This window comes from Ensifer sp. NM-2, assembly GCF_003024455.1.
Taxonomy (GTDB): Bacteria; Pseudomonadota; Alphaproteobacteria; order Rhizobiales; family Rhizobiaceae; genus Ensifer; species Ensifer canadensis.
Genome location: NZ_PVZR01000004.1, coordinates 286,442 through 344,112 on the forward strand (window position 1 = coordinate 286,442; position 57,671 = coordinate 344,112).

46 protein-coding genes (2 of these 46 running past the window's edge) are annotated in these 57,671 nt (G+C 62.2%); 19 read left to right on the plus strand and 27 right to left on the minus strand.

Going from position 1 to position 57,671, the window contains the following annotated elements; genetic code table 11:
• The 5 genes from C6558_RS10815 to C6558_RS10835 form a co-directional block, all read left to right on the plus strand.
• Positions 1-789, plus strand: the 3' portion of a protein-coding gene (locus C6558_RS10815; protein ID WP_025428659.1) for a MurR/RpiR family transcriptional regulator. Its footprint begins 75 nt before the window's first position; only the last 789 of its 864 coding nucleotides appear in the window; its start codon lies beyond the left edge, outside the window; the stop codon is at positions 787-789.
• A 21-nt stretch (positions 790-810) separates the two neighbouring features.
• Positions 811-1,587 (plus strand): SDR family oxidoreductase, encoded by a 777-nt coding sequence (locus tag C6558_RS10820; RefSeq protein ID WP_107027227.1) that lies wholly within the window; start codon positions 811-813, stop codon positions 1,585-1,587.
• Positions 1,588-1,612: 25 nt separating this feature from the next.
• On the plus strand, positions 1,613-3,532 hold the full coding sequence (locus C6558_RS10825) for a beta-N-acetylhexosaminidase (RefSeq protein ID WP_057218083.1): 1,920 nt from the start codon (positions 1,613-1,615) through the stop codon (positions 3,530-3,532).
• A gap of 11 nt (positions 3,533-3,543) precedes the next feature.
• The gene (locus C6558_RS10830) at positions 3,544-4,986 is read left to right on the plus strand and encodes a M81 family metallopeptidase (protein WP_057218081.1); all 1,443 of its coding nucleotides are present in this window, start codon (positions 3,544-3,546) and stop codon (positions 4,984-4,986) included.
• A gap of 87 nt (positions 4,987-5,073) precedes the next feature.
• On the plus strand, positions 5,074-6,285 hold the full coding sequence (locus tag C6558_RS10835) for an MFS transporter (protein WP_107027228.1): 1,212 nt from the start codon (positions 5,074-5,076) through the stop codon (positions 6,283-6,285).
• Between the two features lie 43 nt (positions 6,286-6,328).
• Here the strand turns inward: C6558_RS10835 and hutU are convergent, their stop codons facing one another.
• The 13 genes from hutU to C6558_RS10900 form a co-directional block, all read right to left on the minus strand.
• Positions 6,329-8,002, minus strand: coding sequence for a urocanate hydratase (hutU, locus tag C6558_RS10840; RefSeq protein ID WP_025428664.1), 1,674 nt, complete (start codon positions 8,000-8,002; stop codon positions 6,329-6,331).
• Between the two features lie 2 nt (positions 8,003-8,004).
• Entirely contained in the window at positions 8,005-8,823 is an 819-nt protein-coding gene (gene hutG, locus C6558_RS10845; RefSeq protein ID WP_025428665.1) for an N-formylglutamate deformylase, read from the minus strand.
• A 1-nt stretch (position 8,824) separates the two neighbouring features.
• Positions 8,825-10,360 carry a histidine ammonia-lyase gene (hutH, locus tag C6558_RS10850; RefSeq protein WP_025428666.1) on the minus strand — a complete coding sequence of 512 codons (1,536 nt, stop codon included), beginning with the start codon at positions 10,358-10,360 and terminating at the stop codon, positions 8,825-8,827.
• Complete coding sequence (gene hutI, locus C6558_RS10855; protein ID WP_057218073.1) at positions 10,357-11,601, minus strand: imidazolonepropionase; 1,245 nt, start codon at positions 11,599-11,601, stop codon at positions 10,357-10,359. The genes hutH and hutI overlap by 4 nt, the downstream gene beginning before the upstream one ends.
• 193 nt (positions 11,602-11,794) lie before the next feature.
• Positions 11,795-12,382, minus strand: a complete 588-nt coding sequence (gene phnN, locus C6558_RS10860) for a phosphonate metabolism protein/1,5-bisphosphokinase (PRPP-forming) PhnN (protein WP_057211228.1) — start codon at positions 12,380-12,382, stop codon at positions 11,795-11,797.
• Positions 12,379-13,518, minus strand: coding sequence for an alpha-D-ribose 1-methylphosphonate 5-triphosphate diphosphatase (locus C6558_RS10865; RefSeq protein WP_025428669.1), 1,140 nt, complete (start codon positions 13,516-13,518; stop codon positions 12,379-12,381). Before C6558_RS10865 ends, phnN begins: the two co-directional genes overlap by 4 nt.
• 1 nt (position 13,519) lies before the next feature.
• Entirely contained in the window at positions 13,520-14,227 is a 708-nt protein-coding gene (locus C6558_RS10870) for a DUF1045 domain-containing protein (RefSeq protein WP_107027268.1), read from the minus strand.
• Between the two features lie 125 nt (positions 14,228-14,352).
• Positions 14,353-15,870 (minus strand): phosphonate ABC transporter, permease protein PhnE, encoded by a 1,518-nt coding sequence (gene phnE / locus C6558_RS10875; protein WP_107027269.1) that lies wholly within the window; start codon positions 15,868-15,870, stop codon positions 14,353-14,355.
• A gap of 9 nt (positions 15,871-15,879) precedes the next feature.
• On the minus strand, positions 15,880-16,842 hold the full coding sequence (phnE, locus tag C6558_RS10880) for a phosphonate ABC transporter, permease protein PhnE (protein ID WP_057218070.1): 963 nt from the start codon (positions 16,840-16,842) through the stop codon (positions 15,880-15,882).
• A gap of 107 nt (positions 16,843-16,949) precedes the next feature.
• Positions 16,950-17,855, minus strand: coding sequence for a phosphonate ABC transporter substrate-binding protein (phnD, locus tag C6558_RS10885; protein ID WP_025428673.1), 906 nt, complete (start codon positions 17,853-17,855; stop codon positions 16,950-16,952).
• Positions 17,856-17,941: 86 nt separating this feature from the next.
• Complete coding sequence (gene phnC, locus C6558_RS10890; protein ID WP_107027230.1) at positions 17,942-18,784, minus strand: phosphonate ABC transporter ATP-binding protein; 843 nt, start codon at positions 18,782-18,784, stop codon at positions 17,942-17,944.
• Between the two features lie 168 nt (positions 18,785-18,952).
• On the minus strand, positions 18,953-20,080 hold the full coding sequence (locus C6558_RS10895) for an FAD-binding oxidoreductase (RefSeq protein ID WP_107027231.1): 1,128 nt from the start codon (positions 20,078-20,080) through the stop codon (positions 18,953-18,955).
• An 80-nt stretch (positions 20,081-20,160) separates the two neighbouring features.
• On the minus strand, positions 20,161-21,117 hold the full coding sequence (locus C6558_RS10900; RefSeq protein ID WP_057218063.1) for a LysR family transcriptional regulator: 957 nt from the start codon (positions 21,115-21,117) through the stop codon (positions 20,161-20,163).
• A 300-nt stretch (positions 21,118-21,417) separates the two neighbouring features.
• Between C6558_RS10900 and C6558_RS10905 the strand changes: the two genes are divergently transcribed.
• Together C6558_RS10905 and C6558_RS10910 are read left to right on the plus strand one after the other, a co-directional pair.
• Positions 21,418-22,605 carry an acyl-CoA dehydrogenase gene (locus C6558_RS10905; protein WP_057218061.1) on the plus strand — a complete coding sequence of 396 codons (1,188 nt, stop codon included), beginning with the start codon at positions 21,418-21,420 and terminating at the stop codon, positions 22,603-22,605.
• A gap of 10 nt (positions 22,606-22,615) precedes the next feature.
• On the plus strand, positions 22,616-23,809 hold the full coding sequence (locus tag C6558_RS10910; RefSeq protein ID WP_025428678.1) for a CaiB/BaiF CoA-transferase family protein: 1,194 nt from the start codon (positions 22,616-22,618) through the stop codon (positions 23,807-23,809).
• A 59-nt stretch (positions 23,810-23,868) separates the two neighbouring features.
• Here C6558_RS10910 and htpG read toward each other — a convergent pair whose 3' ends face one another.
• From htpG to C6558_RS10925, 3 genes are all read right to left on the minus strand, one after another.
• Positions 23,869-25,758, minus strand: coding sequence for a molecular chaperone HtpG (gene htpG, locus C6558_RS10915; protein ID WP_057218057.1), 1,890 nt, complete (start codon positions 25,756-25,758; stop codon positions 23,869-23,871).
• Positions 25,759-25,936: 178 nt separating this feature from the next.
• Positions 25,937-27,412: an NAD-dependent succinate-semialdehyde dehydrogenase gene (locus C6558_RS10920; RefSeq protein WP_107027232.1), complete on the minus strand. Its 1,476-nt coding sequence runs from the start codon at positions 27,410-27,412 to the stop codon at positions 25,937-25,939.
• Positions 27,413-27,549: 137 nt separating this feature from the next.
• On the minus strand, positions 27,550-28,818 hold the full coding sequence (locus tag C6558_RS10925) for a 4-aminobutyrate--2-oxoglutarate transaminase (RefSeq protein ID WP_057211377.1): 1,269 nt from the start codon (positions 28,816-28,818) through the stop codon (positions 27,550-27,552).
• A 230-nt stretch (positions 28,819-29,048) separates the two neighbouring features.
• On the opposite strand from C6558_RS10925, the gene C6558_RS10930 reads away from it, so the two are divergent.
• From C6558_RS10930 to C6558_RS10950, 5 genes are all read left to right on the plus strand, one after another.
• Positions 29,049-29,861 (plus strand): cupin domain-containing protein, encoded by an 813-nt coding sequence (locus C6558_RS10930; RefSeq protein WP_057218053.1) that lies wholly within the window; start codon positions 29,049-29,051, stop codon positions 29,859-29,861.
• A 321-nt stretch (positions 29,862-30,182) separates the two neighbouring features.
• Positions 30,183-31,382 (plus strand): acyltransferase, encoded by a 1,200-nt coding sequence (locus tag C6558_RS10935; RefSeq protein WP_107027233.1) that lies wholly within the window; start codon positions 30,183-30,185, stop codon positions 31,380-31,382.
• 15 nt (positions 31,383-31,397) lie between these two features.
• Positions 31,398-32,501 carry a glycosyltransferase family A protein gene (locus C6558_RS10940; RefSeq protein ID WP_057220667.1) on the plus strand — a complete coding sequence of 368 codons (1,104 nt, stop codon included), beginning with the start codon at positions 31,398-31,400 and terminating at the stop codon, positions 32,499-32,501.
• A gap of 1 nt (position 32,502) precedes the next feature.
• Positions 32,503-33,531: a glycosyltransferase family 2 protein gene (locus C6558_RS10945; protein WP_107027234.1), complete on the plus strand. Its 1,029-nt coding sequence runs from the start codon at positions 32,503-32,505 to the stop codon at positions 33,529-33,531.
• An 11-nt stretch (positions 33,532-33,542) separates the two neighbouring features.
• Positions 33,543-35,336 carry an ABC transporter ATP-binding protein gene (locus C6558_RS10950; protein WP_107027235.1) on the plus strand — a complete coding sequence of 598 codons (1,794 nt, stop codon included), beginning with the start codon at positions 33,543-33,545 and terminating at the stop codon, positions 35,334-35,336.
• Between the two features lie 201 nt (positions 35,337-35,537).
• Here the strand turns inward: C6558_RS10950 and fba are convergent, their stop codons facing one another.
• Positions 35,538-36,581, minus strand: a complete 1,044-nt coding sequence (gene fba / locus C6558_RS10955; RefSeq protein ID WP_053248972.1) for a class II fructose-bisphosphate aldolase — start codon at positions 36,579-36,581, stop codon at positions 35,538-35,540.
• Positions 36,582-37,333: 752 nt separating this feature from the next.
• Between fba and C6558_RS10965 the strand changes: the two genes are divergently transcribed.
• Genes C6558_RS10965 through C6558_RS10980 form a run of 4 tightly spaced genes read left to right on the plus strand, consistent with a single transcriptional unit; the run spans position 37,334 to position 42,636 of the window.
• Positions 37,334-38,932 (plus strand): peptide ABC transporter substrate-binding protein, encoded by a 1,599-nt coding sequence (locus tag C6558_RS10965; protein WP_025428689.1) that lies wholly within the window; start codon positions 37,334-37,336, stop codon positions 38,930-38,932.
• A 54-nt stretch (positions 38,933-38,986) separates the two neighbouring features.
• Entirely contained in the window at positions 38,987-39,910 is a 924-nt protein-coding gene (oppB, locus tag C6558_RS10970) for an oligopeptide ABC transporter permease OppB (RefSeq protein WP_025428690.1), read from the plus strand.
• The gene (locus C6558_RS10975) at positions 39,903-41,033 is read left to right on the plus strand and encodes an ABC transporter permease (RefSeq protein ID WP_025428691.1); all 1,131 of its coding nucleotides are present in this window, start codon (positions 39,903-39,905) and stop codon (positions 41,031-41,033) included. Before oppB ends, C6558_RS10975 begins: the two co-directional genes overlap by 8 nt.
• 1 nt (position 41,034) lies before the next feature.
• Positions 41,035-42,636 carry an ABC transporter ATP-binding protein gene (locus C6558_RS10980; protein WP_107027237.1) on the plus strand — a complete coding sequence of 534 codons (1,602 nt, stop codon included), beginning with the start codon at positions 41,035-41,037 and terminating at the stop codon, positions 42,634-42,636.
• Positions 42,637-42,781: 145 nt separating this feature from the next.
• Here the strand turns inward: C6558_RS10980 and C6558_RS10985 are convergent, their stop codons facing one another.
• Both C6558_RS10985 and C6558_RS10990 read right to left on the minus strand, forming a co-directional pair.
• Complete coding sequence (locus C6558_RS10985; protein WP_025428693.1) at positions 42,782-44,149, minus strand: sigma-54 dependent transcriptional regulator; 1,368 nt, start codon at positions 44,147-44,149, stop codon at positions 42,782-42,784.
• On the minus strand, positions 44,146-45,972 hold the full coding sequence (locus tag C6558_RS10990; RefSeq protein ID WP_107027271.1) for a sensor histidine kinase: 1,827 nt from the start codon (positions 45,970-45,972) through the stop codon (positions 44,146-44,148). The genes C6558_RS10985 and C6558_RS10990 overlap by 4 nt, the downstream gene beginning before the upstream one ends.
• A 250-nt stretch (positions 45,973-46,222) precedes the next feature.
• Between C6558_RS10990 and C6558_RS10995 the strand changes: the two genes are divergently transcribed.
• A complete protein-coding gene (locus C6558_RS10995; RefSeq protein ID WP_107027270.1) occupies positions 46,223-47,155 on the plus strand; it encodes a VOC family protein in 933 nt (310 codons plus the stop codon).
• Between the two features lie 74 nt (positions 47,156-47,229).
• Entirely contained in the window at positions 47,230-47,832 is a 603-nt protein-coding gene (locus C6558_RS11000) for an alpha/beta hydrolase (protein WP_107027238.1), read from the plus strand.
• A gap of 3 nt (positions 47,833-47,835) precedes the next feature.
• On the opposite strand, the gene C6558_RS11005 is transcribed toward C6558_RS11000, so the two are convergent.
• The 8 genes from C6558_RS11005 to C6558_RS11040 form a co-directional block, all read right to left on the minus strand.
• Positions 47,836-48,948, minus strand: coding sequence for an ABC transporter permease (locus C6558_RS11005; RefSeq protein WP_107027239.1), 1,113 nt, complete (start codon positions 48,946-48,948; stop codon positions 47,836-47,838).
• A gap of 1 nt (position 48,949) precedes the next feature.
• Positions 48,950-50,104 carry an ABC transporter permease gene (locus C6558_RS11010; RefSeq protein WP_107027240.1) on the minus strand — a complete coding sequence of 385 codons (1,155 nt, stop codon included), beginning with the start codon at positions 50,102-50,104 and terminating at the stop codon, positions 48,950-48,952.
• Positions 50,101-51,837 carry an ATP-binding cassette domain-containing protein gene (locus C6558_RS11015; protein WP_107027241.1) on the minus strand — a complete coding sequence of 579 codons (1,737 nt, stop codon included), beginning with the start codon at positions 51,835-51,837 and terminating at the stop codon, positions 50,101-50,103. The genes C6558_RS11010 and C6558_RS11015 overlap by 4 nt, the downstream gene beginning before the upstream one ends.
• Positions 51,834-52,844, minus strand: a complete 1,011-nt coding sequence (gene hlyD, locus C6558_RS11020) for a secretion protein HlyD (RefSeq protein WP_025428700.1) — start codon at positions 52,842-52,844, stop codon at positions 51,834-51,836. The genes C6558_RS11015 and hlyD overlap by 4 nt, the downstream gene beginning before the upstream one ends.
• Positions 52,841-53,542 carry a CerR family C-terminal domain-containing protein gene (locus C6558_RS11025; RefSeq protein ID WP_107027242.1) on the minus strand — a complete coding sequence of 234 codons (702 nt, stop codon included), beginning with the start codon at positions 53,540-53,542 and terminating at the stop codon, positions 52,841-52,843. The genes hlyD and C6558_RS11025 overlap by 4 nt, the downstream gene beginning before the upstream one ends.
• 141 nt (positions 53,543-53,683) lie before the next feature.
• Positions 53,684-54,847 (minus strand): HPP family protein, encoded by a 1,164-nt coding sequence (locus C6558_RS11030; protein WP_107027243.1) that lies wholly within the window; start codon positions 54,845-54,847, stop codon positions 53,684-53,686.
• A gap of 160 nt (positions 54,848-55,007) precedes the next feature.
• The gene (locus C6558_RS11035; RefSeq protein WP_107027244.1) at positions 55,008-56,372 is read right to left on the minus strand and encodes a HAMP domain-containing sensor histidine kinase; all 1,365 of its coding nucleotides are present in this window, start codon (positions 56,370-56,372) and stop codon (positions 55,008-55,010) included.
• Complete coding sequence (locus C6558_RS11040) at positions 56,369-57,043, minus strand: response regulator transcription factor (protein WP_025428704.1); 675 nt, start codon at positions 57,041-57,043, stop codon at positions 56,369-56,371. Before C6558_RS11040 ends, C6558_RS11035 begins: the two co-directional genes overlap by 4 nt.
• A gap of 281 nt (positions 57,044-57,324) precedes the next feature.
• Here C6558_RS11040 and C6558_RS11045 point away from each other — a divergent pair, with 281 nt between their 5' ends.
• Positions 57,325-57,671, plus strand: the 5' portion of a protein-coding gene (locus C6558_RS11045; RefSeq protein ID WP_371412253.1) for a phosphoethanolamine transferase. The gene runs 1,381 nt beyond the window's last position; the window shows 347 of its 1,728 coding nt (coding positions 1-347); it begins with the start codon at positions 57,325-57,327; the stop codon falls past the right edge of the window.

Consider the following 57,671-nt stretch of genomic DNA (forward strand, 5'->3'; position numbering starts at 1 on the left):
CTGAACGATTTCGAGTTCGCGGTGAACGCATCGATCATCGAGCTGGCCGGCAAGGCCGATGTCTCTCCTCCCACGGTCACGCGCTTCTGTCGGCGGCTCGGTTGCGATAGCTTCTCCGATTTCAAGGTGCAATTGGCGCGCACGGCCTATATCGGCATGCGTTACCTGAAGCCGGAGCCGAAGAGCCGTGAGACCGGCGACGTCGCCCAGGACATCATCACCAAGGCGCAAAACGCGCTTTTCCTCCTGCATCGTTCGCTGGATCTCGCGGCAATCGAACAGGCGGTCGAGCGCATTGCGACGGCCGAAATGATCTATGCCTTCGGTTCGGGCGGCAATTCCTCGATGATAGCCAGCGAGTTGCAGAACCGGCTCTTTCGCTACGGCCTGCGTGTTACCGCCAGTTCCGACCACAGCATGCAACTGATGATGGCGGCCGCCGCTCGCCCAAGCGACGTTCTGATCGGCTCATCCTTCTCGGGCCGGAACGCCGAACTCGTGCGCGCCTTCACGCTGGCGCGCGAGCTCAAGGTGCCGACGATTGCGCTGACCCAGAGCAACAGCCCGGTCGCGGCCGCGGCGACGATCACGGTTCCTGTCGACCTGCCAGAAGGCAACAACATCTATCGTCCGACCTCCACCCGCATCGCCTATCTGGCGCTGCTCGATATCCTCTCAAGTCTCGTTGCCTACCGGGTTCAGCCGCAGGCGACGGTCACACTTCGGCGCATCAAGCAGCAGCTGGTGACGCACCGCGACGGTGATGACCGCCAGTTGCTGGGAGACTGACGTGCCGCGAAAGGTTTCCGCATGATGCAGTCCGTCGCCATCGTCACCGGTGCAGCCGGCGATATCGGCCGCGCAATCGCCAGACGTCTTGGGGAAGACCATGACGTCGTCCTGCTTGCCGACATCGACAGCCGTGCTGCCGAGAAGGCTGCGCGCGAGATCGGCGACGGCAAGCGCTTCGTTCCGGTCGCCTGTGACGTGACGGATGCGACAAGCGTCGGAAACTTGGCCGCGACGGCCGGCGAGCACGGTACGGTGCGCACGCTCGTCAACAATGCCGGCGCCGCACGCGCCGTCAGCCTGCACGATACGACGCCGGATATCTGGCGCATGGACAATGCGCTGAACCTCGAAGCGGCCTTTCTGTGCTTTCGCGCGGTGGAAGACATGCTGAAGGAAAGCCGCGGCTCGGTGATCAATATCGCCTCCGTCAACGGCATGAATGTCTTCGGTCATCCAGCCTACAGCGTCGCCAAGGCCGGCCTGCTGCACCTGACACGCCTCATCGCCGTCGAGTACGGCAAGTTCGGCATTCGCTCCAACGCCGTTGCGCCGGGCACTGTGCGAACGCAGGCATGGGAAGCGCGTGCCGCCGCCAATCCTGACGTCTTCGAGGAAGCGCGCCGCTGGTATCCACTGCAGCGCATCGTCAATCCTGACGATGTTGCCAACGCCGTACATTTCCTCGCAGGGCCGCTCGCCGCTGCGATCTCGGGCGTGTGCCTGCCTGTCGATTGCGGTCTGACCGCCGGCCAGGCTGAACTGGCGCGAACCTTCTCACAATCTAGCTACTACTGACCGAAAGACTTCTGGGAGGAAAATCATGGCGCCCGTTTCCTATCGTCTCGAAGCGTCCTGGCAGCCTGACGGCGGCGCATTTGGCCGGTTCACCTTCACGCTGTTCAATTTCTCAGCCACACCGCTCACGGGCTTCCGCCTGGTGTACACGTCGCTCACGCGCGTAATCGTGCCGGAGGCCTGCGACAACGCCACTTTCCTGCGCCGCAACGCCAATTTTCATGAATTCGCACCACCCGCCGGGCTGACGCTTGGCCCCGGCGAAAGCTGGACGTTCACGGTGAGCGGCCTGCATCGACAGGCGAAGCACTGCACTGATGGTGCCAAGTCAGCCTATCTGACGTTTTCGAGCGGCGAGCATGTGCCGGTCGCCGTCTCCGATCTGCTCCTGGAAAATGCCATGAGCGAGCCTCCGCCAGCACAACTGCCCGAAGGCAAGCTCGACCTGCCGTTTTCGATGCAGCCATGGCCGGCGCAAATCGACGCCTGGGCAGGCGACAGCTTTCCCGTCGTGCTTTACCCCGCGCCGATGACGGCGCCCGACGACGTGGCAGCGGTCGCGAGCGTGCTTGGGCTTTTTCATCGTCTGTTTTCGGCGGGGCATGCGCCATTCAGCCTGGTTGCCTCCAGTCAAGGGCGGGCAATTGTCTTCTCGAAGAATGCGACGCTTGCTGCCGAGGCCTACGAATTGGCCTTCTCGACCAAGGAGATCCGCCTTGCCTATGGTGGTGCTGCCGGCCGGCAATACGCGCTGACGACCTTGGCGCAGCTGCTGAACGGCGCGCGCACGCATCCGGAAAAATTCCGTTTTCCGGCGCAGGGCACGATCTCCGATGCGCCGCGTTACGGCTGGCGCGGTTGTCATCTCGACGTATCCAGGCAATTCTACCCGACATCGGACATTTCCCGCCTCATCGATATTCTCGCCTGGTTCAAGCTCAACATCTTCCACTGGCATCTGACGGATGACGAGGCCTGGCGGCTTGAAATCAAGGCGTTTCCAACGTTAACGACGATCGGCGTGCTGCGCGGGCCGGACGAACCGTTGTTGCCGCAACTCGGCAACGGTGCGGAACCCGCCGGCGGGTTCTACAGCCAAGAGGATGTGAAAGCCCTGGTGGCCCAGGCGACGGCGCTTCACGTCGAGATCGTTCCGGAGATCGACATTCCCGGCCATAGCACCGCCACGCTTGTCGCCCTGCCTGACCTGACCGATGGCCAAGAAGCGCCGGAAAGCTATCATTCCGTTCAGGGCTACCCGAACAATGCGCTCAATCCGGCGATCGCCTTTACCTATGACTTCCTCGAGAAAGTGCTCGACGAAATGGTCGAGTTGTTCCCGAGTCAGTACATCCATATCGGCGGCGACGAGGTTGCCAACGGTTCCTGGCTTGCCTCGCCGCTGGCGAAGAAGCTGATGGAGAAAGAGGGTCTTTCCGGCACCTTTGCGTTGCAATCCTTCTTCCTGAAGAAGGTCAAGCAGATGCTGACCGTCCGCGGCCGCAAGCTTGCCGGGTGGAACGAGGTCGCCCATGGCGGCGGCGTCGAGACCGAAGGCACGTTGCTGATGGCGTGGGAGCGGCCGGAGGTCGGCATCGAGCTTGCGCGGGAAGGCTATGACGTGGTGATGACGCCCGGTCAGGCCTATTATCTCGACATGGCGCAGGCCGACGCCTGGCAGGAACCGGGCGCCAGCTGGGCCGGGACGGCAACGTCGGCCCATACCTATGGCTACGAGGCCGAAGGCGAATTTCCGGATGAGCTGAAAGCGCGCATGAAGGGCGTTCAGGCCTGCATCTGGTCGGAGCATTTCCTGTCGCGCGGCTACTTCAATCGGCTCGTCTTCCCCAGGCTGTGCGCCATCGCCGAAGCCGCATGGACCCCGAAATCCGCCAAGGACTGGCAGCGCTTTGCTGCGATCGCTCCCTTGAGCCCGAAACTGTGACAGGAGCTTCCATGCGCATTGCCGTCGGCGGTATCCATACGGAGTGCAGCACCTATTCGCCGGTGCTGATGGCGGTCGAGGATTTTCGGGTGCTGCGCGGGGCGGATCTGCTCCAGGCGGAGTATTTCGATTTTCTCGACGCTGAAGGCATCGAGCATCTGCCGCTCCTGCACGCGCGCGCCGTGCCCGGTGGGCCGGTGTCCCGACCGACCTACGACGCCTTCAAGGCGGAGTTTCTCGACCGGCTGCAACAGGCCCTGCCGATCAACGGGCTCTATCTCGCCATGCATGGGGCGATCAAGGTCGACGGCATGGAGGATGCTGAGGGGGACTGGATCTCTGCCGCGAGATCTGTCGTCGGGCCGGACTGCCCGATCGCCACCAGCTACGATCTGCACGGCAATGTCAGCCAGCGTATCATCGACCAGATCGACATCTTCGCGGGCTATCGGACCGCGCCGCACATCGACACGCGTGAAACGATGATCCGCGCCTGGGCGATGCTCATTGAGGCGCTACGCAGCGGGACGCGCCCGGGTGTTGCGTGGGCAAAGATCCCCGTGTTGCTGCCGGGGGAATGCACCTCTACCGAGGACGAGCCGGCCAGGGGCCTCTACCGGCAACTGCCCGACATCGACGCGCGGCCGGGTGTGCTCGATGCCAACCTGATGGTCGGCTATGTCTGGGCCGACGAGCCGCGTGCAACGGCTTGTGCCGTGATTACCGCGACCGATCGGGCCGCGGCAGAGCAGGCAGCCGTCGACATTGCGGCGGCATACTGGGCGGAACGTCGCAATTTCCGTTTCGGTCCTGTGACGGGCCCGCTCGACGCCATGCTCGATGTCGCCGAAAAGGCGACGACAACCCCCATCATCCTTGCCGATTCCGGCGACAACCCGACCGGCGGCGGTGTCGGCGATAGGGCGGATGTGTTGAAGGCCCTGCTTGCGCGGGGGTGGCGCGGCGCACTCATCGCCGGTATCGCCGATCGTCCTGCCGTGGAAGCCTGCTTTGCTGCCGGCGTCGGCGAAAACCTGATGCTGAAGATCGGCGGCAGCCTCGATCCGGCAAGTCCCGTCGCGGAGATGCTGGTGGAAGTCGTACGGCTCGATGATCCTGGTCCTGCAAAGGAGCGCCAGGCGGTTGTCCGCGTTGGGGCGATCGACGTCGTGCTTTCGGCGCGACGTCGACCCTATCACGATATCGCCGACTTCACCCGCCTCGGCCTCGACCCGAGCAATGTCCGGTTGCTCGTGGTCAAGTCAGGCTATCTCTCGCCGGAACTCGCGCCGATTGCCAACCCCAACCTGATGGCGTTGACCGATGGTGTCGTCAACCAGGACATCCCCCATCTGGCAAGCCTGCACCGCTCTCGTCCCGCATTTCCCTTCGATCAGGAATTCGACTTTATGCCCAAGGCGAATCTCTCGGCGCGCTGGTCGGAATCGGTGTAAGCAGCTTCCCGCAATGCAACCGCCGGTGCGACCCGCCGGCGCCAAGCTCCCCTTTTGAAATCGCCTCCTTCGTGGACGTGCATCATCATGACTTCCTCGCTTTTCAGCGCCATGCGCAACCCGTCGATTCGGGTCAGCATGCTGGCGATCTTTCTCTTCGGCTTCGCCGGGGCGGCAACCTCACCCTATCAATCCGTGGTCGGCATCAACGAACTGGGCCTGAGTGACGGGCTCTATTCACTGCTGATTCTGGCCGCCGCGACGGTGAACGTCATCGTCAGCGTTTCCATCGGCATCCTTGCCGATCGGATCGGCAATTATCGCGTGCTGATGTCGACCGCGATCCTGTTCGGCGTGGTCGGCTACGGCATTGTCTATGTCCTGCCCTATCAATCGAGCTTTCTCGTCAGCGTGCTTCTGTTCCTGCCGATCTATGGCGCAGTCTACACGTTGCTCTTTGCCAATGTGCGCAGCGTCGCGCGGCGCATGAGTGGGCAGGACGCCGGCGCTCTGACGACCGGCGCGCGCGCGGCGATTTCGCTTGCCTGGGTATTGGTGCCCGGGCTGGTGGGCTTTGCGCTTGCCGGTGGCGACAGCATGCTGCCCGCCTATCTGCTCGCCAGCCTCGGATGCTCGGCCAACCTGCTTCTGGTCTTCTTCTCCTTGCCGAACGAGCGCGGCGTCGATCCGGGCCTGGGCAAGCGCCTTTCCTATTGGACATCCTTCGGCGAGATCCTTGCGCCGCGCATCTTCGCGCGCGTGGTCGCGGTGGCAATGATCACCTCGACATTGCATATCAACGCGGCCGTCCTGCCGCTGATCATGACCAATGCCGTCGGTGGTAGCGTCACGGATATCGGCATCATCGCCGGCGTTGTCGCTTTTCTAGAGGTGGTCTTCATCTTCGTCTGGGCGCGCATCCAGGTGAGCCTGCTGCCGGCGAAGGCACTGGCGCTCGGGACGGTCATCTATATCGGCTACATGGTCCTGCTCGGACTGTCGTCGGCGCCGTGGCACATCTATGCGCTGACGCTGATCAGCGCCTTCGGCGCTGCCGCGCTGATCACGATCCCCATCACCTACCTGCAGGAATTGATTGCCGACCGGCCGGGGCTCGGAAGCTCGCTGATCTCGGTCAACATCTTCATGAGCGGCGGCCTTTGCGCGGCGCTCTTTGCACTCGGCACCCGCATCAGCGACTATTCGGGAACAGCACTTCTTGGAGGTCTTGGCGGATTGGCGGGCCTTGGGCTACTGCTCTTGCTCGAAGGCGGCAATCGGAAAGCGACCACCCCGTAAGAACAAGGGGTAGGGGCGCCAGACCGGCGCCCCTAAATCTTCGTCAGTTGCCGAGGATGCCCGGCAGGCGCAGGCCCTTGTCCTTGGCGCAGTCGAGCGCGATGTCGTAGCCGGCATCGGCGTGGCGCATGACGCCGGTGGCCGGGTCGTTCCAGAGTACACGCTCAAGTCGCTTGGCGGCATCATCAGTGCCATCGGCGCAGATGACGACGCCCGAATGCTGCGAGAAGCCCATGCCGACGCCGCCGCCATGGTGCAGCGACACCCAGGTGGCGCCGGACGCAGTGTTCAAGAGGGCGTTGAGCAGCGGCCAGTCGGAGACGGCGTCCGAGCCGTCCTTCATCGCTTCCGTTTCGCGGTTCGGCGAGGCGACCGAGCCGGAGTCGAGGTGATCGCGGCCGATGACAACAGGAGCCTTGAGCTCGCCGTTTCTGACCATTTCGTTGAAGGCGAGGCCGAGCCGATGGCGATCACCGAGACCGACCCAGCAGATGCGTGCTGGCAGTCCCTGGAACGAGATGCGCTCGCGCGCCATGTCGAGCCAATTGTGCAGGTGGGTGTTGCCGGGGGTCAGTTCCTTGACCTTGACATCGGTCTTGTAGATGTCTTCCGGATCGCCGGAGAGTGCGGCCCAACGGAACGGGCCGATGCCGCGGCAAAAGAGCGGGCGAATATAGGCCGGCACGAAGCCGGGGAAGGCGAAGGCGTTTTCGAGGCCCTCTTCCTTGGCGACCTGGCGGATGTTGTTGCCGTAGTCGAAGGTCGGGATGCCCATGTCCTGGAAGGCGATCATGGCTTCCACATGTTCACGCATCGAGGCGCGCGCAGCCTTTTCGACAGCCTTCGGGTCGCTCTCGCGCTTGGCCTTCCACTCGGCCATGGTCCAGCCCTTGGGCAGGTAGCCGTTGACCGGATCATGCGCGGAGGTCTGGTCGGTGACCATATCCGGGCGGATGCCGCGGCGAACCATTTCCGGCAGGATTTCGGCGGTGTTGCCGAGCAGGCCGACGGACTTGGCTTCGCCGTTTTTCGTCCAGCGGGCGATCATCTCCATCGCCTCGTCGAGCGTTTCCGCCTTTTCATCGACGTAGCGGGTGCGAAGGCGGAAGTCGATCGAGTCCGGGTTGCACTCGACGGCGAGGCAGGATGCACCGGCCATGACGGCTGCCAGCGGCTGTGCGCCGCCCATGCCGCCCAGACCACCTGTCAGCACCCACTTGCCTTTGAGGCTGCCACCGTAATGCTGGCGGCCGGCCTCGACGAAGGTTTCGTAGGTGCCCTGAACGATGCCCTGCGTGCCGATGTAGATCCACGAGCCGGCCGTCATCTGGCCGTACATCGCCAGACCCTTTTTATCCAGCTCGTTGAAGTGGTCCCAGGTTGCCCAATGCGGCACCAGGTTGGAGTTGGCGATCAGGACGCGCGGCGCATCCTTGTGGGTGCGGAAGACGCCGACCGGCTTGCCGGACTGGACGAGCAGGGTCTCGTCTTCGTTGAGGTCCTTCAGGGTTTCGACGATCTTGTCGAAGTCGGCCCACGTGCGGGCGGCGCGGCCGATACCGCCATAGACGACCAGCTCGTGCGGGTTTTCTGCCACGTTCGGGTCGAGGTTGTTCATCAGCATGCGCAGCGGCGCTTCGGTCATCCAGCTCTTGGCGTTGAGCGTGGTGCCCTGTGGGGCGCGCACGTCGCGAATATTGTGGCGCGGATTGTTCATGGTCATGCCTCGCTCCCTGTCAGCGTTTTAAGGTCGAATGCGGTATTCTCGATGCTTTGAAGAATGGCCCGAAGGGGCGCGCGAAGGCGTTCCTCCTTGCTGGCGTCGAGCACGAAAGGCGGCTCCTCGGTGGCAAGATGGGTCGATTGCGCCAGTTCCATCTGGATGGCGTGCACGCCGGTTTCCGGGCGCCCGTAATGCCGGGTCGTCCAGCCGCCCTTGAAGCGGCCGTTGAGAATGCTCGTGTAACCATCGGCCGAAGCGGCGATATCGACGGCGGCCTTCTCGATAGCAGGCGCGCAGGTGCGGCCCATGTCCGTGCCGATGTTCAGGTCCGGCAGCTTGCCGTCGAACAGGAACGGGATATGCGAGCGGATGGAATGGCAGTCGTAGACGATGGCGATGCCGTGGATGGCCTTGACCCGCTCGATCTCGGCCAGAAATGCGGCGTGATAAGGCGCATGGAATTGGCGCAGGCGCGATGCCGTGTCGGCCTCCGTCGGGGCCTCGCCATCCTTCCAGATCGGCAACCCGTCGAAATCGGTCTCCGGGATAAGCCCGGTGGTGTTCTGCCCGGGATAAAGGCTGACGTTTTCCGGGTCGCGGTTGGCGTCGATTACGTAGCGGTGGAAGGTGGCGCGCACGACGGTAACATCAGGCAACAGGCCTTCATAGAGCTTGTGAATGTGCCAATCGGTGTCTGCGAGCAGGCGACCGGTATCGTTGAGACGGTCCCATATTTCAGCCGGCACATCCGTGCCGGTGTGCGGAAAGCCGAGGATGACGGGCGAGGTGCCCTGGCGGACTTCGAAGACGCTCATCTCAAGCCTCCAGTTTTGGCAGAATGCCGGCAGAAATCGCGGCATTCAGGGTGCCGGATGCGATCAGCTCGCCGGCCGCCTGCAGATCGTCGGCGAGATAGCGGTCCTCTTCGATCGTCGGCGAAACTGCACGTAGGGCTGCGGCGGCTTTTTGAAGTTCGGGGCTCGTTGTCAACGGCGCACGGAATTCGACGCCCTGCACGGCGGTCAGCGCCTCGATGCCGATGATCGAAAACAGGTTGTCGGTCATCTGCAGCAGCCGGCGGGCGCCATGGCAGGCCATTGAAACATGGTCTTCCTGATTGGCCGATGTCGGCGTGGAGTCGACCGAGGCCGGGTGCGAAAGTTGCTTGTTTTCCGACATCAACGCCGCCGACGTCACCTCGGCGATCATCAGGCCGGAGTTGAGGCCAGGCTTCTTGGCGAGAAAGGCCGGCAGTCCGTAGGACAAGGCCGGGTCGACAAGAAGGGCAATGCGCCGCTGGGAGATCGCGCCGATCTCGCAAACCGCGAGCGCGATCTGGTCGGCGGCAAACGCTACCGGTTCTGCGTGGAAGTTGCCGCCGGAGACGACGGAATTGTCGGAAAGGACAAGCGGGTTGTCGGTAACGGCATTCGCTTCGATTTCGAGCACGCGCGCGACCGAGCGCAACAGGTCGAGGCAGGCGCCGTCCACCTGCGGCTGGCAGCGAATGCAATAGGGATCCTGCACCCGCTCGTCGCCCTCGATATGGCTTTCGCGAATGGCGGAACCTGAGAGAAGCGCGCGAAGGGCGGCGGCGGTGTCGATCTGGCCCTGATGGCCGCGAAGTGTGTGAATGTCCGGATGGAAGGGCGCAGACGAACCCATCGCTGCATCGGTCGACATTGCGCCGGTGATGAGCGCTGCCTGGGCGGCGCGGTGGGTGCGGAAGAGGCCGGCGAGCGCGAGTGCGGTCGACGTCTGAGTGCCGTTGATCAGCGCGAGGCCTTCCTTGGCGGCAAGCACCACCGGCGTCAGCCCGGCCTTGGCAAGGGCCTGTGCGCCGGACATGCGGGCGCCTTCGAAGAATGCCTCGCCGTGGCCCATCATGACGGCTGCCATGTGGGCAAGCGGTGCCAGGTCGCCGGACGCACCGACCGAGCCCTTTTCCGGAATGACCGGGATGACGCCCTTGTCGAGCATCGCCTCTATCAGCCGCACCAGTTCGAGCCTGACGCCGGAGGCGCCGCGACCGAGAGAAACGAGCTTCAGGGACAGGATCAGGCGGACGATGTTTTCGGCGAGCGGCTGGCCGACGCCGCAGCAATGCGACAGGATCAGGTTGCGCTGCAGGGTGGCGACGTCAGCGCTGTCGATCTTGATCGAAGCCAGTTTGCCGAAGCCGGTGTTGATGCCATAGACAGGCGCATTGCCGGCGACGATCTCGGCGATGCGCTTGGCCGCCTTCTCGATTCCTGCGTCGAACGACGGATGCAGGCGGGCAGGTTCGCCGCTCCAATAGATGGTCTCGAGATACTCAAGCGGAACCGAGCCTGGATGCAGAATGATGGTCATAGACCGGTCCTTTCGCCCTTAAAGATGCGCAGATGAAGTGGATTGAAGCCGATGCGGTAGACGAGCTCGGCCGGATCTTCGATGTTCCAGAGTGCGAGGTCGGCAGACTTGCCGACTTCGATCGTGCCGGTTTCGGCGAGAAGCCCGAGCGCACGTGCCGCCTCGCGGGTAACGCCGGCGAGGCATTCGGCAATCGTCAACCGGAAGAACGTCGCCGACATGTTCATGGTCAGTAGCAGCGAAGTCAGCGGCGAGGTGCCGGGATTGCAATCCGTTGCGATGGCGATGTGCGCTCCGGCAGCGCGCAGCGCGTCCACCGGCGGAAGCTGCTTTTCGCGCAGCGCGTAAAACGCGCCGGGCAACAGCACGGCTACCGTGCCCGATTTGGCGATTGCCTGCGCTCCATCAGCGTCGAGATATTCGAGATGGTCGGCGGACAACGCACCGTAGGAGGCGGCAAGCTTGGCGCCACCGAGGTTGGAAAGCTGTTCGGCATGCAGTTTGACCGGCAGGCCGAGCGCCTTGGCGCGACCGAAGACGCGGGCGATCTCTGCGGTCGAAAAGGCGATGCCTTCGCAGAAGCCATCGACGGCATCGACCAGGCCCTCGGCGTGGGCGACATCAAGACCCGGAAGCACCACCTCGGAAATGTAGTCGTCGTTGCGCCCCTTGTAGTCGGCGGGGGTCGCATGCGCTGCGAGATAGCTGGTGACGATGCGGACCGGACGTTTGTCGCCAAGCTTGCGCGCGGCGCGCAGCATGTTGAGTTCGGCGTCGATATTCAGGCCGTAGCCGGACTTGATCTCGACCGTCGAAACACCTTCGGCAATGAGCGTGTCGAGCCGTGGCAGAGCGCTTTCCACGAGCGCGTCGACTGAGAGTGCATTGGTTGCCTTGACCGAGGAGACGATACCGCCACCGGCGCGGGCGATTTCCTCATAGGACGCACCTTCGAGCCGCATCTGGAACTCGCGAGCGCGGTTGCCGCCGTGGACGAGGTGCGTATGGCAATCGATGAAGGCGGGCGTCATCACCCGGCCGTTGCAATTCGTTGCTTCAAGTGTGCGGGATAGATCGGCGGGAAGGTCGCTCTCGGCGCCGGCAAAGGCAATGTGTCCGTCGACGACAGCCACTGCGCCCTTTTCCACCATGCCGAGGCCGTCTTGATCGGGTCGCAACGTCGCAAGGCGAAGATTGCGCCAGATGCCGGACGCGTTTGCGTTGGTCGAAAATTGACTCATCAGCCGATCCCCTCTCGTTGGATATAATGTATATACATAATAATCGTCTCGACAAGAGGAAAATTGACTTGCTGAAGGAAAAGGGAAGGAGACGGCGCACGGAATTGCCGCCGGGCGATGGCATTCAAATGCAAAAGACCCCGGAGCGGTTGCTCCAGGGTCTTAAAAAACGGCGCCTGGGAAAACGCGACACTTAGGCCGGATGGGCGGCACTCATGCGCAATCGCTCGACGAGGTCGACGAAGTGACGCCCGGCACTCTCAAGGCGACCGCTGTTGTCGATGATCGTGACATCCGGTCCCGATGTGACGTCGGGTACCTGTCGCGAGAGCCGGCGCAACACGTCCTCTTCGCTTTCGCGTCCGCGCTCGGCAAGACGCTTGGCGAGCGCGGCGGGCTCGGCCGTGATGACCGCGACGGCGATGTTGCCGAAGGCGGCGCGGAACGCCGGCAGGGCGCTTCGGCTGCCGTTGACGATTGCCGTGGTGCCGTGTTCGACATTGCGGCGAACGTCTTCGGGAATGCCGTATTTCAGGCCGTGCGCGTCCCAGGACACAGCGAAGGCGCCTGCCTGCTCCATGTCGACGAATTCGGCGACTGAAACGCTTTCATGCACCTCGCCTCCGGCGTCCGACGGCCGCGTGATCACGCGGCGAACGAAGTGGACATCGGAGCAGTCGCAGAAGTGTCGGGCGGCAAAGCCCATGACGCTATCCTTGCCGGCCCCGCTCGGGCCGACGACGACGACAAGCGCGCCACGCCTAAGTTCGAGCTGGCTCATGCGACACGCCGACCTTCGCGCCAGACCGAACGCACCACTGGAATACCTTCCTGCCTGTGGACACGCGCGATGTCGGCGCGCAAGCCGACGGCAATCCGGCCACGATCGTCGAGGCCGACGGTGCGGGCAGGGGTGGTGCTGACCATGGCGATCGCCTTCGGCAGGTCGATGGCTTCAAGCTCATCGGCGAGCACGAACGGCGCGTGGATCAGGCTGAAGGGCACATAATCGGACGAAAGCACGTCGAGCACGCCGCGGTCGGCAAGGTCACGGGCGGCGATATTGCCCGAATGCGACTTGCCGCGCACGATGTTGGGCGCGCCCATCAGCACACTAAGACCGGCGCGATGGGAGGCCTCCGCCGCTTCGAAGCTGGTCGGGAACTCGGCGAGCTTGATGCCGTAGCTGATAGATTCGTCGACATGGGCGATCGTGGCGTCGTCGTGGCTGGCGATGGTAATGCCGCGCTCAGCACAGGCCTTGGCGAGCGCATCGCGGTGCGGGCCGGCATACTTCGCCGAAAGCGCCTGCTGACGTTCAACGAATTTTCCGAATTCGGCGTCCGACAGGCCGCGCTTGGATTTGTAGTAGAGCGTGTACTGGTCCATCGTCTGGAACTGGCGCTGCCCCGGCGCGTGGTCCATCAGCGAGACGAGCTTGACCTGCGGATCGTTCTGGAAGTCCTCGTAGTGATCGAGCACGTCCGATGTCGAAACCTCGCAGCGCAGGTGGATCAGATGGTCGGCGCGCAGGCGGCCTTCCTGCTTGGCCTGGGCCAGCGCGTCCGCCATGCTGCGCATTTCGCCCTTCTGGAAACCGCCGTCTTCGTCCGAACCAAGGCGCAGGCAGTCGAATACGGTGGTGATGCCAGACGTGACGACCTGTGCGTCGTGTGCCTGGATCGCGGCGATCTTCAACCAGCGAACGCCGGGCCGCGGCGAGTAATGTGCCTCAAGGTGGTCGGTGTGCAGCTCGATGAGGCCAGGCAGAAGGTAGTCGCCTTCGAAGTCTTCACCAGTGTTGGTCGTGCCATGAGAGATATCGGCGATCTTGCCGTCGCGGATCAGCACCGAGCCGTCGAGGATACTGTCCTCGAGAACGATGCGGGCATTGGTCAGGACTTGTTCTTTGCTCATCTCATGCGATCTTTCGTTGTGTCGCGCCGCGGAGCGGCAGCAGGGAATGGACCAGGAACGGTGCGCCACGGTGCGGCTCGACGAAGAGCGCAACTGACGTGACGTGAAGCGGCTTGCCGATGTGATCAGCAAAGGTGCTCTCAAGCACGGTCCGCATTGGTTTCGCTGTCTCGCCGGGTACCGGCCCGGTCAGCGTCAGGTGAAACTGAAATTCTTCGAAAACATAGGGGTATCCCCACTTTCTCAAGTATTCCCTCTGCCGCTCCGGAAGCTTGTCCGGGTTGCGTCGCGCCATGTCCACGTCCGACAACGGCGCCCGAAACGGCTCGAAGGTTTGCACGGCCTGCGCCGCGAATTCCTGCAACGCCTCGCAGTGGTTCGCGGAAACCAGCGCGAAGAACGGGCCAAGCTGAAGGAGCGTGAGTTGAGGGATCTCGAAGGGTTCAAGGTTGTCGGCAAACGTTTCGAAGGCTGCGACCAGCTCGGCTTCGCTGCGGTCTTCGGCAAGTGTGAAGGGGGCCTTGAGAGTGCCGTGAAAGCCGTAGCGTCGCGGGTCGGCAGTCAGTGCATGTCGCGTGGCGGCATCAAGGCTGCCTAACGCTGAAAGTTCATTGGTCTCGCCGGTAAAGGCATCACGGCCGAGCCAACGGGCCGCCGTCTGCGACAGCCGGTCGTCTGCCGGCGGCGCGAAGTAGATTGCATAACGCACGGTCTTCACTTTCTTGTATCGACCGGCCCGCCGGAACGGCGGGTCGATTGTTCGCGGGATGCGATGCGCAGCTAGCCGATTTCCATGACAACATCATGATGGCCGCGCTGCAAAAATTCTTCTCGTCAATGAGCCTTCTGCCCCATCAGTCGCGAGCGGCAGGCGTTCGAGATGCTGTCGAAAATAAACACGACCAGCAAGATGAGAAGCACCATATAAGCGACATTTTCCCAATCGGAGTTGGTACGCATCGCTTCCCAGAGTTTCAGGCCGATGCCACCGGCGCCGACAGCGCCGATGATCGTTGCCGAACGCGTGTTGGATTCCCAGAAATAGAGCGCCTGGCTGGCGAATACCGGCAGGACCTGCGGCAGGACGCCAAAGCGTTGCACGGCAAGCGGGGTGGCGCCGACGGATTTTACGCCTTCGCGCTGCTTGTCGTCGATGTTCTCCAAAGCCTCGGAGTAGAGCTTGCCCAAGGTGCCTGTATCGGTGAAGAAAATTGCCGACATGCCGGCAAGCGGTCCCGGGCCAAAGGCGCGCGTGAAGAACAATGCCCAGATGAACATGTCCACCGAACGCAGGAAATCGAAGAAGCGCTTGGCGATCTGGTTCGTCAGGAAATTCGGGGTGATGTTGCGCGCCGCCAGGAAGCAGAGCGGGAACGCGACCAGCGAGGCAAAAAGCGTGCCGACGAAGGCCATGACCACGGTCTGCAGCAGTTTGGTCCACACATCCAGATGCTGCCATTCGGCGTTGTAGAGGATGTTGTTCCAGGCAAGCGACAGGTTCGAGCGCGTGGGATCAATGCGCTCGCCGCTCGTGATCAACGAAAATACGTCGCCATAGCTCTTGCCGAAGAACGGTGAGTGGACGTCGAAGAGGAAATTGGCCCAGCCGAAGAAGCGATTGCGGATCGAGACGTCGTCACCTTCGACGTCGGCCCAACCAGTTGCACCAAAGGCGAGCGTGATCTTCTCGCCCGGGCGTTTCTGCGTGGCCCAGGCGGGAAGGGCACCCTGAGGGGTTACCGTGTCCTGGCCATCGACGGCCATCGTCAGCGTCTCGCCACGATGGGTTGCCTTGACGAGTCCGTCGGCAATTTCGATCTTCGTCGACCTGTCATAGGTGATGACGGCCCTGGTGATGATTTCCTCGGTCCGCATTTCGACGCGGTTCTGCTCACTTGGCATATTGGCCGCGCCGAGCGCTGAACCCGGCGCCATGAAGCTGAAGGATGACGTCGTCTTGGGCTTTGCAGTCTGTGCGGTTGCAGCGGGTAACTCGACTTTTCGGGTCACGGTTTCCTTGTCGAGTTCCACCCATGCCGGATTGGGATTTGGCCCAAGTGGCGAGTTGCGCTGGTAATCGAGCGTCATCGTCTTGTCGCGGGCGATCTTGATCTCGGGTCGAACCTCGTAGGAGACCCAATCCGCGAGATAGGTCCCGGCAATGCCCCAATTGGCGTTGCCCAGAACATGCCCGATCGAAAAGAACCACCAGCTGAAGATGAGGTAAGCGACGAGGCCGACACTGATGACAATCGTGCGCAGGCGCTTGTTCGAGGAGCCCTGCAGCAAGTGCGGGTGACGCGATGCGATCGCATCCATTTCGAGAGCGCTTAATCTGGTCGTGGAGGTCATGATGCGCACCTACTGGGCAAGCTGGAAGGCCTGGTCGCCGACGAGGCGACGGCGCAGCCATGCGGAAAACTGGTCGACGGCGAAGATCGTTGCAAACAGCAGCATGACGATCGCCAGTGTCTTTGCCTGATGGCCCTGGCCGATCGACAGACGCAGCAGTTCGCCGATACCGCCGCCGCCAACTGCGCCGATGATGGTCGAGGCCCGCACGTTGATCTCGAGACGCAACAGGAAATAGCTGGCGAAATTGGGCAGCACCTGCGGCACCATGCCGAACCAGACGCGTTCGATCCAGTTGCCACCGGCGGCGCGCAGGCCCTCGTCCGGTTTCATGTCGGCGTTCTCGACCACCTCGAAAAACAGCTTGCCGAGTGCGCCGACCGTGTGGATCGAAACCGCCGCGATCGCGGGTATCGGCCCGAGCGAAAGGATTGCCAGGAAGAAGCCGGCGATGACCACTTCGGGAAAGGCGCGCAGGATCTCCATCAGCCGGCGCACGACACCCCGCACCCACGGATTGGGCATCAGGTTGCGGGCGGCGAGGAAACAGAAGATGAAGCCGAAGAACGTGCCGATGACGGTGGAGAAGATCGCGATGTTCACGGTCTCCAGCATCTTGTGCACATACTCAGGAATGTAGAAGCTCTCGGTCAGGTAGAGCCGACCCTCGGGATAATTGTACTTGAAGCTGCCGTCGTCGTAGGGCGAAGGCAGATCGAACATGGCGCGGAAGATTTCCAGGCCGTCACGCGGCGCGAGATCGCCGACGAAATCGAAGAAGTGCGGCAGGCGGTCGAAGAATTTGCCGGCATTGGAATCGTTGGCAAACCAGAGCGAGCCGGAAAGGGCGAGCAACAGCACGGCGAAGCCGAGCCAGGAGTAAAGCCGGCGACGGGAGTTCAACTCCTGCCAGTGGCGCTCGACCAGCGCGCCGTTTTCACTCAGATGCCTCGGGAGCATGGAAGTTGCCATGAATGTTCCGGCAATGCCGGCCTCTGTCGACAGGCGCTCCAGGCGCCCCAGAAAAAAGGCGAACGCTGGCCGTTTTGGCGGCCAGCGTCCTTGAATGATCAGGAAAATCAGCCGCCGATCGTTGCCTTGCGGGCGTCGATGATCGGCTTGTAGAAGTCGGCGTTGACTTCGGTGAAGCCAGTGAAATCGCCACCCTGGATGGCGGAGAAGCAGGCGGCATCGGTCTTCGGCAGGTCGAGCATGAACTGCTTGAACTTCGCCTTCATGTCGTCGTTCATCGTCGAGCGGACGACGATCGGGCCGTTCGGGATCAACGGCGACTTCCAGAGCTCGACCAGGTCGTTCATGTCGAGGATGCCCTTGTCGACCATCTTCTTCAGATTGCCCGAGGTGTAGCCGTCCTTGAATTCGCCGACGCCCGAACCGAAGGTCGTGCCGGCATCGAACGTGCCCTTGACGACTTCGAGAACCAGGTTTTCGTGACCGCCGCCGAAGCCGGTTTCACCGAAGAATTCCTTGACCGGCGCGCCGATCGATTCCGGCAGGGTGACGAGCGGGATGAGGTAGCCAGAGGTCGAGTCCGGATCTGCAAAGCCGAGCTTCTTGCCCTTCAGATCTTCGAGCTTGGTGATGCCGGAATCCTTGCGGGCGACCATGATCGAGTGGTAGCCGGTCGAACCATCGGTCTGGACGGTCGTCAGGATCGGCTCGACCGCGTCGGCCTTGGCGAGGTAGATCTTGGCAAAGCCCGAAGCGCCGAGTTCGGCGTAGTCGAGCGTACCACCGAGCAGGCCCTGGATGACGCCGTCATAGTCGGCAGCCGGGAACAGCGAAACCTTTTCGACGCCGATTGCGGCCGGCAGCTTGTCGACGATGCACTGGAAGTTGCGCAGGCGGTCGGCTTCGTTTTCGCCGCCGATGATGCCGACGCGGAATTCCTTGAGGTCTTCGGCCTGAGCGTGGCCGACGAGGGCGAGCAGGGCGACGGCGCCCAGAAGAGCTTTCTTCAGCATAAGGTTCTCCCGTTTCTCCGGCTTTGCCGGATGATATTCGGTTTCAAAGAGGTGCCCTTGACGTGGGCCTTCGATCCTGGCGGGCGTCAGATGCCGGCCAGTGCCAGCGGCTGGAGGCCGGCAGATGCCGTTTGTTCCTGCGGAATGGCCGCCGGAATGTTGATGCTTGTCGAGGTCATCGATTCCTCGATGCCCGTGTCGGCGCCGTAGATCTCGGCGACGGCGGCCGCCGTCAGATCCTTCGGCTGGCCGTCGAAGACGATGCGGCCGTGCGCCATACCGATGATCCGCTCGCAGTAGTTGCGCGCCGTGTCGAGCGTGTGGAGATTGGTGATTACGGTGATGCCGTCGCGCTCGTTGATGTCGCGCAGCGCGTCCATGACGATCTTGGCGTTGAGCGGGTCGAGCGAGGCGATCGGCTCGTCAGCGAGCAGAACCTTCGGCTGCTGCATCAATGCGCGGGCGATGGCCACGCGCTGCTGCTGGCCGCCGGAAAGCGTGCCCGCCGCCTGCAGCGCCGTCTGCTCGATGCCGAGGCGCTCCAGCGCGCCGATCGCCATGATGCGCTCTTCGCGGGTAAACATGTTGAGGATGCTCAGAACGGTCGAACGATGGTTCAGGCGACCCAGCAGCACATTGGTCAGAACGTCGAGGCGCGGCACCAGATTGAACTGCTGGAAGATCATCGCGCAGTCGCGCTGCCAGTTGCGCAGTGCGGCACCGCGCAGTGACGAGACTTCCGTGCCGGCAAACTCGATCGAGCCGGACGACAGGTCGACCAGGCGATTGATCATGCGAAGCAGCGTAGACTTGCCAGCGCCGGAGCGGCCGATCACGCCGACCATCTGGCCCTGGGGAATGTCGAAGGTAACCGAGCACACGGCTGTCTTCTTGCCGAACTGGCGGGTTACATTCTTCAACTGAAACATTTCTAGCAGGTCCTCTTTCGGGGAGACCGGTCATCGGTATGACACCTGCCATATCGGCGCTTCATGAAAGCGAAATGTCAGTTTCTTGTAGTTTATGTTACAGTTCACAGCCTCGCCGACATCCTTAACGGAATGTGACAATCGCAGCGGGATGGAGGTGCGTTGTCGCTACCTCAGGAAGCGCTCGGGGTTGAAACCGACGGGGTCAAGGCCGTTTGCGGCGAAGCTTTCGGGCGCCGGTAGGCCAATCAGCAGGTTTGCGGCAAGCGCGCCCAGTGCCGGCGACGTCAGAATGCCGTAGCCGCCCTGGCCGGCAAGCCAGAAGAAATCCGGTCGATCCTTGGCGTGACCGATCACCGGCAATTTGTCCGGTGAAAAGCTGCGCAAGCCGGCCCAGCTCTTGAAGATGCGGCGGACCGGGACGGTCGTCGCCTCTTCCACGTAGTGTGCGGCCCAGGCGACATCGATCTCCTCGGGCTGCACGTCCGTCGGTTCGCACGGCGTGGCGTCGGCGGGAGAGGCAAGCAGCCGTCCGCCTTCGGGCTTCATATAGAAGTCCTCGTCGATCTCGTTGATCTCGGGCATTGTCAGGGCATCGATTTCGGTGGGCAGGTCCACGGTGATCGCGCTGCGGCGATGCGGCACGATGCCGACCGGCGCCACGCCGAAGAGGCTTGCGACCGGATCGGCCCAGCCGCCAGCCGCATTGACGATGACCTGGGCATGGATCTCGCCGGCATTCGTCGAAAGCACCCAGCCATTTGCCTCGCGGCGCGGAGCCACGATGTCGCTGCGCTCAATCACCTCGGCGCCATGGCGACGTGCGCCGCGCAAGTAACCCTGCAGCAGGTTCTCGACCTCGATGTCCCAGAAGTTCGGGTCATAAAATGCGGCCGCCACATAGTCGCGCCGAAGAATCGGTACGCGGGTGATTGCTTCGTCGACGGTCAGCCTTCGCAGGTCGGGATTGACAGCGCTTTCCTCGGCAAACACCGCCTCAAGTCGTGCCGCTTTCTCCGCATTGGCGATCATGACGCCGCCACGCTGCTTCAACAGCGGTACGTCGGAAAAGCCTTCGGGAGGCTGATCGAAGAAAGTCTTGGAGATCGCCGCGAGCTTGCACACTTCAGGGGTGTTGTACCGCAGAACGAATTCGGCCGCGGAGCGCCCGGTGCTGTGATAACCGAGCCCGTCTTCCCGCTCGATGACGGCAACGGAGCGGTGCGGTGCCAGAAAAAAGGCCAGCGAAAGGCCGGCAATGCCGCCACCAACGATTGCCACATCAAATTCACGCATGTCCCAACCCCGCTCCTGATTTGGTGGGACCATAGGCAGCGCGTGTTACGCGTTCAAATTTATAACGGGAAATGTCGCTATCAATTCTGCTGATGATCAAGGCAGTGATCAAGCGGCGCGGTATCGGCCACATGCGTAAGGAAGGCGGCCTCGGCCGGATTGAGAATCGAGTTCGGGTTGGAGATGCGAAACACATCCGTCGTTGGCAGGTTGTGGTAGGGCGGCAGTTGCCAAAGTCGTCCGCCGGCGACGGCGGGCGCTGCCAGATGATCCGGCAGCATGCCGATGCCGACGTTGGAGGCGATCAGCCGCATCACTTCCTCGACATTGCAGGAGACGGCCCGAACCTGCTGGCCAAACGAGCCAATGGCGCGCACTGCCGTCACGGAGTTCATATGCTGTCCGCCGAGCACATCGGCGATGAAGGCGATGTAGGCATTGCCGCGAAGATCGTTGAAATCAACACCCTCGACGCCGAACAGGGGATGCTCGCGGCCGCAGTAAAGCGCATAGCGCTCACGTACGTGGAAGCTCTTGTTCAGCCAGGCGGGGATGTTGCCGTCGCAAAGACCCATCGTCGCGATGTTGCGTTCGACTGCGCTCAGAACGTCCACAGTCGTGGCGACCGTCACCGAAATCGTTACCTTCGGATGCTGGATAAAGAAGCTCTCGAGCTTCCGGTCCCAGGCCGGGTTGTGGGCATGGCTGACGACATGAATGTTGAGGTGGCCGGTGATTTCTTCGCCCACCGTTTCAAGGACGTTGGGAAGCCGGATGACGGCCGCGAAGATGTCGCGGCACTGCGCGTGCAATCGGGCGCCGGCATCGGTCAGGTCGAAGCGGCCCGGGCGGCGGTCGATGAGCTTTTGCCCAACGGTCTGTTCGAGCCGCTTGAGCGCCATGCTGACGGCCGGCTGCTGCAGCAGGAGCCTGTTGGCCGCAGCGGTGATGCTGCCTTCCTCCACCACGACGACGAATGTGCGCAGCAAGTTCCAGTCGAGATTGTGAGCAAAGCGTTCTAAGCGGTCGTTGGCCATTGGCGGGTACGAGCATGGACCTTTAGCGTGGCACTGGCGCGGCGCGGTAACGACGAGCGCCGCCAAGTGAACCCGACCCTTGTCGCTATATTTCGACGGATTTGCAACATGAACGGCACCTGGCGACCGGTGGCGCGCCCAATGTGTAGCGCGCAAGGAGTCCTGCGGCACTTCACAGCCGATTGTGTGGCGCTCAGCGAGGCCATTCCGCAGACGCATGAGGCGGTGCCTCAATTTCGTTTGAAAGCCTTGGTTCTGCTTGCCATAACCGCAAGTGGAAAAATCCGATGGGAGAGAAACATGGCCGGCAAGACGCAATTTCAATGGGACGACGCGTTCCTCCTCGAAGATCAGTTGACCGAGGACGAGCGCATGATCCGCGACACGGCGCGAGCCTATGCACAGGATCGCCTGCAGCCGCGGGTCATCGCTGCCTATCGCGAAGAATCGACTGATCCGGAAATCTTCCGGGAAATGGGCGAACTCGGTCTGCTCGGCGCGACCGTATCGGAGACCTACGGCGGTGTCGGCGCTTCCTATGTCGCCTATGGCCTTGTCGCCCGCGAAGTCGAGCGCGTCGATTCGGGCTACCGATCGATGATGAGCGTGCAATCCTCGCTGGTCATCTACCCGATCTACGCCTACGGCTCGGAGGAGCAGAAGCAGAAGTATCTACCGAAGCTGATCAGCGGCGAATGGATCGGCTGCTTCGGCCTGACGGAGCCTGACGCCGGTTCCGACCCCGGCGGCATGAAGACCCGCGCCATAAAGACGGAGAACGGCTACCGTCTCGTCGGTTCGAAGATGTGGATCTCCAATGCGCCGCTCGCCGATGTCTTTGTCGTCTGGGCAAAGTCCGAAGCCCATGGCAATGCCATTCGTGGCTTCGTGCTCGACAAGGGCATGAAGGGCCTCTCGGCGCCGAAGATTGCCGGCAAGCTGTCGCTGCGCGCCTCGATCACCGGCGAAATCGTCATGGACAATGTCGAGGTCGGCGAAGATGCGCTGCTGCCGAACGTCGAGGGGCTCAAGGGCCCGTTCGGCTGCCTCAACCGCGCCCGCTACGGCATTTCCTGGGGTGCGCTTGGCGCGGCCGAGTTCTGCTGGCACGCCGCTCGTCAATACGGTCTCGACCGCAAGCAGTTCAACCGCCCGCTCGCGCAGACGCAGCTCTTCCAGAAGAAGCTCGCAGACATGCAGACGGAGATCTCGCTCGGACTTCAGGGTTCGCTGCGCGTTGGCCGCCTGATGGATGAGGGCCGGATGGCGCCGGAAATGATTTCGATCGTCAAGCGCAACAATTGCGGCAAGGCGCTCGATATCGCCCGCATGGCCCGCGACATGCATGGTGGAAACGGCATCTCCGAGGAATATCAGGTGATGCGCCACATGGTGAACCTCGAGACAGTCAACACCTATGAGGGCACGCACGACGTTCATGCGCTGATCCTCGGCCGCGCCCAGACCGGCCTCCAGGCCTTTTTCTGAGCGGCCGATCATGGAAGCGCCACTGAAGGGTATTCGCGTTCTTGAGCTGGCCCGCATTCTCGCCGGTCCCTGGATCGGCCAGACGCTCGCCGATCTCGGCGCCGACGTCATCAAGGTGGAGAGCCCGGCGGGTGACGACACCCGCACCTGGGGGCCCCCATTTGTCGCCGGCGAGGAGGGGGAGAAGCTCGACGCGGCCTATTTCCACGCCTGCAATCGCGGCAAGCGCTCGGTCGTGCTCGATTTCACGACCGAGGAAGGGCAGGAGGCGGTGCGGCGGCTGGTGGCACAATCCGATGTCCTGCTGGAAAACTTCAAGGTCGGCGGCCTCGAGAAATATGGTCTCGACTACGCGAGCCTGAAGAAGGTCAATCCACGCCTGATCTATTGCTCGGTCACGGGCTTCGGTCAGGATGGTCCCTATGCGCATCGCGCCGGCTACGACTATATCGTCCAGGGCATGAGCGGGATCATGGATCTGACCGGCGAGCCGGATCGTGAACCGCAGAAGATCGGCGTCGCTTTTGCCGATATCTTCACCGGGCTTTATGGCGTCATCGCCGTCCAGGCGGCATTGGCGCAGCGCGAGCGAACCGGTAAGGGCCAGCAGATCGACATGGCCTTGCTTGATTGCATGACCGGCGTGCTCGCCAATCAGGCGCTCAATTTTCTCGTCTCGGGAAAGGCGCCGCGCCGCCTTGGCAACGCCCACCCGAACATCGCACCCTACCAGGTGTTCCCGACGGCGGACGGGCACCTGATCGTCGCCGTCGGCAACGACCGCCAGTTCGTCAAGTTCTGCAACCTGCTTGGCCGCGGCGATCTGGCAACGGACGAGCGCTATCTGACCAATGCCTCCCGCGTCCAGAATCGCGAGAGCCTGACACCGGCGCTTAGCGCCGAAACGGCAAGGTACGAACGGGACGCGCTTTTGACATTGCTGGAAGAGGCAGGCGTGCCGGGCGGTCCGATCAACACGGTCGCCGACGTCTTTGCCGATCCGCAGGTCGTGCATCGGCAGATGCAGATCGACACACCGCATTCCGGTGCGGCCAGCGGGACCTCGCCGGGCGTCCGTACGCCGATCCGTTTTTCCGATGCCTCGCTGGTGCTCGACCGCGGTGTTCCGCGTCTCGGCGAGCATACGGCGGAGGTATTGGCGGAGATCGGCATGGAAGCGGCGCCCGAAAAAGCGAAAGGGTGAGAGGGATTTCTCCCTCTCACCCTTTCATCGCTGCAATTACAGGTGCTTGAACCGGTGCGTTAAACCTTGAGCGCCCGGTTGAAGACGCGTGACAGGCGCTCGGCGAATGCGCGTGGATCCTGCGGCTTGTCGCCATCGAGGACGCGCGCCTGGTCGAGCAGAAGCTGAACGGCGTCAGTCCGAAACGCGCTGTCATCGGCCGGGCAGGCGGCGATTGCGGCAATCAGCGCATGGCCGGGATTGATCTCGAGGATCGGCTTTGCCGCTCCGTCGAGGCGGCCGGCGCCCTGCAGCATCTTTTCGAGCTGGCGGTCGGGGCCATTCTCGGGCGCGACCAGGCATACGGCGCTTTCCGTCAGGCGATCGGACGTGCGAACTTCCGACACGGCGTCCCCAAGCGTTTCCTTGGCGAAGGCGACGAAATCCGCCACCGCCTGGCTTGCCTCGGGTGCGCTGTCGGCACTGCCCTCCGGCTTTGCGACACTGCCCAGATCGGCCGAGCCCTGCGTGATCGACTTCATCGGCTTGCCTTCGAAGTCCGGTGCCGACGTCACCCAGAAGCTGTCGACCGGGTCGGTCAGCAACAGCACTTCGATGCCGCGTGCACGGAAGCCTTCAAGTTGCGGCGATGCCTTGAGCTGGGCCAGGTTGTCGCCCGTCAGGTAGTAGATCGCCGACTGGCCGTCCTTCATGTCCTTGACGTAGTCGGCAAGGCTGCGGTGACCGTCTTCCGAGGTGGTCGTGCGGAAGCGGGAAAGCGAGATCAGCTGGGCACGGCGTTCGAAGTCCTCGTAAATGCCTTCCTTGAGCACGCTGCCGAAGTTTTCCCAGATCTTGTCGAAGGCCTCGCGATCGCTCTCCGCCAGCTTTTCGATCGCCGTCAGCACGCGGTTGGTCAATCCCTTGCGGATGCTCGACAGCAGCGGGCTTTCCTGGATCATCTCGCGCGAGACGTTGAGCGGAAGGTCCGAGGTGTCGACCAGACCCCGCACGAAGCGCAGGTAACGCGGCAGCAATTCCGCCTCGTCGGTGATAAAGACGCGCTTGACGTAGAGCTTCATCCGGCCCTTGCGGTCCTGATCGAAGAGGTCGAAGGGCTTGGAGCCGGGCACGAAGGCAAGTGCCGTATATTCGTGCCGGCCCTCGGCGCGGAAATGCACCGTCAATGCCGGATCGTCGTACTGGCCCGAAACGCCCCGATAGAAGTCGGCGTAGTCTTCCTTGGAAATCTCGCTCTTCTGCTTGGTCCAGAGCGCCGTGCCGTCGCCGACGGAAACCGGTTCGGCACCGGGCTTTTCGACGATCGAGATCGGAACCGGAACGTGGCCGGACTGGTCCTTGACGATGCGCTCGACCGTCCAGCGCGAGGTGTAGGTCTTGGCATCTTCCATAAGATGCAGGGTGATGCGCGTGCCGCGTGCCGGTGCGTCAGCACGATCGGCGGCTGCGACCGTGTAGCTGCCCTTGCCGTCCGACGACCAGTGCCAGGCGTGGTCCGAACCGGCGCGGCGCGAGACGACGTCGACATTGTCGGCGACCATGAAGGCGGAGTAGAAGCCGACGCCGAACTGGCCGATGAGCTGCGCGCCTTCCTTGCCCTGTGCGGCTTCGATGCGCTCCATGAAGGCGCGCGTGCCTGAACGGGCGATGGTGCCGAGCGCCTCGACGAGTTCGTCGCGGCTCATGCCGATGCCATTGTCCTCGACGATGAGGCGGTTGTTTTCCTCATCGAGCGTCAGCTTGATGCTGGGGTTCGTATCGCCTGCCAGCAGTTCCGGAGAGACGATCGCCTCGTAACGCAACTTCTCGCAGGCGTCCGCGGCGTTCGAAATCAGTTCGCGGAGGAAGACGTTCTTGTCGGAATAGACCGAGTGCACCATGAGATGGAGCAGCCTGGCTACATCGGCTTCAAAGACATGTTTCTCGACGGACATTTCAGCTTCGCTCATCGCGGTGGCAACTCCTATGGTTCCTTGGTTCCTGCCCCAATTGGCAAGCCCGCCGATCAATTTCAAGTGCTGTTTATGACAGGCCGGGTACCGGCAGGCATTGCGCCCGCCGCAGTCCACAAACATTGCGATCAGCGGCGAGGCGAGAGGTTCAAGCAGTTCACGTGGAAGGCAACGCTCAGATGTTGCCCATGCAGAGATACTTCATCTCCAGATAGTCTTCGAGCCCGTGACGGGAGCCCTCGCGGCCGATGCCGGATTGCTTGATGCCGCCGAAGGGGGCGGCCTCCGAAGACATGCGGCCGGTGTTGATGCCGACCATGCCGTATTCGAGTGCCTCGGCCACATGCCAGACGCGCTTGAGGTTCTCGGCATAGAAGTAGGCGGCGAGGCCATAGATCGTATCATTTGCCTCGGCGATCACCTGTTCGTCGGTCTCGAAGCGGATGATCGGGGCAATCGGGCCGAATGTCTCTTCCTGGGCGATGCGCATGTCGGTCGAAATGCCGGTCAGCACCGTCGGTTCGAAGAAGGTTCCTGACGTGCCGATGCGATGACCGCCGCTGCGCACCTCGGCGCCCTTGGACACGGCATCGGCGACATGGGCTTCGATCTTCTCGATCGCGTGCCGGTCGATCATCGGCCCGATCGTGACGCCGGCGCAAAAGCCGTCCCCGACCGAGAGTTCGGCCACGCGTGCGACGAATTTCTCGGCGAATGCGTCATGCACCGCCGATTGCACATAGATGCGGTTTGCCGAAACACAGGTCTGGCCGGCATTGCGGAACTTCGCCTGGACGGCGCCATCGACCGCCTCGTCGATATCGGCATCGTCGAAGACGATGAAGGGCGCGTTGCCGCCGAGTTCCAGGCTGACCTTCTTGATCTGGTCGGAGCACTGGCGCATCAGCAGGCGCCCGACTTCTGTCGAGCCGGTAAAGCTGATCTTGCGAACCTTGGGGTTACTGCAGAGTTCCCGCCCGATCGCAGCACCTTCCGAGGCGTAGAGCAGATTGACGACGCCGGCCGGGAAACCCGCCTTCTCGGCCAGGACGAACAGGGCTCCGGCAACGAGCGGCGTCTGTTCGGCAGGTTTCAGGACAATGGCGCAGCCGGCGGCGAGTGCTGGAGCGATCTTGCGGGCGACCATCGAGGCCGGGAAGTTCCACGGGGTAATCGTGCCGACGACGCCAACGGGTTGCTTGATGACCAGCATGCGGCGGTCATTGGCCGGAGCCGGAAAGGTCTCGCCGTAGATGCGCTTGGCTTCCTCGGCATACCATTCGACATAGGCGGCCGCGTGCAGCACTTCGCCTTTCGATTCTCCGACCGGCTTGCCCATTTCGGCGGTCAGGATGGCGGCGAGATCGTCGGCATGGGCGATGATCAGGTCGTGCCAACGTCGAAGCACGGCACTTCTATCCTTGGCGGGCTTTGCCGCCCAAAGGGTTTGCGCGGCGGCTGCCGCGTCGATCGCCGCACTCGCCTGTTCGATGCCCATATCCGGCAACGACGCCAGAAGCTCGCCGGTAGACGGATTGAAGACGTCGAAGGCCTCGCCCGTCCAGCTCCCGGCGAAATGCGCTATGCGGTCCAAGGCGGAAAACAGTTCGCCGTCGCGCAAGTGTTTGGTCAAAGCCGGCGTCAGGGTCATGATGGGCGTCCTCCAGCGATGCCTGTCGCACGCCGACCGACCCGCTTCCTGTTTGTTCTTGCGGGTGTCGTTCCTCCCGACACCCGGAGCCATTTCATCGGCCCGGACAACCGCGTTAGCGGTCGCCCGGCAAAGCGTCAACCGCGTGCTTCGAGGATCGATGCCTCAAGGATGTCGAGCGCCTCGGCAAAGACGTTGTCCTGGATGGTGATCGGCGCGAGGAAACGGATGACGTTGCCGTGCACGCCGCAGGTCAGCAGGATCAGACCCTTGTCGAGCGCAATCAGGCGCACCTTGTTGGCAAAGTCGGCGCTCGGCAGATTAGTCTTCACATCGTTGAATTCCACGGCGTTCATGAAGCCGGGGCCGCGGATGTCGACGATCTCGGGCGCCTGTTCGCGGATTGCGGCGAGGCGCTGCTTCAGACGACCGCCGAGCAGTTCGGCACGTTCGCAGAGGTTCTCTTCCGCGATGACGTCGAGTACGGCATGCGCGGCGGCGATGCCGAGCGGGTTGCCGCCATAGGTGCCGCCAAGGCCGCCCGGCGCCGGTGCGTCCATGATCTCGGCACGGCCGGTGACGGCAGCGAGCGGGAAGCCGCCGGCAAGGCTCTTTGCCATCGTCATCAGGTCGGGCGCGACCTCATGATGGTCCATGGCAAACATCTTGCCCGTCCGGGCAAAGCCGGTCTGAACTTCGTCGGCAATCAAGAGGATGCCGTGCTGGTCGCAGATTTCGCGCAGCGCCTTCATGAAGGTCGGCGGAGCCGGGTAGAAACCGCCTTCGCCCTGCACCGGCTCGATGATGATTGCGGCCACGCGACCCGGATCGACATCGGCGGCAAAGAGCTTCTTCAGCGCCGCCAGCGACTGGTCGACGGTGACGCCGTGCAGCTCGATCGGGAAGGGGGCGTGGAAGACGTCGCCCGGCATGGCGCCGAAGCCGACCTTGTACGGGACCACCTTGCCGGTGAGCGCCATGCCCATGAAGGTCCGGCCATGGAAGCCGCCGCCGAACGCGATCACGGCCTGGCGGCCAGTCGCCGCGCGGGCGATCTTTACTGCATTTTCAACGGCTTCCGCGCCGGTCGTGACGAAGATCGTCTTCTTGGCGAAGTCGCCGGGCGCAAGCGCATTGAGGCGTTCGGCGAGATGCACATAGGTCTCGTAGGGCACGACCTGATGGCAGGTGTGGGTGAAGCGATCGAGCTGCGCCTTGACGGCGGCGATCACCTTCGGGTGGCGGTGGCCGGTGTTGACGACTGCAATGCCCGAGGCAAAGTCGATGTAGCGGTTGCCTTCCTTGTCCCAGATTTCGGCGTTCTCCGCACGGTCGGCGTAGATCTGCGTGGTCATGCCGACGCCGCGGGAAATGGCAGCGTTCTTACGATCGGTGAGGCTAGTCATGGCGCGTGTCCTGTTGCTGGCGGAGGCAATATATTGCATTTTTTCTGCAAGATTGTCTGGGAAGTGGTACATCTTTCAAAATGGAATGCAAATCAAATTTGGTGATCGAGAGAACACCGGCGCTGATGACGCATTCTTGTAAAAGGTCATGCCCGGCAGGTAAGTTCGCCAACGCGCAGGCGCGGCGCAGATTCGCGCCGGCACCCGCGATCGAAACAGGGAAACAGAAAATGGGCGGCGTGCGCTACAAGGTTGCCGAGGCTGCACGGCTGGCGGGTGTATCCGCCTCGACGCTCCGATTGTGGGAAACCCAAGGACTGGTCGTGCCCGAGCGCTCACCGACGGGCCACCGGCAATACACCGAAGGCGATCTCGCCCGGCTGAAACGCATTTCCTGGTTCCGGGTCGAGCGCGGTCTCAATCCCGCGGCCATCAGGGAAGCGCTCGAAGCGGAAGCGGCCGGGGACGACGACGCGCCCGCACCGGGCGAAAGCGGTCTCGACAATCAGGTCGGTCGCAAGCTGCGCAGTCTGCGGCATGCCGCCGGCCAGACTCTCGAACAGGTCGCAGGCGACGTCGGCATTGCCGCTTCTGTCCTCTCGACGCTCGAGAGAACCTCGCAGGGCGTGTCTGTCGCTGTTCTGCACAACATCGCCGAATATTTCGGGTCGACGGTATCGAGCCTGTCGGGCGAAGAGGAGACCGATGGTCGAGCCGTTGTCCGTGCGGGAGAATGGCGCACCTGGCCGAAGACGACGCCCGGTGTCACCGTGCAGCTTTTGGCCGACGGTCGCAACCAGATGGATTGCCATCGCTTCGTGCTGGAGCCGGGTGCTTCGAGCGAAGGCGCCTATCGGCATGAAGGCGAGGAATTCGTCTATGTGCTTTCGGGGCGTGTCGAGTTCATTCTCGACAGCGATCAGTTTTACGACCTGAGCGCCGGCGATTCGCTCTACTTCGAAAGCAAACGCCGCCATGCGTGGACCAACCGGCATGACGGCGAAACGGTTCTTCTCTGGATCAACACGCCGCCCACGTTCTAACCCTCGGGCTGACTGGAGGACGCTCGTTTCTGAAACGAAACAAGCGCTTGCGGTGCGGTTCTGCAGCGGCGACCGAATTTGCAGGCGTGGCGTCAGCCGCCAGCCGCCGGTAAATGCGCGCGCTTGCCAATCAAGCGGTCAAAGTTTGGCCCTATTCGGCCCTAAGGTTTTGGGGGCCGCCCTCAACGCGTCTTGCGACCGACCGGACCCTTCGCGCTTCTTCGAAGCAAATGGCAACCTCGCGGCAAAAATCGTAGCTGACCACGGAGTTGGCTCCACAGGAAGTAGACCGCAGCGGTCGGAACTCCGAGGGGACGTTGAATGCTGACTATGCGCGACCGGCAACTGGACGGATTGAGAGCCGTTGCCGTTTTGATGGTGCTGTACGCGCATTTCTTTGCCGCCGATGATTCCCATTGGGGGCATCTCGGCGTGCGGATGTTCTTCGTGCTCAGCGGCTTTCTGATAACGCGGCTGCTCCTCGACGCGCGTTCCGCGGCTCAGTTCGAAGCAGCGACGACCCTCAGGTCGTTCTATATCCGCCGTGCCCTGCGCATCTTCCCACCCTATTTCGGCATGCTTGGCTTCGTGTGGCTGGTCAACCTGGAAGGCGCCAGGGAAGGCTGGGCATGGCACGCGCTTTATCTCTCGAACTTCTGGTACGCGCTCAAGGATGCGTGGACGCCGTGGGTGCTCTGCCACACCTGGAGCCTGAGCATTGAAGAACAATTCTACATCGTCTGGCCGCTCCTCATTCTGCTGACGCCGCGCCACTGGATCGGGCGGCTCTGCATCGGCGTCATCGCCTGTTCGCTGGCATACCGATTTTATTGGCCGCTCACGGGTGAGCCCTCGCTTGCACGAGACCTGCTGCCTCCGGCATCGATGGATGCGCTGGCGGCTGGTGCCCTCTTGGCTGTTCACCGATCGACGGCCACGGCCTGGCCGCGATGGATGACAGTCAGTTGGCTGCCGTTTTCCATATTATCCCTCGTGCTGCTTTGGGGTCGATCGATGCCGGTGGGGCCGGCACTTGATTGGATCGTTTGGATCGGTCTCGAAGTTTTGCCTCTCGTCCCGCTTGTAATGTTGGTCGGCACCGCTTCCGCCGGGTTTCGTGGCGATTTCGGCAGGTTGCTGGAACTCCCGCCGCTAACGGCGCTTGGGCGTGTCAGCTATGGCGTCTACCTGTTTCATCCGGTCGTGCTGGCGCTGGTCGTCAAGGCGCAGGGGTGGATACCGGTCAACGTTTCGGAACAGGGCGTTGGGCGCTTGGTCGTCGCAGGTGCCGCCACTTTGGTCGTGGCGGCGTTCTCCTGGCTGGCGTTAGAGAGGCCGCTCAACGGCTTGAAGCGGCACTTTCCCTATCTTCGTGCCAACGGTCGGCCAAGTGCACCATCCGCGAGTGCTGGAAGCACTGTCGACTGGTTTCAGGGGCGAGGGGACGAGCGGCCGCATCCGGCTTATCGTGCGGACGCCGCTGGCCGGGCAAACGCGCTTCAAGCCTCAGATCTGCAATAGTGTTCGAGATTGTTCATGACCGTTCCGTTGGTTTCCGTCCTGCTGCCCGTTTACAACGCCGAGTCCTATCTCGCCGCGGCGCTTGAGAGCATTCTGAGGCAGGACTACCAGCGGCTGGAGATCATCGCCATCGACGATGGTTCGCGTGATCGCTCACTGGAAATCATGCGCCGTTATCAAAAGGCCGATGACCGCGTCACTATCATCTCCCGCGAGAACCGCGGTTTGATCGCGAGCTTGAACGAAGGTCTCGCTCTGGCAAAGGGCGATCTCATCGCACGGATGGATGCCGACGACATTTCCTATCCGTCACGGCTGTCGCGGCAGGTGTCGCTGTTCATGCAACAGCCACAGCTCGCGCTGTGCGGCACCGGCATCGATACGCTCATCGGCGATCGTATCGTCCGCGGCACGCCCAATCCGATCTATCGGCCGGAGAACCTGAAGGCGCTGTCGATGTTCTTCACGATCTTCATGCACTCGACCGTCGTCTACAACAGGCATGTCATACCGGAGGATATGCTCACATATGACGCGCTTTATGTGCATGCGGAGGATTTCGATCTCTTCCGGCGTGTCACCGACCGTTTTCCGGCGATGATGATCGACGAGGCCATGGTCGCCTATCGTATCCATGGCAACAGCGTGACGAACAAGCACAAGCGCCAAATGCGCCGTACCCACTTGAAGATTGTTGCTGAAAACCTCGAGCGCGAACGTCTTTGCGACAATCCCCAGGCGCTCAATGACATCGGCCTTGCCGTCACGGCCGAGACGATCGGAAATGCTGCGAACAGCATTCTGGCGCTCGAAGACAGGATTTCCGGGTACCCGAAGCAAGGCCGCGCCGGCTATGAGGAAGGCGCCTTGAACCTCTTCTATTTCCTCTACCAGCTTGTCAGCGACGAGCGGCGGCCGCAGCTCACCCATGAGTTCCTAACGCGGACGGGCAAATGGGGGCTTATCCGGCGCCGGGAGCGATACGGCCTCATCGCAGGCGTTCATGCGCCCTGGTGCAGCAGCATGTCGCTGGCTGCGATGAGGCGCATGGATGCCCTGTCGCGATACCTGCAGTCGGTGCCGGCAGCGAACGTCCTTCCTCGTCATGGCCCGGTCTAATATGACAGTCGAACGCCCGGCATGGGCGGCAAAGGGATGCGCGAACGCGACGGAGACGCCGTGGGTGCCGACGTCGGCCGCGCGCGAAGAGACCTTCGCAAGCTTCATCGTCTGCACGCGCAACCGCGTTGAGGCGCTCGATGCCTGTATCCGATCGATCGAGGCGACGTGCCGCTCCCATGCCACAGTGCGATGCGAGCTTGTTGTGGTGGATAACGGCTCAACGGACGGCACACCCGATCGCATCAGCCGGATTGCGGCCGCGTCACCCATGGCGATCACGCATGCCGTCGAGACCCGACCGGGCCTGGCTGTCGCAAGAAATACCGCAATGGCACATGCACGCGGCAGGATCCTGATCTTCATTGATGATGACTGCGAAGTCGACGTCGGCTATCTGCGCGATCTGGAACACCACTGTGCAGGCGGCGGGGGCGGGGTCATCCGCGGCGGCCGTGTCGAGCTCGGCAACCCCGCCGACTTGCCATTCACCATCAAACGGTCGAACGTGCGCGAACGGCTGACGCATGAGGTTCATCCAGGCGGCTTCGTGCTGGGCTGCAACATGACAATGCATCGTGAGGTCGCATTGCGCGTCGGCCCCTTCGACGAACGGTTTGGCGCGGGCGCGCCGTTGCTGTCGGCAGAGGACACCGATTATCTCGTGCGCGCCGATCGACTTGGTATCCCCGTCGAATATGTCCCCGACATGGTCGTCTTCCATCATCACGGCCGTCGCGCACGGGCGGCAATCGAGACACTTCATTGCAACTACAGCTTCGGCAATGGCGCGCTTTGCCTGAAGCACCTGCGCACCGCGCCGTGGCTGCTGCGGCATTTCTGTTGGACCGTCAGGTCGGCGTTCGGGGAAATCTTCGGTGGCGCCCGGTTCGACCCCGTCTTGCACCTATCGCACTGGCCGATCGTTTTCATGAACCTGCTCGGTGCCCTCAAGTTCGTGGGCCTGTTCGTCGCGGAGCGATCGCCAGGTCCGGCCGAGCAACGGGCCGAAGAGCAACTCCACCGCTGAGGACGGTCGCCATGTTCAGAATCTTCTTGCCGGGCCTGCAGCTATTGCGCGATGCGCTCGGCGGACAAATGCGTCTGCTTCCGGCCGTGGTGATTCTCGGCCTTTGCAGCGCAGCACTCGAGGGCGTCGGTATCGGCCTCATCATCCCCATGCTGGGCATCATTGCCGGCGATCAGGATCCAGCGGCATTGAACGGCGTCTCCTCGCTGTTCCAACAGGTCGGGTCGGGGCTGGACGACGGCGAGCGGCTGATTGTCATCGCAGGCGCGGCTTTTGCCTTGATCGCGCTCAAGAACGTCATCGCCTTTGCCAACACCGTGCTCGCGACCTTCATCAACGGCAAGGCAGGACACTCGATCCGCAGCGCCCTGTCGGGTCAGCTCCTGCGGGTCGGCTATCCCTTTTTCATGAAGGAGAATCCGGGGCGCCTGCTCAACATCATTTCAAATGAGTCCTGGCGGGCCTCCGATGCAATCCAGACCGTCCTTGCGGCGGTCGTGAATGGCTCGGCCGCCGTCATTCTCCTGGCATTCCTCCTACTTCTGTCCTGGCAGATGACGCTGTTCGTGGCGCTCGGCCTCGTTCTCGTCCAGCTCGTGCACTACGTCCTGTCTGCAACCCTCAAGGGGCCGAGCCGAGAAGTCACCTCCTTTAACAGCGAGCTTGCGGCTCGAATGCTCCATCTTGTTCATGCCGGTCGTTTGATACGGATATTCGGCCAGGAGGCGCGGGAGAAGGCCGTGTTCGATACGGCGTCGGATGCGGTCAGACGCGCCGGGTTCTCGCTACAGGCCCGTCAGGGCGTGCTGCCGCCACTCACCGAGACGCTCCACTCCGCCCTCTTCCTGGCTGTTGTTGTCGCCGCCTGGTCTGTCGGCGTCAGCTTTCCCGTCATCGTTGCCTTCGTGGTCCTGCTCTATCGATTGCAGCCGCACGTGCGTGCGCTGCAATTGTCCTGGAGCCAGATCCAGGGCTGGAGCGGCTCATTGGAGGAGGTGCGGTGGCTGTTGGACGCATCCGACAAGCCAAAGCCACCCGAGGGGAGGGAGCCATTCGATTGTCTGCGACAGCAGCTGAGATTTGATCGGGTGACCTTCCGATATCCGAGTTCTGGCTCGCGTGCCGTGGTGCTGCATGCCGCGACATTCAATATCCGTGGCGGCCGCTCGACGGCGGTCATCGGCCGGTCCGGTGCCGGGAAAACCACGATCGTCAATCTGTTATGCCGCTTCGTCGAACCGGACGAGGGGCAGATCCTCGTCGATGGTATCCCCCTGAACCGGATAGACCCGGTTCAGTGGCGGAACCAGATCGCGCTCGCCAGCCAGGACCTGGAATTGGTGGATGGTACGATCCTGGAGAACATCACCTATGGCCGGGAGGCGACGACCGCAGAAGTGGAGCACGCGGCCAGGATGGCCGAAGCACACGGCTTCATCGAAAGCCTGCCGCAGGGTTATCAAACCGTCGTCGGATACAGAGGCGCCAGCCTCTCGGCGGGGCAGCGGCAGCGGGTTGCCCTGGCCAGAGCCCTCGTGCGCGACCCCGAGATCCTGATCCTGGACGAAGCCACCAACGCGGTCGACGGCCTGTCCGAAGCTGCCATCGTCGAGACGCTGAAATCGAGGGCCGGGCACCGCACGACCATCGTCATCAGTCATCACCGCAGCACGATTTCATTTTGCGACGAGGTCGTCATCCTCGGCGGTGGCCGGGTGAAAAGCCAGGCGCCTTTCGCTGACGTGGCCACCTTGAGCATGGATCAGCTTTACGAGCATGAAGCGGCGGGCGAGCGCCGCGCCTGAATGAGCGCTGGGGCCGAGTGAGTACTTGGATATCGCTGGCCTGGCGTCCGCTCGCCGAACCAGCCATCGCGATCGAAACGAAATCGGCGCGCGGCCGCTTGATCACGGGCCGCGCGCCGACTGTTGTCTGTCGCCAAGCGCTCGAACAGGCCACCCCCGTTCCCGTCGTTCCATTGGGAAGAGGGGCGGCCGGTTCGCGGATCAGGCGGCTGCGTAGCGCTTTGCCATCTCCGGCAAGCGCAGGGTGCGGATCTTCGATGCCTTGCCGGCGGTGCGGAAGGCTTCGAAACGCTCCCTGCAAACTTCGGTCATGAGAGCCGTTGCTGGCTTTAGGTAGGTGCGCGGGTCGAAATTCTCCGGGTTTTCAGCGAAGTTCTTGCGGATCGTTCCGGTCATGGCCAGACGCAGGTCGGTGTCGATGTTGACCTTGCGCACGCCGAGCGGGATCGCCTTCTGGATTTCCGACACCGGAACGCCCCAGGTCGGCTTCATCTTGCCGCCATAGGTGTTGAACAGGTCCTGCAGATCCTTCGGAACCGAGGACGAGCCGTGCATGACGAGGTGGGTGTTCGGCAGGCGCTTGTTGATCTTTGCGATCGTCTCGATCGACAGGATCTCGCCATCCGGCTCGCGGGTGAACTTGTAGGCGCCATGGCTCGTGCCGATGGCAACGGCCAGCGCATCGACGCCGGTCTTGGTGACGAAGTCGAAGGCCTGTTCCGGATCGGTGAGCAGCTCCTCGCGCGACAGCTTGCCTTCGAAGCCGTGGCCGTCTTCCTTGTCGCCAGCGCCGGTTTCCAGGTTGCCGAGGCAGCCAAGTTCGCCTTCAACGGAAACGCCGGCCGCATGGGCGATCTTCACGACTTCGGCGGTGACCGCGACATTGTATTCATAGCTGGCGACGGTCTTGCCGTCCTTTTCCAGCGAACCGTCCATCATGACGGAGGTGAAGCCGTTGGTGATCGCCGAAATGCAGGTCGACGGCTGGTCGCCGTGATCGAGATGCAGACAAACGGGAATGTGCGGATATTCTTCCGCCGCACCAAGGATGAGATGGCGCAGGAACGCATCGCCCGCATAGGAGCGAGCACCGCGGCTTGCCTGCAGGATGACGGGGGAATCAGTGGCGTCAGCAGCGCGCATGACGGCCTGAATGTATTCGAGATTGTTCACATTGAACGCCGGCAGCGCGTAGTCGTTCTCCGCCGCATGGTCGAGCAGTTGCCGCAATGTGATCAATGCCATTCGATATCTCCCTTTAGTGTTTCGGCACAGCCTTGTGCGCCACGAAAAATGGTCCGGCGAAGCGCCGCACGTGCTTGCATCGACGCAATGTCGATGGCCGGATTGTCGTGCGGCGTGACAACGCGTGCGAAATGGTCGCGCCCACCGAAGTCTGGCGCACAATAGTTCATCAAAGTGGTTTGGCAACGGTCAAGAGGGCCCCTGCGAGGGGTGCCGAAGCCGCTTCAATCGATTTTACTGTGGACTGGATGCAACACAGCGGATCTAACCGTTTCGCTTTCTAGTGGTGCGCCGCGGATGAGCGGGTAGGGAAAGGTCAATACCACTTTTCCGTGTGTCGATGGTGGGTTGCACCGAGACAGAAAACACTTATAGGGAAACACAGTGTCGCTGCTGAGTGAACGCTTTGCAAGAAGATTGCGGCAAAGGCTCTGTTTCTTTCCGCACATTACGTAAACTGCGCCTTGAATTCACGAAATTTGCATCAGGGCCGATTCTTGCCGTTCTGGGGACAGAGCGGCGCCAGCATCTAAAACGTTGCAGTAGAAACGCGTGGATTGCCGCCCGGTTGTCACACCTGCGTCGCAAAAACGACGAAAAGGACCGCAAACGAAATACAACCTGTGATTTCGTAAAATTACAACTCTATAGATAAAGATGCAGCAGGTTGCAGAATCCGCCTTGCGTTCGAGAAAGATTTGCACTTCTCTCCTGCGATCACAAACCCAAAAAAGGGGAAGGAGAGAAACAAAATGGCATCACTGAAACTCAACCTAAGCGCCGCCGCGCTGATCGGCTCGTTGCTCATCGGAGCAAGCCCGGCTCTTGCCGAAGCTGTCCTGCATCGTGGCAACGCCGGTGAGCCGCAGACGCTGGACCAGGCCCATACGTCGATCAACATCGAAGAGTTCATCCTCAAGGATCTCTACGAAGGCCTGACGATCTATGACGCCTCGGGCAAGATCGTCCCGGGTGCAGCCGAAACGTGGGAGCTTTCGGACGACGGTACGGTCTATACCTTCAAGCTGCGCGCTGACGCGAAGTGGTCCGACGGTTCACCGTTGACTGCAGAAGATTTCGTCTTCTCGTTCCGCCGTGTCGAAGACCCGAAGGTCGCGGCCGGCTACGCCAACATTCTCTTCCCGATCAAGAACGCCGAAAAGGTCAACAAGGGTGAACTGCCGACCGACCAGCTCGGCATGAAGGCTGTCGACGACAAGACGCTCGAAATCACGCTTGAGCGCCCGACCCCGTTCTTCCTCGAGCTGCTGGCGCACCAGACGGCACTTCCGGTCAGCAAGGCAAGCGTCGAAAAGAATGGCGCGGACTTCGTCAAGCCGGGCGTCATGGTTTCGAACGGTGCATTCACGCTCGCCGCGCACGTTCCGAACGACAGCCTGACCGCCGTCAAGAACCCCAACTACTGGGATGCCGCCAACGTCAAGCTCGACAAGGTCATCTTCTACCCGATCGACGACCAGGCCGCCTCGGTTCGCCGCTTCGAAGCGAAGGAAATGGATCTCGCCTACAACTTCTCGGCCGATCAGCTCGATCGTCTGCGCAAGTCCCATGGCGAACAGGTTCATGTTTCGCCGACGCTCGCGACCTACTACTACGCCTTCGATACCCGCCAGGAGCCCTATAGCGACGTTCGCGTTCGTCAGGCCCTGTCGATGGCAGTCGATCGCGACTTCCTCGCCAAGGAAATCTACGCCGGCTCGCAGCTGCCGGCCTACTCGATGGTGCCCCCGGGCATCGAGAGCTACGGTGATCCGTCCAAGGCCGAGTTCGGCACCCTGTCGCAGCTCGATCGCGAAGACAAGGCACTGGCTCTGATGAAGGAAGCCGGTTACGGCGAAGGTGGCAAGCCGCTCGAAATCGAGCTGCGCTACAACACCAACCCGAACCACGAGCGTGTTGCAACGGCCGTTGCCGACATGTGGAAGAACACCTTCGGCGCCAAGGTGTCGCTGGTGAACCTCGACGTGTCCTCGCACTATGCCTACCTGCAGGAAGGCGGCAAGTTCAACGTTGCGCGCGCCGGCTGGGTTGCCGACTACGCCGACGCCGAGAACTTCCTCGCTCTCAGCCTTAGCTCCAACAAGACCTTCAACTACGGCCACTTCGAAAACGCTGAATTCGACGCGCTGATGAAGAAGTCTTACGAGGAGCAGGATCCGGCAGCTCGCTCCAAGCTGCTGCATGAAGCTGAAGCTCTGCTGATGAAGGAACAGCCGATCGCTCCGCTTCTGACCCAGGCCGACCTGTGGCTGGTTTCCGACCGCGTCAAGGGCTGGCAGGACAACTCGCCGAACCAGCACTTGAGCCGGTTCCTGAGCGTCGCCGAATAACGAACAGGGACGACGCGCGGTGAAAATGCCGCGCGTCGCCTCCGGAGCACGTCAATGATTTCCTTCATCCTTCGCCGATTGGCGAGTGCGGTGCCGACCTTGTTTATTGTCGTCACCATTTCCTTTTTCCTGATGCGGTTTGCCCCTGGCGGCCCCTTCAACCTCGAGCGTCCTCTTCCGCCACAAACAATGGCGAACCTGATGGCGACCTATCAGCTCGATCAGCCCCTGTGGCGCCAATACGTTCACTATCTCAGCAATGCGGTGACCGGCGACTTTGGCCCGAGCTATATCTACAAGGATAACAACGTCGCGCAGTTGATCGGCAAGGGCTTGCCCTATTCGATGGAGCTCGGCCTGTACGCACTGCTGTTTGCCGTGATCGGCGGCGTTACCGCCGGTACGATCGCTGCACTCCGGCAAAACAGCATCCTCGACTTCACGATCATGTCGGTCTCGACGCTCGGCGTCACCGTACCGAATTTCGTCGTTGGTCCTGTCTTGACGCTGGTCTTCGCCATCGTCCTGGCCTGGCTGCCGGCCGGCGGTTGGGGTGACGGTTCGTTGCGCTTCCTGATCCTGCCGATGATCGCGCTCGCACTGCCGCAGCTCGCGGTCTTCGCGCGGCTTACCCGCGGTTCGATGATCGAGGCGCTGCACACCGACCATATCCGAACGGCCAAGGCCTACGGCCTTCCGGCAAGGACAGTCGTCATCACCCACGCCATGCGCGGCGCGATGCTGCCGGTTGTCTCCTACCTCGCACCTTGCGCGGCGGCATTGCTCACCGGTTCGGCTGTGGTCGAGACGATCTTTACCATTCCGGGCGTCGGCCGCTACTTCGTCCTCGGGGCCATCAACCGCGACTATACGCTGGTGATGGGCACGGTCATTCTCGTCGCCATCTTCGTTATCGTTTTCAATCTTTTGGTCGACATTCTCTACGGCCTGCTCGATCCGAGGGTTCGCCATGACTGATGTCGTCCAGACGCCGGCGGTAACGCCGGAAACCAAGGGGCGCAGCCTCTTCCAGCTGGCGGCCATGCGCTTCAAGCGCAACCGCGCTGCCATGGCCGGCTGCGTCATGCTGGCCCTCATCGCAGTATTCTCGTTCCTCGGGCCACTGTTTTCGCCGCATACCTACGACCAGGTGTTCCCGTCCTACGTGAATATCGGACCAAGCCTCGAGCCGCGCCCTGACACGTCCACCCTGCAAGGGGTGATGGAAGGGATCGCAACACGCGCCCGCGTCACGCTCAAGGAGTTCAACATCGACGGTGAGACCTTCACCGCGACGATCACCTCGGAGCAGCCGATCGATGCCCGCGCGACGCGCTACTTCGATCGTGCCAACGAGTTCCGTGACACTCAGGTCGTGGCAACGGAGGACGAGGGTCGTACTCTCAAGGTGACCGGTCAGGTCAATCGCGAGTATTTCCCGTTCGGCACCGATTCGAACGGCCGCGATCTGCTGGTGCGCGTCATGCTCGGCGGCCAGATCTCGATTGCCGTCGGTCTCTTGGCAAGTCTCGTGTCGCTCGGCATCGGCGTCGTCTACGGCGCGACGTCGGGTTACATCGGCGGCCGCGTCGACAACGTCATGATGCGACTGGTGGAGATCATGTATTCTCTGCCCTTCGTCTTCCTCGTTGTCGTGCTCGTGGTCTTCTTCGGACGCTCGTTCATCCTGATCTTCCTGGTGATCGGCGCGGTCGAATGGCTGGATATGGCCCGTATCGTGCGCGGCCAGACGCTGGCGCTGAAACGGCGGGAGTTTGTCGGTGCAGCCCAGGCGCTCGGCCTGACGGACTGGCAGATCATCCGCCGGCACATCATTCCGAACACCATCGGTCCTGTCATCGTTTTCGTCACCGTCGTCGTGCCGAAGGTGATCCTGCTCGAGAGCTTCCTCTCGTTCCTCGGCCTTGGCGTTCAGGCGCCGCTGACGAGCTGGGGAGCGTTGATTTCGGAAGGTGCCAACAACATCCAGTCGGCGCCCTGGCTGCTGATCTTCCCGGCCATCTTCTTTGTTCTGACGCTGTTCTCGTTGAACTTCGTCGGCGACGGCCTGCGCGATGCGCTCGACCCGAAGGACCGCTGACATGGCTGACACAAACGAAACCATCCTGGCCGTTCGCGGCCTCAAGGTGAACTTCTCGACGCCTGACGGGACGGTCGAAGCGGTCAAGGGTATCGATCTCGACGTGCGTACGGGCGAGACTCTTGCTGTTGTCGGCGAGTCCGGCTCGGGCAAAAGCCAGACCATGATGGGCATCATGGGACTGCTCGCCAAGAACGGCACCGTTACCGGTTCTGCCCGCTATCGCGGTCAGGAGCTGGTGGGTCTTTCGCCCAAGGCGCTCAACGGCGTGCGCGGTTCCAAGATCACGATGATCTTCCAGGAGCCGATGACCTCGCTCGACCCGCTCTACACGATCGGCCGGCAGATCGCCGAACCGATCGTGCACCACCGCGGCGGCACGTTCAAGCAGGCGCGCAAGCGCGTGCTGGAACTGCTCGAACTGGTCGGCATCCCCGAGCCGGGTCGACGCATCGACAGCTATCCGCACGAGCTTTCGGGCGGCCAGCGTCAACGCGTGATGATTGCGATGGCGCTCGCCAACGAGCCTGACCTTTTGATCGCCGACGAGCCGACGACAGCGCTTGACGTGACGATCCAGGCTCAGATCCTCGATCTCCTGAAGTCGTTGCAGAAGCGCTTCGGCATGGCGATCGTGCTGATCACGCACGATCTCGGCATCGTCAAGCACTTTGCCGAACGCGTCGCGGTAATGCGCCGCGGCGAAGTGGTGGAGCAGGGAACGACCGCAGACATCTTCGAGCGGCCGCAGGCCGACTATACGAAGATGCTGCTCGCAGCAGAGCCGAGCGGCCGCAAGGCACCTCCGGCGGACGGCGCACCGATCATCCTTGAAGGTCGGGACGTCTGTGTCGACTACGCGATCGGCGGTGGGTTTTTCACCCGCGGCAATGCCGTCTTCCGCGCGGTCGACAAGGTCAACCTGCGGCTTCGCGAGGGCCAGACGATCGGCGTTGTCGGTGAATCCGGCTCCGGCAAGTCGACGCTCGGGCGTGCCTTGCTGCGGCTTTTGCCGAGCAGCGGCTATTACCGCTTCGGCACGACCGACATCTCCGGCTTCGACCGCGGCCAGATGCGCCCGCTACGGCGTGCGCTGCAATTGGTGTTCCAGGATCCCTATGGCTCGCTGTCTCCGCGCAGGACCGTCGGTGAAATCATCACGGAAGGCCTGCAAGTGCACGAGCCCTCGCTTAGCCGTGCCGATCGCGACCGTCGTGCCATCGAAGCGTTGAAGGAGGTCGGGCTCGATCCGGCCTCGCGCAACCGCTATCCGCACGAGTTTTCGGGTGGTCAGCGGCAGCGCATCGCGATCGCGCGTGCCATGATCCTGAAGCCGAAGGTGGTTATTCTCGACGAGCCGACATCGGCGCTCGACCGCTCCGTCCAGGGCCAGGTTATCGAGCTGCTGCGCGATCTGCAGCGCTCGCACGGCCTGTCCTACATCTTCATCAGCCACGATCTGTCGGTGGTGAAGGCAATGTCGGACTACGTGATCGTGATGAAGAACGGCAAGATCGTCGAGGAAGCCGATACCGACGGGATCTTCACTGCACCGAAGGAGCCTTACACCAAGACGCTCATCGGTGCGGCCTTCAACGTTTAAGGCGGAACCCTTACCAGGGCTTTGCAGGGGCGCGGCATCCGCGCCCCTGTTCTCGTTTTGGGTTGGGCGCAGCAGTGTCGCGGGTACGCGGTATTGCGGGGACACCATGCGCATGACGTCCGGCGTCGCCGCGTGGTCGCCGACGTTACCGCCCGTCGCTTTCGCCAGACATGTCCGTCGCAACGAGCTTCTTGTCGAGCCCGAATTTCTGCATCTTCTCGTAGAGCGTTTTCCGTGAGATGCCGAGCGACTCGTATACGGGCTTCAGGGCGCCGCCGTAGGTGGCTATGGCATTGGCAATCAGCCCCTTCTCGAACGCTGCGACCTTGTCGGCCAAACGGCCGCTGTTCGGCTCGGACGAGTTGATTTCGTTCGAAGCCGTATCGAGCCCAAGAACCAGCCTTTCGGCGGCGTTACGCAATTCGCGCACGTTGCCCGGCCAGTTGCGTTCCGCCATCTCGGCCAGCAGGTTCTGCGATACCTCGACTTCATCGCGGCCGTAACGAGCCGCGGATTCCCGTACGAGCTGCAGGAACAAGAGCGGAATGTCGGCACGACGCTGCGTCAGCGGCGGCACGCGCAGCGTCGCGACATTGAGGCGATAGAGAAGGTCGGGCCGGAAGCGGCCGGCGGCCACCTCCTGCTCGAGATCGACCTTGTTGGTAGCGATGAAGCGCACATCCAGCGGCACCACCTCGTTGGAGCCGAGCCGCGTGATCACGCGCTCCTGCAGGACGCGCAGAAACTTGGCCTGCAGATCGATCGGCATCGAGCCGATCTCGTCGAGCAGGATGGTGCCGCCGCGCCCATGTTCGAACTTGCCGTAGCGTGGACGGATCGCGCCGGGAAACGCGCCTGGCTCATGTCCGAAAAGCTCGCTCTCGATCAAGTTTTCGGGCAGGGCTGCACAGTTGATGGCGATGAAGGGATTGTTTGCCCGGCCGCTCAGATCGTGCAGGGTGCGGGCCACGACCTCCTTGCCGACGCCGGTGTCGCCGATGATCAAGGTGTCGGCATCAGAGGCGCCGATTGCGCGGACCCGATAGCGCAGATCGACCATGACCTGACTGCGGCCGGGCAGGCGTTGTTCGATGTCGTCGCGCTTGCCGGCCACCGCCTTGAGCCGCCGGTTTTCGAGTACCAGTGCGCGCCAGTCGAGCGCGCGGCGAATGGTGCCGGCGAGCATCTGGGCGGTGAAGGGCTTTTCGACGAAATCATAGGCGCCTTCGCGCATGGCGCGCACGGCCAGTTGAACGTCGCCATGGCCGGTGACAAGGATCACCGGCACCTCGACGTCGATCTCGCGGATGCGCTGCAGGAAGGTCATCCCGTCCATGCCCGGCATCCGGATGTCGCTGATGACGACACCGGGGAAGCTGAAACCGATGAACTCCAGGGCGTGTTCCGCGCTCGCGAAGGTATCGACGCGGAAGCCGGCGAGTTCCAGCGCCTGTGCGCTCGAATGGCGCAGCTCCTCTTCGTCATCGACAAGCAGGACGCGGCTCTCGATCATTCGGCGGCCTCCTGGCCCTGATCATCGGCGACGGGAAGTTCGATGCGGAATTCCGCACCGCCTTCGGCGAGGTTCGTGGCAGTCAGGCTGCCGCCGAAGTCCTTGACGATGTTGTAGGAAATGGACAGGCCAAGGCCTAGTCCCTTGCCGACGCCTTTGGTCGAAAAGAATGGGTCGTAGATGCGTTCGGCGATCGCCGCAGGTACGCCGGGACCGCGGTCGCTGACCGCGAGCACGACCTTGTCGCCGTCGCTCCAGGCGCGAAGCCGGATGTGGCGATCGTCCAGCCCCTCGACCGCGTCGGCTGCGTTGGAGATGACATTGACCAGCACCTGTTGCAGGCGGACAGAACCGGCGCGCACCACCAGCGGCGCTGGACCAAGATCGATGTCGACGTCGGCCGCGGCCGCCTTCAGCCTGACAGCGACGATCTCCATCGTGTCGCGCACGACATCCTCGATCAACACCGGCCCGAGCTTCTCATTAGGCTTGCGCGCAAAATTGCGCAGATGCCGGCTGATTGCGGCCATGCGGTCGACCAGGCCGGAGATGCGCCGGATGTTGTCACTTGCCTCTTCGGCCCGCCCACGCTCGATCAGCAAGGCTGCGCTGTCGGCATAGGTTTTTGCCGCCGCCAGTGGCTGGTTGAATTCGTGTGAAAGCGCCGCTGACATCTGGCCGAGGCCCGCGAGTTTACCCGCCTGGATGAGGTCCGCCTGGGTCCGACGCAATTGTTGCTCGGTCTGGCGCCGTTCGGCGACTTCTTCCTCGATCTGCACGTTGACGCGCGCAAGGTCCGCGGTGCGTTCGTCGACGCGTCGCTCGAGTTCGGCCTGGGCTTCCGCCTGCATCGAGATGCGCTCGTTGAGACGGGAGCGGCGCTGCCAGAGAATGGCGGCGGCAAGGCCGGTGAGGCATAGAAGCAGAAGGGCAGCGATGACGGTGGTCAGCGCCTGGGTGCGGACGGATGCCGTGTCGGTCAGCACATTCACAGTCCAGTCGGCATCGGCCATGTATTGCGACAGTAGCAGGTACTCCCGGCTCGTGTCGCTGGACGCGATCGTCATCAGGTCGTGATCAGTGAGGCTGGTGCGCGCGACAGGCAGTGCGCGCAAGGTGGCATTGGCATAGCGCCTTGATGTCTCCGTGCGTGCAAGCCGCTCCAGGGTCAGCGGCAGGACTGACGCATAGAGCCATTCCGGCGTGCCGGACATGAAAATGATGCCCTCCGGGTCGGAAACGAAGATCTTGTATTCGCCTCCCTGCCAGGATGCCTCGATGCTCTCGATATCCACCTTGAAGACGATGACGCCGCGAATGTCGTCACCCACGCGGATTGGCGAGCCGAAATAGTAGCCGCGTTTCAACGATGTCGTGCCGAGTGCGTAGAAGCGGGATTGCTGCCCGCGCAGGGCTTCCTGAAAATAGGGGCGATAGCTGAAATTCTGCCCGACGAAGCTCGTCGGACCGTCATAGTTGCTGGCAGCTATCGTGTCGCCGTCCGGCGTGATCACATAGATATCGGATGAGTTGAGAAGTGCATTGATATCTTTGAGATAGGCGTTCACGGCCTCTCTCAGCCGGCGGTCGCGCGGTCGTGTCGCAAGTTCACGGATGTCGTCGTGGTCGGCGATCAAAGCGGGCAGAGCCTGGTAGCGGTTGAGGTGACCATCGAGGGCCGCCACTGCGAGCCTCAGTGCCGTATTTGCCTGCGCCGATGCTTCATCGAGATAGCTGCGCGTGGCCACGGCATTGCCTTGCCAGGCAAGCGCGGCAACCGCCAGCGGCAGCAGGATGACAGCAACAACCAGGCGGTATTTCACGGAATGTCTGGGCTCCTCCTCCCGCACGTTCCCGACAGCCACAATGTGGCCGATGCCGATCTTAAGCAGCAGCCGATCCACCCACAAGGCACGGATCGTCTGCTCGTCATTCGTTCAACGATTTTCTCCAGTCGTCAACGGTATGTTGACAATGCGTTTGGTCGCGGCCGTCTTTCGCAACGATCCGGATGGGCGCATCTATGCGTCACGACAAAGCCCGGTCTTGGCGGGCGGAGAAAGGATCACGGCAATGCTCAATCAGATCAAGGGCCTGCATCACGTTACATCGATGGCGGACGACGCCTTCACCAACAATCAGTTCTTCACGAAGACACTGGGCATGCGCCGCGTCAAGAAGACGGTGAACTTCGATTCCCCTGATGTCTATCATCTCTATTATGGCGATGAAGCCGGCACGCCCGGCACGGTGATGACCTATTTTCCTTTCCCGCAGATGCCGCGCGGACGTGCCGGCACGGGCGAAGTCGGGACCACCGTCTTTTCCGTTCCCGAGGGCGCACTCGGCTTCTGGCGCGAGCGGCTGTCGAGCCTCGGCGTCAGCGGGCTCAAGGATGAAGAGACCTTCGGTGAAAAGCGTTTGAACTTTGCAGGCCCTGATGGCGACGGCTTTGCGCTGGTCGAAGTGCGCGACGATCCGCGGGCGCCTTGGACGGATGGCGGCGTTTCGCAGGACCATGCAATCCACGGCTTCCATTCGGCCGCAATGCGGCTGCGCGACGAAGGGGCGACAGCGGAACTTCTGAAGTTCATGGGCTACGAGGAACTGGACCGTAAGGACGGCGTCACCCGCCTGATTATGCCTGATGGCAACGGCGCGGGTCTGATTGACCTTGAGACCATGCCGAACCTCAACCGTGCCGCTCAGGGTGCGGGTTCCGTTCATCACATCGCCTTTGCCGTCGACAATCGCGAAAAGCAGCTCGAAGTCCGCAAGGCGCTGATGGACACCGGCTACCAGGTCACCCCGGTGATCGACCGCGATTACTTCTGGGCCATCTACTTCCGCACGCCGGGCGGGGTCTTGTTCGAGATCGCCACCAACGAGCCGGGCTTCAACCGTGATGAGGATCTGGCCCATCTCGGCGAGGCGCTGAAGCTGCCGCAACAGCACAAGCACCTGCGCCCAGTTCTCGAAAACCATCTGCAGAAGCTGGAAGCCTAAATCTATTGGCTGAAGCGCACGGCGGCGGGCGACGCCGCCGATGCCACATCCGGCAAGCAACAAGGAGACTTTCCATGGCAGATCACGGCTACGTCCATAAACTGAAGGCCGGCGAGCCGGGCAATCCGATATTCTTCGTCTTCCACGGCACGGGCGGCGACGAAAACCAGTTCTTCACCTTCGGAACCCAGCTGATGCCGGAAGCGACGATCATTTCGCCGCGTGGCGACGTGTCGGAGCATGGCGCTGCCCGCTTCTTCAAGCGGACAGGCGAGGGCGTCTACGACATGGCGGACCTATCCCGTGCAACCAAAAAGATGGACGAATTCGTCAGGACCCTCGCAGGCGAACACCAGGCATCCGAGGTCATTGGGCTCGGCTATTCGAACGGGGCGAACATTCTTGCCAACGTGCTGATCGAGAACGGCCTATTCGACAAGGCTATCCTGATGCATCCGCTAATCCCGTTCCGCCCCAGAGACAATGCAGCGCTCGCGGGGCGTCAAGTTCTGATCACGGCCGGGGAGCGCGATCCGATTTGCCCGGCGCCTCAGACGCAGGCATTGGCGGACTATTTCAAGGCGCAGGGCACAGCCACCGAGATCGAATGGCATGCCGGTGGGCACGACATCCGCCAGAATGAAATCTCTGCGATCGAGCGTTTCATCAAGGGTTGATATTCATTCCAGCCGGCGGCGGAACAGCCATGAAGCGGCCGAGAGCGTGACAAGGGCGATGACGCAGAGCGGAATCGTCTGACGCACGACCTCGGCCAGCGGAATGTCCTTCAGGAACACGCCCTTCACGATCACCAGGAAATAGCGCAACGGATTGACAAGCGTGACCGGCTGCAGCCAGGCGGGCATATTTTCGATCGGTGTGGCGAAGCCCGAGAGCAACATCGCCGGCACCATGAACAGGAAGGCGCCGAGGATCGCCTGCTGCTGCGTCATCGACAATGCGGAAATGAACAGGCCGAGGCCGACAACGGCGGCGAGATAGAACACTGCGCTGCCGTAGAGCAGGAACAGCGAGCCGCGCAGCGGCACGCCGAAGATGAAGACGGCGGCGAGAATATAGACCGTGATGTGCAACAGCCCGATCATCATCGGCGGGATCAGCTTGCCGATCAGGATCTCATGGGTGCGCAACGGCGACACCATCAACTGGTCGAAGGTGCCAAGCTCCCGTTCGCGCGCGATCGAGAGCGCAGTGACGATCAGCCCGATTAACAGCGCGATGCTGGCAACGAGATTGGGCACCATGAACCATTGATAGGTGAGGTTGGGGTTGAACCAGTTCCGCGCCACGACCGTGATCGCCTCGGACGACACGCGCTTGCCGGCCGGCGTATCGGCGGCGAGCGTGCCGACGATGCGTCCGAGATAGCCGGAGACGATCTGGGACGCATTCGACCGACGCCCGTCGAGAATAATCTGGACCTTGGCGGGCTGGCCAGCTTCTATGTCGCGCGAGAAGGTTGGGCCGATCTCCAGGGCGGCAATAGTGCGTTGCCTGTCGATGGCGTCGCGAACTTCATGCTGATCATCGGTGAACGCGATGCTTCGAAACGTCGGGGAGCCGTCGATCCGTTCGACCAGTTCTTGTCCCCAATGGCCGTTGTCGCGATTGAGAACCATGACGTCGACATTGGTCACCTCAAGCGTAGCCGCATAGGAAAACACCAGAAGCTGCACGATCGGCGGTCCGATCAGGATTGCGCGGCCCTTGGGGTCGCGCAGCACTGCCAGCAGTTCCTTGACGATCAACGCCTTGAGCCGGGTCCACCACATGTCAACCAATCCTCTTGCGGGTGCTTCGGGCCGCGAGCGCGAAAAACACGCAGCCGATCAGCAGCATGACGGCGATCGCCTGCAGGAACATCGGCCAGATGTCGCCTGCCAGAAACACCGTCTGCAGGCTCGGTATGAGATAACGGGCCGGCACGATGAAGGTGATCCATTGGATGACAGTCGGCATGGAGTTGATCTCGAACAGGAATCCGGACAGCAGAAAGGCCGGCAGGAAGGCCGAGATCAGCGCAAGCTGCGAGGCCAGGAACTGGTTCTTGGTGGCCGCGGAAATCAGCAGGCCTTGGCCGAGCGCCGGCATCAGGAACGTCGCCGAAAGCGCGTACAGGGCTGCAACGGAGCCCCGAAACGGTACGCCGAAGAGAAAGACGGCCAGGAGCACGCAAAGCGTCATCGACGCCAGCCCGAGCAGGAAATAGGGCAACAGCTTGCCGGCGAGCAGCTCCGCTGCCGATACGGGCGTTGCCATCATCGCCTCCATCGTGCCGCGCTCCCACTCGCGCGCGACGACCAGCGAGGTCAAAAGCGTGCCGACGAGGGTCATAACGATGGCGATCGAGCCGGGCACGAGGAAGTTCCGGCTCGTCAGCTCCGGGTTGAACCAGAACCGTTGCTCCGCGGAGATTGCCGGCGGCCGGCCGGCATCCTCCTCGAGCCGTTGGCGCTCCCAGTTGGCGACTGTAGCCTGGGCATAGTTCTGCACGAAGTTGGCGGTGTTCGGATCCGAGCCATCGACGAGAACCTGTAATGCCGGGTGTCGTCCGGCGGCATGATCGGCAGCAAAGCGGGCAGGGATGATGACGATCCCACGGATACGCCCGAGCACGAGATCGTCTTCGAAATCGCGACGGTCACGGCCGAGACTGACAGAGAAGTAGCGCGATGCCTGAAAGCCTGCGGCGAGATCGCGCGTCAGAGGCATCTCCTGCTCCACCACCAGGCCGATGCGCGTTTGCGTGGTATCGAGTGAGACGCCATAGCCGAACAGGAACAGGAGGATCAGCGGCAGGACGAAGGCGATGAGGATGCTGCTCGGATCGCGGACGATCTGGTAGCTCTCCTTGCGCACAAGTGCTGCAAAGCGGCGTCCGCGTCCGCGTCCGGTCGTCGGCGTTTCGATTTGTGCCGAGGTATTCATGCCGCGGCCTGTTTTTCTTCAGACCCCTGCACCAGGGCGATAAAGGCGTCTTCCATCGTCGGGTCGGGGTTGGCCGCATCGGCCACCTGCTTCTTCAGGTCGTCCGGCGAGCCGAGCGCGATCGAGCGCCCGCGATAGATGAGCGAGATCCGATCACAATACTCTGCCTCGTCCATGAAGTGGGTGGTGACCAGCACCGTCACGCCCTTTTCGACGAGGCCATTAATGTGGGTCCAGAACTCGCGACGGGTGATTGGATCGACGCCCGAGGTAGGCTCGTCAAGGAACAGCGCTTCCGGTTCGTGCAAAACGGCGCAGGCAAGGGCAAGGCGTTGCTTGAGGCCGAGCGGCAGGTCCTTGGCGGACATGTCGAGCAGATTGCCGAAACCGAAAATCTCGACCATCAATCGCGTCCGCTCCCGCTTGCGCTCGCCGGACAGGCCATAGACACCGGCAAAGAAATTCAGGTTCTGCGCGACGCTGAGATCGCCGTAGAGCGAGAATTTTTGAGCCATGTAGCCAAGGCGGTTGCGCGCTTCGGCGGCGTCGCGGCGCAGGTCGAAGCCGGCGACGCGTCCTTCGCCGGCGCTCGGCTTCAACAGTCCACAGAGCATCTTGAACGTCGTCGATTTTCCGGCGCCATTGGGCCCGAGAAGTCCAAAAATCTGGCCACGTGGAATCTCGAAGGTGATGTCGTCGGCAGCGGTGAAATCGCCAAAGCGCTTTGTCAGGCCATGGGCCTCGATCACTGGCCTGCCGTTCTCGTTCCTAAACGGCGTCTGCGCCTCGGCCAGTTTCGAGCGGCCGCCCGGACCGCCGCCGAGCATGTCGATGAATGCATCTTCGAAACGCGGCGGCGTCACCGTCGCTTGCGGCGCGGCGTCATTCTTCTCTGGCGATGCCGATGGCGGGGCTACCCCTGGTGCCATGACAAGGCGGATGGCTTCCCCCTGGATGACACCGTCGACGACGCCGTCTTCGTCGAGATATCGCGCAAGCGCCTCGCGGCGGCGTCCCGTGATGCCGGAAATCTTGAAGACACGATCGGCGACGCCCCCCGTCAACTCGGCGGGCGCGCCGGCAAAAAGCAGCTTGCCCTCGTTCAGCAGCAACACCCCGTCGCAGGCCTCCGCCTCGTCGAGATAGGCCGTGGACCAGACAACGCCGATGCCGGAGGCCGTCAGGTTTTCGACCATCTTCCAGAGGTCACGTCGGGAAATCGGGTCAACGCCGACGCCCGGCTCATCGAGCAGCAGCAGGCGTGGTTTGCGGAGCAACGCGCAGGCAAGCCCGAGCTTCTGCTTCATGCCACCGGAAAGCTTGCCCGCCAAGCGCGACGTAAAGCGCTTGAGGTCGGTGAATTCGAGCAACTCGTCGTATGTCGCAGTGCGTTCGGCGAGCGGAAGGCCGCGCAGGTCCGCATAGAGATCGAGGTTTTCCTGCACGCTCAGATCTTCATAAAGGCCGAAGCGCTGCGGCATATAGCCTATGGACGCCTGAATGCTGGCGGGATCCTTCGCGGTGTCGAAGCCCAGCACGTCCACCGTGCCCTCGTCGGGCAGCATCAGGCCGGTCATCAACCGGATCAGGGTGGTTTTTCCCGCACCGTCGGGGCCGACCAGGCCGGTGATGCGACCGCCGAGAATTTCCCCGTCGATATGATCGAGCGCGGGCGCGCGCTCGCCAAAGCGCTTTACCACGCCGGAGATCCGAACGAAGGGTTCGTCGGTCATGGCACGCGCCCTTCAGCCGGTGGCAGACGTACGGTGACGGGCATCCCCTGGCGCAGATCCTCTCCCGGTTTGGTTACCACGATACGCAGGCGGTAGACGAGATCGGTGCGCAGTTCCGGCGTTTCGACCGACTTCGGCGTGAATTCGGCAACCGGAGAAATAAAGCCTACCGTTGCCTCATAGGGCCGGTCCGGGGCCGTATCCGAGACGATCTCGACTTTCATGCCGGGATGCACACGGCCAAGGTCGGGTTCGGCGACGTAGGCGCGAACCCAGACGGGCTCATTCAGCGAAAGCACATAGGCGGTATCTGCTGGCGCAATCATCGCGCCGGGCTCGCGTACACGGGAAAGCACGATGCCGTCGCTTGGCGCCAGCAACTGCGTATCGGAAAGCGAAGTGCGCGCGCTGGCAAGCTTGGCTTCGGCAGCCTGCACCTGTGCGGTGGCAGCCGCGATGTCTTCGACCCGACTTCCTTCCTCAAGCAGTGCAAGTGCTTCGCGGGCGGAGGTGGCGCGAGCGGCCGCCGCGGCGCGAGCGGCGCTTGCTTCGTCGAGATTCGCTTGCGAAATCGTGCCATTCGGCCGCAATTGTCGGGCGCGCTTATAGGCGAGCTCGGCATTCTGGAGATCGGCGAGACGCTCCTCGTGGGCGGCGCGCGCCTGAGCGATCTCTGTCTTGCGTGCACCGGCTTTCAGCTTTTCAAGATTGGCGCGCAGCGCACCGAGGTCCGCCTCGGCCGCGTCGACCGCCTGTTGAAAAGGCGTGGCGTCGAGGCTGCCGAGGATATCGCCCGTCTTGACTGGATCTCCTTCGTCGACAGCAAGCTTGTCGATGCGCCCGCTCACGCGAAAGCCGAGAGACACCTGCCTGATATCGACATTGCCGTAAAGCACTGAGGCCGAGCGCTGTTCGGTCCATCCAAGCCGCAAGGGTAGCTCGAACCACCAGCCGGCAGCGACTGCTCCGGCGAGGAGGACGACCGGGATGAGTACTTTCCGGTTCATGGGCGGCGCTCCCCATTCTCTCCGAGCGCTTCGACGAGGCCGGCGGCATGGCGCTGCAGCATCTCCAGTTCGGCGGGGCCGACGGCCTCCCACCGCATCTGCCGTAGCAGTGCGGCATGCGCCATGCGGAAGACGAGGATGCTGCCGACGAAAGACAGCGTCTTCAGCCGGACCTGCTCCGATGCCGGGTCCTCACCAAGGATCGCGCCGACCAGTCGGCCGGCAATGCCGATCATCGGCCCCATGATGTTTTCGTAAACCCGTGCGAAGGCTTCCGTCGGCTCCATCTGCTCGCGGATGATGAACCGGGCCCAGCTCTCGGACTGCCGGCTGACGAACAGGCCGACCATGCGCTGGGCCATCTGCGTCAGCAAGGCGCGTGCCTCCGTTGGGCTCATGGCGCCACCTTCCGCATCAAGCCGTGCAAGGCGTTCCAGGATCACGGTTCGCAGATCGGCGACATGTCCGCCGATGATCGCCGCCAGATGCTCGGCTGCGGCGATGTAGAGGCCTTCCTTACCGCCGAAGTAGTAGGGGATCGCCTGCAGGTTGACGCCGGCCGCATCTGCGAGTTTTCGAGTACTTGCCCCGTCAAAGCCATAGCGTCCAAAGACGTCGATCGAGGTCGAAAGCAGCTTCTCTTTGGTGAGGTCGCCGCGATCGGGTTTTGGTGTGGGCTGGGAGTTTTTGTTTTTCATCACGTGCGCACATTGCGGCATTCGAGTGATTAAGTCAATCGAATGAATTTGCATAAAAGCAAGCCGACGGATCGCGCGCCATTTTTCTAGAAGATGGCTTGGCAGTGTCGCCCTCGAAAGGCCCAACGCTAAAGTGCGAGACTACGCGACGTCGCGCTCGTCATTTTCCAGCCTTCGCTGGAAAAGGGCGGCGATCAGATCGGATTGCGTGATGATGCCGACCAATCGGTTGTCGGCGTCGACAACAGGCATGTGGTGCAGGCCCATGTCAGCCATCGGCGGGACGAGCTTGGCGATCATCGTTTCCGGCAGTGCCGATTGGACGCGACGCGTCATGATCTCGGAAACCAGCCGTGGTGGCTTCGGGCCGAATCCGATGACGTTGCCGAGGCGCTGCCCGAGGCCGCCGTGCTGTGCCAGCATCGTATGCTTGATGAAGTCGGTCTGGGTGACGATGCCGACGAGGCCTTCTTTTTCCGTGACCACCGGCAGGGCCTTGATGTCGTGCTCGAGCAATGTCTGCCAGGCTTTGCGCAGTGAGGTTTCCGGCGTCGCCGTCGCCACGTCGCGTGACATGACTTCGCCGCAGGTGATTTCGCCCGAGCGCCGATTGAACGCGCGGATCTGCGCCTGATGAATGAGCGCATCGAGTTCGTCCGGGCTGATATCGACAACTTCGCCATATTGCGCCAGCACCGCCTGCAAATCTTCCGGCACGATGCCGAGACGCTGCATCGGCGGCGGGTCATCGGTGCGGTGCGTATTGCCGGCGGGCGCTAGGTGCGGATAACGGCGGCCGGTGGCGTTGTTGAACAACAGCGCGACGACGAGGATGAGCGCGGAATTGATCGCGACCGGCGACAGCACGAACCAGTAGCCGGCCTCATGTATCGATGTGCCGCCAAGCACGGCGGTGAGGGCGACCGCGCCGCTCGGCGGATGAAGGCAGCCGAGCAACAGCATGATGGCGATCGCAAGTCCAACGGCAACGGCCGCCGCGACCACCGGTTCCGGAATGAGAAGTGCGCAGGTGACGCCGATCAGCGACGACACGATGTTGCCGCCGAGGATGGACCAGGGCTGCGCCAACGGACTGGACGGCGCGGCGAACAGCAGGACCGCGGAAGCGCCCATCGGCGCGATCAGCAGGGGCAGATTGGCATCGGCACCAAGTGCCAGAGTGCTGACGAGGCCGGTCAGGAGAATGCCGACAAGCGCGCCAAGCGACGCGCGCAGCCGCTCCATATGGCTGACGGGGACGAGCGATGGGATGAAACGCTTGAGATAGGCACTGGCCTTCGACATGGCAACTCGCGGGCGGCAGAATGACTAATTGCCCAGCCCAATAGCACATGACGGAGAATTGGGCAGGAAATCCACATCCAAAAAAACGCGATGGATTAAAATATATGCACGGCGCCTGCGTCGGAAGCATCGCGGGCCTCGGCCTCCCGCGTATCGGTCGTCAGGTCTGCGACCCATCCGATCGGGCGGCAGAGAAGTCGATGGTAATCTTCGTGCCTTGATCCGATGCGGTCTCGAAGGCGATCGGGGCGTCATGCAGCTCACTGATGCGCTGGACGATTTTCAGGCCGAGGCCGAGCTGTCCCGTACGCTTGATATAGCCGAGATCTTCGTGATGTTCCGGAAGATCGACGAGCCCCTTGCCGTTGTCCTCGACGCTGACGATCGCGCCAGGGCCGCAGGTCAGCACAATGCGGGTGCCCGTTGGATTATGCTTGACCGCATTCTCGATCAGGTTGCGCAGCATGTTTTCGACGAGCGCCGGGATAACCGTGACCGCAGGCGTTCCTTCGTCGACGAATTCCAGCGATTTGTCGTGGTCAAAGACAAAGGGCGCGATCGCCTCTGCGAGGCTCGCACCGATCTGCGAGAGGCTGGCCGATTGATAGGCCGAAGGGTCGACGGCATCGGCCCGGGCGAGCGAGGTCAGCTGCTCGAGAATATGCGTGAGGGCATCGAGGTCACGTTCGGCATTGCGGGCGCGAGGGTCGTTGATGTGGCTGAGTTCCATTTTTGCGATCGAAACGGGGGTGCGGATCTCGTGCGCTATGGAGGAGGAGAACAGTTTCTGGGATTGGACCAGGTCGGCGACCCGCGCCAGCATGCGGTTGACGGCACTGATCAGGCGAGCGATCTCCTCGGGCATGCGGGTGAGTGGCAGCCGAGCACCGCTATCGCGGGGATCCAACCGATCTGCCGCCGCAGCCGCCATGGCCACCGGTTTCAATGCGCTGCGGATCGACCAGATCGTCGCGCCGATGACGAGGCAGAACATCAACGTCATCGGCACGATCATGGAATCGAACATTTCGTGCAGCAGTGCGCCGTACATGAAGCCGTTCGGGTCCCTCAGGATCGCCAGTTCGACCAGGACAGTCGCCCCGGCACGCTCGAAGGTTTGTCCGCCGGCGACGCTGAACGGTTTGCCTGGTTGAATTTCGCGTTTCCAAAAATTCGGCGCGTCGATGCTCATTGGAAGAAAATGCTCGGCGCATTCCGTCGTGCAGTTTGAATAGAGCGGCGTACCCGTCTCCGTTCGGACCCTGAGGAAGATCGAGCCATCGCGATCATGGCGGTCGATATAGCGTTCCCTCAGTTCGCGATCCGGTTCGAAACTTACAACGCCGTCGCGGACGTGGATGGCACGCGAAAGAGCCTCCGTCTCCTGTTGCAGCATGAGAACGCTGAGCTTGTCGTCGTCGAACCAGTAATCTGCAAAGACGACGCCGATCTGGATTGCCATGGCGAGCAGCGAGAACGCCACGATGCGGCGGGCAACGATGCCGATCAGCGACGAGTGCTTCATAAGGCCCGCCTGAGCAGATAGCCGATCCCGCGTACGGTCTCGATCTGGATGCCGGTCTCGTAGACCTGCAGCCGTTTGCGCACCCTGGAAACGGCCAACTCCAGCGCATTGGGGCTAATCTCCTGGCCATATTCCGAAAGTGCGGTTTCCAGCCTGCGCTTCGGAACGACCCGGCCGACCTCGCGCATCAGGATTTCGATCAGCGAGCGTTCGCGCGGCGGCAGCGGTACTACAATGCCATCACATGTCAGGTCCGCGGTCGCAGGGTCGTAGCGTAGGGCGCCTGCCTCGAGAACCGGCTGCACCGCTTGCGGATTGCGCCGCAACATCGCGCGGCAACGCGACAAGAGCTCCCGGTGATGAAAGGGCTTGACCAGATAGTCGTCGGCGCCGGCATCCAGTCCGGCAATGCGCTCATCGACCGATCCTCGCGCCGTGATGATCAAGACGGGCAGCCCCGGATACTCCTGGCGAACGCGGCGCAGCAGTGTCAGGCCATCGCCATCCGGCAGGCCGAGGTCAAGCAGAATCAGGTCGTGTTCCTGAGCCGCGATTGCCGCTTCAGCGTCCGAAACGCTCGAAACGGCGTCGAGCCGCCAGCCCGCATCGCGCATGGTCTCTCCGACCAGTTCTACCAGTCGCGGACTGTCTTCAACCAGGAGCAGGCGCATCGAGTCGTCTCGGCATGACCATTCTTCGTTCGACCATATGGGCTTTCTCAAGGGCTGCCAACTCCCCCGCGCACGCCAACCAAAGCGGGTGTCGCAGAGGCAATGAGCAATCTTGACGGGGTTTCGACAGCTTATGGGGCGTATCTCGACAGAGCAGAGGCAGGCTGCAGTCGAACCGGCGAGCCCGCATGACGTGGCCTTCGCCTCTACTGGATGCCCGCGACAGCATCGGCCGTAAAGCAAAATCGGCCCGGCAGTCGCAGCAGGAGAAGACTGTTTTGATGGTCACGAAAATCCGCCGGCCAGAGCTCGGCAGCATTGCGCTCAGTGCGATCGTCAGCGTTTATTTGCTCGCTATCACCAATAATTCCTTCTGGACGCATGCCGCGGTCTATTTCGATCATTCACGGCTGTCGCTTCTGTCCTTTGGGACCGCACTGGCGCTTACGACCTTCGCGGGTATGATGCTGGCGTCGGCCAAGTACATCATGAAGCCGGTGTTGATCTTTCTCATAGTCGCTTCCGCGGCGGCTGCCTATTTCATCGATTACTTCGGTGTAATCATCGACAAGGACATGATCGGCAACGCTGCCGTGACGACGCAGGCCGAGGCGAGCCATCTGTTGAC

Coding starts and splice junctions, on each gene's coding strand:
- C6558_RS10820 (WP_107027227.1), top strand. CDS start 811: ATGATGCAGTCCGTCGCCATCGTCACCGGTGCAGCCGGCGATATCGGC.
- C6558_RS10825 (WP_057218083.1), top strand. CDS start 1,613: ATGGCGCCCGTTTCCTATCGTCTCGAAGCGTCCTGGCAGCCTGACGGC.
- C6558_RS10830 (WP_057218081.1), top strand. CDS start 3,544: ATGCGCATTGCCGTCGGCGGTATCCATACGGAGTGCAGCACCTATTCG.
- C6558_RS10835 (WP_107027228.1), top strand. CDS start 5,074: ATGACTTCCTCGCTTTTCAGCGCCATGCGCAACCCGTCGATTCGGGTC.
- hutU (WP_025428664.1), bottom strand. CDS start 8,002: ATGAACAATCCGCGCCACAATATTCGCGACGTGCGCGCCCCACAGGGC.
- hutG (WP_025428665.1), bottom strand. CDS start 8,823: ATGAGCGTCTTCGAAGTCCGCCAGGGCACCTCGCCCGTCATCCTCGGC.
- hutH (WP_025428666.1), bottom strand. CDS start 10,360: ATGACCATCATTCTGCATCCAGGCTCGGTTCCGCTTGAGTATCTCGAG.
- hutI (WP_057218073.1), bottom strand. CDS start 11,601: ATGAGTCAATTTTCGACCAACGCAAACGCGTCCGGCATCTGGCGCAAT.
- phnN (WP_057211228.1), bottom strand. CDS start 12,382: ATGAGCCAGCTCGAACTTAGGCGTGGCGCGCTTGTCGTCGTCGTCGGC.
- C6558_RS10865 (WP_025428669.1), bottom strand. CDS start 13,518: ATGAGCAAAGAACAAGTCCTGACCAATGCCCGCATCGTTCTCGAGGAC.
- phnE (WP_107027269.1), bottom strand. CDS start 15,870: ATGACCTCCACGACCAGATTAAGCGCTCTCGAAATGGATGCGATCGCA.
- phnE (WP_057218070.1), bottom strand. CDS start 16,842: ATGGCAACTTCCATGCTCCCGAGGCATCTGAGTGAAAACGGCGCGCTG.
- phnD (WP_025428673.1), bottom strand. CDS start 17,855: ATGCTGAAGAAAGCTCTTCTGGGCGCCGTCGCCCTGCTCGCCCTCGTC.
- phnC (WP_107027230.1), bottom strand. CDS start 18,784: ATGTTTCAGTTGAAGAATGTAACCCGCCAGTTCGGCAAGAAGACAGCC.
- C6558_RS10895 (WP_107027231.1), bottom strand. CDS start 20,080: ATGCGTGAATTTGATGTGGCAATCGTTGGTGGCGGCATTGCCGGCCTT.
- C6558_RS10900 (WP_057218063.1), bottom strand. CDS start 21,117: ATGGCCAACGACCGCTTAGAACGCTTTGCTCACAATCTCGACTGGAAC.
- C6558_RS10905 (WP_057218061.1), top strand. CDS start 21,418: ATGGCCGGCAAGACGCAATTTCAATGGGACGACGCGTTCCTCCTCGAA.
- C6558_RS10910 (WP_025428678.1), top strand. CDS start 22,616: ATGGAAGCGCCACTGAAGGGTATTCGCGTTCTTGAGCTGGCCCGCATT.
- htpG (WP_057218057.1), bottom strand. CDS start 25,758: ATGAGCGAAGCTGAAATGTCCGTCGAGAAACATGTCTTTGAAGCCGAT.
- C6558_RS10920 (WP_107027232.1), bottom strand. CDS start 27,412: ATGACCCTGACGCCGGCTTTGACCAAACACTTGCGCGACGGCGAACTG.
- C6558_RS10925 (WP_057211377.1), bottom strand. CDS start 28,818: ATGACTAGCCTCACCGATCGTAAGAACGCTGCCATTTCCCGCGGCGTC.
- C6558_RS10930 (WP_057218053.1), top strand. CDS start 29,049: ATGGGCGGCGTGCGCTACAAGGTTGCCGAGGCTGCACGGCTGGCGGGT.
- C6558_RS10935 (WP_107027233.1), top strand. CDS start 30,183: ATGCTGACTATGCGCGACCGGCAACTGGACGGATTGAGAGCCGTTGCC.
- C6558_RS10940 (WP_057220667.1), top strand. CDS start 31,398: ATGACCGTTCCGTTGGTTTCCGTCCTGCTGCCCGTTTACAACGCCGAG.
- C6558_RS10945 (WP_107027234.1), top strand. CDS start 32,503: ATGACAGTCGAACGCCCGGCATGGGCGGCAAAGGGATGCGCGAACGCG.
- C6558_RS10950 (WP_107027235.1), top strand. CDS start 33,543: ATGTTCAGAATCTTCTTGCCGGGCCTGCAGCTATTGCGCGATGCGCTC.
- fba (WP_053248972.1), bottom strand. CDS start 36,581: ATGGCATTGATCACATTGCGGCAACTGCTCGACCATGCGGCGGAGAAC.
- C6558_RS10965 (WP_025428689.1), top strand. CDS start 37,334: ATGGCATCACTGAAACTCAACCTAAGCGCCGCCGCGCTGATCGGCTCG.
- oppB (WP_025428690.1), top strand. CDS start 38,987: ATGATTTCCTTCATCCTTCGCCGATTGGCGAGTGCGGTGCCGACCTTG.
- C6558_RS10975 (WP_025428691.1), top strand. CDS start 39,903: ATGACTGATGTCGTCCAGACGCCGGCGGTAACGCCGGAAACCAAGGGG.
- C6558_RS10980 (WP_107027237.1), top strand. CDS start 41,035: ATGGCTGACACAAACGAAACCATCCTGGCCGTTCGCGGCCTCAAGGTG.
- C6558_RS10985 (WP_025428693.1), bottom strand. CDS start 44,149: ATGATCGAGAGCCGCGTCCTGCTTGTCGATGACGAAGAGGAGCTGCGC.
- C6558_RS10995 (WP_107027270.1), top strand. CDS start 46,223: ATGCTCAATCAGATCAAGGGCCTGCATCACGTTACATCGATGGCGGAC.
- C6558_RS11000 (WP_107027238.1), top strand. CDS start 47,230: ATGGCAGATCACGGCTACGTCCATAAACTGAAGGCCGGCGAGCCGGGC.
- C6558_RS11005 (WP_107027239.1), bottom strand. CDS start 48,948: ATGTGGTGGACCCGGCTCAAGGCGTTGATCGTCAAGGAACTGCTGGCA.
- C6558_RS11010 (WP_107027240.1), bottom strand. CDS start 50,104: ATGAATACCTCGGCACAAATCGAAACGCCGACGACCGGACGCGGACGC.
- C6558_RS11015 (WP_107027241.1), bottom strand. CDS start 51,837: ATGACCGACGAACCCTTCGTTCGGATCTCCGGCGTGGTAAAGCGCTTT.
- hlyD (WP_025428700.1), bottom strand. CDS start 52,844: ATGAACCGGAAAGTACTCATCCCGGTCGTCCTCCTCGCCGGAGCAGTC.
- C6558_RS11025 (WP_107027242.1), bottom strand. CDS start 53,542: ATGAAAAACAAAAACTCCCAGCCCACACCAAAACCCGATCGCGGCGAC.
- C6558_RS11030 (WP_107027243.1), bottom strand. CDS start 54,847: ATGTCGAAGGCCAGTGCCTATCTCAAGCGTTTCATCCCATCGCTCGTC.
- C6558_RS11035 (WP_107027244.1), bottom strand. CDS start 56,372: ATGAAGCACTCGTCGCTGATCGGCATCGTTGCCCGCCGCATCGTGGCG.
- C6558_RS11040 (WP_025428704.1), bottom strand. CDS start 57,043: ATGCGCCTGCTCCTGGTTGAAGACAGTCCGCGACTGGTAGAACTGGTC.